Raw genomic sequence first — 56,293 nt, forward strand, 5'->3', positions numbered from 1 at the left:
GACTCTCACTGCCGAGCCTGTGAACTCCGCCCACATCTCCGACGACACTGCTGGCGTATTCGATCGCGCAGACTATCTTCGCGATTACCCGCACGAGCAGGTGAGCTTCTTCCAGGATCCGGCAAGCGGACTCAAGGCGATTGTTGCAATCCACTCCACGACGCTCGGGCCGGCGCTCGGCGGAACTCGCTTCTACCCGTACGCGGACGAATCTTCCGCTGTCACAGACGTTTTGCGGCTCTCTCGCGGAATGACCTACAAGGCCGCGGTTGCGGGTGTTGATCTGGGCGGCGGAAAGGCCGTCATCATCGGCGACCCGGCAACGGCGAAGTCCACCGAATTGCTCGGCGCCTACGCAAAATTCGTTCAGACACTGGGTGGCCGCTACATCACGGCCGGAGATGTCGGAACCAACTCGGACGATCTCGACGTGATCGGGCTCGGAACGGACTTCGTGGTGGGGCGCAATGCGAAGGCAGGCGGTTCGGGCGACAGCGCGCCGATGACGGCACTCGGTGTTTTCCAGTCATTGCTGGCGGCGGCGCAGGCGCACTGGGGCTCGCGTGATCTGACCGGGAAGACGGTGGGAGTCGAGGGCACCGGCAAGGTTGGGTATGAACTCATCAAGCTGCTCCTGGCCGACGGCGCGACCGTACTGGCAACCGACGTCAACACGGCAGCACTCGAGCGCGTGAAGGCGGATTTCCCGCAGGTACAGATCGTGGACAGTGTCATCGACGCCGATCTCGATGTTTATGCGCCTTGCGCAATGGGTGCGACGCTCTCGCACACCTCGGCAGAGGCAATCGCTGCCGCGGTGATCTGCGGCGCAGCCAACAACCAGCTGACCGAACCCGAGGTCGAGTCTGTTCTGAGCGAGCGCGGCATCACGTGGGTACCCGACTACGTCGCCAACGGTGGCGGCCTCATTCAGGTTGCTGGCGAGCTGAAAGAGCATACGGCTGAGCAGGTCAGGGCTCAGGTGGAGAAGATTTTCGACACGGTAACCGAGATTCTTGCCAAGGCGAAGGCTGAAGCGATCCTCGCGGGCGATGCAGCAGACGCCGTCGCCGAGGCGCGTATCGCACAGGCTGTTCGTTCGCGCACTGCGAGCTGAGACGCTCCGCGCAAGGTCATTAATTCGGCCGGTCCCGGCTAGTGTGGAACCAGACAAGCAGATGTGCAGAACTGGAACACGCGAGCCGGGACCGGCTGCAGTGCGTCGAACGCCCTATCCGCTCCATGTCCGACGCCGGAAGGGCCTTTGATGACCGAACAGTATGTTGTGTGGACCGAGAACGATACCGAGCGCCGCGCGCTCTGGGGGTCCACGAGTGGGGCACCGGCCCCTAAACGAATACTGGTCGCAGACGACACGATGAAGGCGGACGAAGCCTACCGATTGGCTTGCGAGGGAACAGCCCTTCTGTGGCGCGGTGACTTCCAGAACGCGCGTCAACTGTCCAGGGCTGTGGCTGCCCGGATGGATCGCAAACCGCGCAGAGACTCGGATGATCCGGCCCAGGCCTTCCATCTTCACCGCCAAACACAAGGTCGACGCGCACAGATTCTCGGCATGCTCTTGATTCCTCTCGACGCGGATCTCTCGATCCCGTTGCGTCGTGCGCCCGACGCACAAGTGGCATTCACCGAGGCATTCGGCGTCACGGATCAGCCGTCGGTTCGTTCACTGCGTGATCTCTTGGGTGCAATCGGCGCGCACGAGTGGAATCGCAAGGGTGTTCTGATTCCCGCGTTGGACGCTCGGATCCATCCGGCTTTCGGAGTGTTCTCGCCCGTGCGCGGTGAGTACATCGACCTGGTGGCCGCTGCGCCGTTGCCGTCGACCGAAAGCGCTTTCGACATCGGTACCGGCACCGGGGTGCTGGCCGCTGTGCTTGCTGCGCGTGGAGTCGGAGAAGTGACGGCGACGGATCAAGATCCCCGGGCCCTGCAGTGCGCGCGGACCAATCTCGACAGGTTGGGTTACAGCGATCAGGTGACGGTGATCGAGGCCGACTTGTTCCCGGAAGGTGTTGCGCCACTGGTGGTCTGCAACCCGCCGTGGATTCCGGCCAAGGCAACCTCGCCGATCGAATACGCGATCTACGATCCCGCCGGAGCGATGTTGAATGGCTTCTTGACGGGGGTTGGCGCGCATCTCGCTGAGGAGGGCGAGGCCTGGTTGATTCTCTCCGATATCGCCGAACACCTGGGCCTGCGCACGCGATCAGAACTGCACGCGATGATCGCAGCAGGAGGGCTGACGGTGATCGATCGCATAGACGTCAAACCGACGCACGCCAAGGTGAGTGACCGTACGGACGCTCTGCATGCAGCGCGTGCGCGCGAAACCACCTCGTTGTGGCGGCTTCGCCGACGCTGAATCTTCGAAGTCAGGACGGGTCGTCGAACAGCGTTGCCTGAGTGGGATCGGCGAATAACCCCATTTGTTCGGGCTGCGGTTTTGCCGGCGGATCTGACTTGGCATCGGGCAGCACAACCAGACGTAGTGCACCGCGCAGGCGATCGACCATGCGTTCCCACGTACTTACCTGATCATTGAATCCGGCGGCTTCTTCAGCGTCGTCGCGGCTGTGTGCGTCGACGGCTTGGCTCCGTAACTGGATCTGCCACTCGTTGCTGATGTGGAGCAACTGCAGGATCAGGTCGCGGTCGCGACCGCACACGTCGGCGACGGCCTCGAGGTCATCGGCCACATCGAGATCGAGATGAAGCAGCGTCTCGAGTTCTGGCGGCAGATCGTCCATGGTGAGCTCGGGCTGAAGTGTGCCCGCCTCGCCGCCTTTGTTCGCGAAGAAGAGATCGCCGCCCAAGCGCGACGCGAACTCGTCGTCGACAGTACGAAGGAACGACGTCAACGAGGCGCACGTATCGGTGAGATGTTTGGGCACAAACGGTGAGCCCGCGACTTCGAGGAAGACAGACAACCTGTCGTCGATCAGAACGAACTTGATCCGGGACCATTTGCGGTTGAGGTCCGCGATGACTTCGCTGGCGCGGGTGCGATCGCTGATGTCCTGTACCAGAGGTGAGAACAGTTGAACGTCAAGCGAATCCGAGAGCGGTCCGACGAACATGACGGTGGAGCCGACGCGAATGGGGATGTCTCCGTCGCTGTCGCGTTCGGGGAGGCTGCCGAGCATGGGAACCAGGGCAAGCGTGACAAGTTCTTTGAGATGGTCGACGTCGTTGGGCAGGTATGCCGCAGCGGGATCGAGGAGCGGTAGCTCGTCGACGGTGGTGATGGAGGGATCGAAGTCCGGTGTCAGCTGATTGCCGGTGAGATCACTGGACAGAAAGGCCGGGTGCTGGACGCCGAAAACCGTGCGAAATGCCGCAACGGTCATCGAAGCCAGTTGGTCCGACCAGTTCTGCCTTTTGTCGACGCAGAAAGCGGGGGAGCTGTTATCGGTATCGGGGCCGTCCGACGGTGGAGCCCAGCCGAGCGCGACGAGCGTCTCGAGGCCGGACTCGTCGAGGGCGAGCCGAGGGTGCAGGAAATTATTGGAGGGAACCTCGCACCGCACCATGTCGGTGTCCCAGATCAGGAACTGAACACAGGGAGCTCCACCTTCGGCGGTGTCGATGTCGGAGGTTGCAGCCTCGACAGCAAGGACGTCGCCGTCCACCATGATCGAGATGTGGTCGGCCAGGCGTGCCTGAAATTCCGCCCACGCTCGGTCGACACTGATATCGAGGTCGAATCCGTGCACGGCCATCAGTCACCTCCTAACGCAACGCTGAGACCTATACGGTAACGCGAGGTGCCGACAAAGCAGCTGTTTGCAGGTGGGGGATGTAACGCTGGTCACCGTGCTAAAGCGCGGCGAAGGTCTCAGTCTCCGCTGGCCGGGCTATCCGAATCGATGGTGACGACCGGGATTCCCGTGCTGGTCGGGACTGCCGTCGACGTCGCGGTCCCGGACGGGCTAGCGCTCGACGATGTCGCTGACGCGGGAGTGGACGATACAGGCGTCGATGTCACCGGAGTGGTGGAAGTGGTGCTTGATACAGCGGTGGTCGAGGTTGTCGTGGATGCCACCACCGAGGTCAGCGGTACGTTGCGTGGGGCTGTGAGCTCGGGTGCAACCTGCCATGTCGGCGTCGGCGGTATCACGACCGTAGGTACGACTATCGAGGTGTAGAAGGAAGCAGGTTCGATATCCGCGAGTGAATCAACGGTGACCGTGGAAACCAAGGCGGGCGGGGTGACTATCGGCCCGCCGCCGAATGCTCCGGCCGCGCCGCCGAAGAGGAAGCCGGAAGCGACAGAAATGCCGGCAACTGTGAGCGCGCCGACCATGACAGTTCTGTCTCTCATGCACAACCTGTTCTCCGGGAGCAGTACGCAAAGCGCTGTAGGCGAAATCGAACAGTAGTGGCACATCGAAAACTATTGGGTGGGACGCGAATAAGTGTGTCGTAGAACACAAAGGCCGCATTATGCGCAAAACCCCGGGCGTTGACGCCCGGGGTCTCGCCGCGAAACGAGGCTATGCCGGGATGGTCAGAACCTGGCCCGCATTGATGAGATCCGGGTTGGCAATACCGTTGGCATCGGCGATGCGCTGGTACTGGTTGCCGTCGCCGTAGAAGCGCTCGGCGATCGCCCAGAGGGTGTCGCCGCCCTCGACTGTGTAGGTCTGGGCTGCCGGAGCAGCGGGAGCCGGTTCGGGCTCCGGTGCTGCCGGGGCAGGCTCCGGGGTGGGCTCAACTGCGGGAGCCGCGACGGCGGTGTCAGTGGACCACAGGGCGCGGCCACCTGCGGACAGAACGACGTTGCGATCGTCCTGCACCGAGAGGGAGGCACCTTCGTTGCCGGAGGTCTGCGATGCCCAGACTGCGTCCCCGTCCTTGTAGAGGACGAAGTTGCCGTCGGCCTGCACGTCCGCGCGGTTGGCGCCCGATCCGTTAGTGCCGGCTGCCCAGACTGCGCGGCCGTCCTCGGAGAGAACCAGGTTGCCGTCGTCCTGCAGGGTGAGGGCGTAGGAACCGTTGTCGGACTTGAGTTCCTGGCCGATAGCGAGACTCTGGCCTGACTGCAGTGTGCTCACACTGTCCCTTTCCAAATCTGTTGCGGTGGTGTCCTGCCACGCAAGCATCACTCGCCAGTTACCTTGCGGTGAGTGGTTGCGTAGGCCGCCCACACTACGTTACTGGAGAGTTTTGTGGAACGTCCGACACACATACTTTGATTTCGTCGGGCGTGATCTCTCTGGTAGTAAGTGGTTTTGGTTGCCGTGAGATTTTTCCGACGGTCAACCTGGGCGTCGATCAATCAGTCTGTTCTGAATTCCTGGTGAACTGCGCGTGACTCTCAGCTTATCTTCAGTAATCGCCAGGAGGGGACTGATCGGACAACGCGGCCAAAGTCTCGCTGTGCAGCACCTGGAGCAATTCGCGCTCGACCGCGGCAAATTCTGGCGAGGTGATCATGTCCAGTTCGCGGGGACGCGGAAGTGGCACGTCGACGACGCGCTTTACCGTGGCGGGCCTCGCGGAGAGAACGACGACGCGATCGGACAGATAGATGGCCTCACGAATATCGTGGGTGATCATCAGAACTGTCCACCGATACTGCTGCCACACATCCTGGAGCCACGACTGCATTTCGGTTCGGGTCAACGAGTCGAGGGCGCCGAACGGTTCGTCGAGCAGCAGAACGGGCTTGCCCTGAACTACGGTGCGCAGCAGGGCAGCCCGCTGGCGCATGCCTCCCGACAGCTGCGACGGAGTGGCATTCTCGAAACCTGATAATCCGAAGGCGGCGAACAACTCACGCGCCTTGTTACGTGCGTTTTTCCGCGGCACACCCTGTACTTCGAGTCCCAGTGCGGTGTTGTCGAGAACCGAACGCCACGGAAACAGGAGATCTTTCTGGGGCATGTAGGCAGTCGGGATGCCGTCTCCCGAGCCCGGCAGACCTACGGAGACGGTTCCCGACGTGGGTGTTTCGAGTCCGGCCAGGACACTGAAGATGGTGCTCTTTCCGCACCCACTCGGTCCGATGATCGACACGAATTCGCCTGGGGCAGCGTAGAACGACACGTCGTCGAGAACCTGCCGCGTCTCTGCACGGGTGCTGAATTCCTTGCTGAGTGAGGCCACGTCGACAATGCGCTCGGCAGTCATCGCGGTGTCCTTTCGTTCAGCGCCCACGGTGCAACGACGCGTTCCACCGCAAAGGTCAGTAGGTACAGGGTGACACTGATCAGAGCGGTCACCAGTACCGCCGCAAGGACCAGGTCCGTGCGGAAGGAATTCTTCTGGGTGCTCATGTAGATGCCCAAACCGGAGGTCGCGCCGACGTATTCGGAGAACACCGCCCCCACGACGGCGTAGGTGATACCGATGCGCAGCGCGGTGAAGAACCGTGGAATTGCCGACGGGAGTCGGACGTACCGGAATTCCTGCCAGCGGGAGGCGCCCATGCTGCGCAGGAGGGCGCCGGCTTCACGATCGGCCGCGGCAAAACCCTCGATCAAACCGATAGTCATCGGGAAGAACGTTGCCAGTGCGATCACCAGAACCTTCGGCAACAGTCCGAATCCGAACCAGATGATCATCAGTGGTGCGATCGCGATGATCGGCAAAGTCTGCGAGACGACAAAAAGCGGCACCAACGCGCGCGAGAGCCATGGTGAAAAGTCCACCACCACAGCAAGAATCCACGCGAGCGCCAACGACACGGTGAATCCGATCAGCGTCACCTGAAGAGTCGACAATGCATGGCCGGAGATCACGTCGCGGTTGTTCCACCCCTGCGAGAGCACTCGGCCCGGCGACGGCAGAACTTGCGGACGGATGCCGCTGACGTTGACGTAGATCTGCCAGGCTGCAACGAGCAGGATCACCACGGCGAGCGCGGGCAACGCTCGCCGTGTGACGGATCCCCATCGACTCGCCACTTCAGGGCGCGGCGAGGTACTCATTGGTGAAGTATTCCGACCAATTCGGTTTCTGAGTCAGCGTATTACCGTCCGGGCCGGCCAGCAGACCGTTGTCGAAGAGGAATCCTGAATAGCCGGACCATGTTTCGAGATTCTGGGTTCCGACAACGCCGTTTGCGTCCAACATGTAGTCGGCGGCAAGCATCCGTTGACTGTCCCGCACGAGGTCTTCGTCGGTGAAGGCGCCGGGATTGGCGTCTATCAGATCCTGCGCCGCACGATCGGGATCCTCGGCGGCGGTCTGATATCCGCGCTGCACGGCCTTGACGAACTTGGCAGCTTCCTCGGGGTGATCCTTCAGCCACTTCTGATTACCGTTGATCACAATGGAATACGCGTCGGGGAACCCGTAATCGGTGTACTGGAAGTAGCGCATCGGGGTTCCGTTGCGCTCCGCTTCGAGACCTTCCCACGCAAAGTAGGACACCGTGAAATCAGCTTGACCTGAATACACCGCTTCGTAGGCCGACGTACCCAACGCGACGGTGGTGAAGTCGCCGGTACCGCCGTCGTTGCGAATCACCTGCTGCAGCGTTTCGACCTCGCCGGGATCGCCGAAGCCGGCGTAGACCTTGCCGTCGAGATCACGCGGACGGGTGATGTCCGATCGGTCGGCTTTGACGCCGATTCCCGTGGCACGGTGCTGAAGTGGCGCGATGACGGAGACAGTGTCCGCACCCGCAGCGCGGGCGAATGTCGCCTGACTCTGGGTGCTGATCCCGAACTCGGCGTTGCCGGCATCCACCAGGGTGTCGGGGGAGGTGTTGTTGTAGGGAAGGATCGACACGTCCAGTCCGGCGTCGTCGAAGTAGCCCTCCTGCATCGCGACGTAGAGCCCGGTGTGATTGGTGTTGGGAGTCCAGTCGAGTGCAAACCGGATAGCATCCGAAGACTCTGTGCCACTGGAGCATCCACTGATCATGGTCAGTGTTGCTGCGAGAGCTGCGGTCGTGGCGAGAACACGCCTTACCGAGATCATGACGCGGGCCAAGCCTGCGGGTGCAATGCCGAATCCCAGAACATCAGCTCGAATCGACTCGCGATTCGGAACGCCTCGCTCATCGCTTCTCGATCTGCTTCGGTGGCGGCGTCGGCTGCTGCGTCGACGAGCTCCCGCGCTTTCGCGACGGACTCGTGGAACTCCGGAGCGTCGTAGGTACTGACCCACTGCGCGTAGGGGTGCGTCGGATCTGCGTCCAGAACTTCCCGCGCTGATGCGGCCAGGTCGCGGCCGACCTCGGCGTAAATCCAGAAGCAGGGGAGTACGGCAGCCGCCGAGACGGCGTACGGCGCGGTGGCGGCAGTCGCGATCAGATAGGACACGTATCCCAAACAGGCTTGTGAATGCTCGAGGCGGCTGGCCTCGGCTGGCAGAATCCCGCCGGTGAGAAGGCCGTCGTGCAGTGACGACTCGACCGTGGCCGCCGTGGATGCGGAGTTGGACCAGAATCCCGCTGCCTGCGGGTTCGGTGCGTGAGCGGCAACGAGAGACAGCGCTTGGGAATAACCCTCGAGATAGAGCTTGTCTTGCTCGATGTAGGTGCGGAACGCGTCGAGCGGCAAGGTGCCGTCGCCGAGTCGGCGCAGGAATTCGAGTGAGTCGATGGACTCACGCAGCACTTTTGTCTCGTCCCAGAGGCGGTCGGTGAATCGGTCCGACGTCGATTCGATGAGCGCCGTGTGTGCGACGGACGTATTTTCGGCAGAACTGTATGCAGGCTGTGTGGTAGCCATGACATCCCTTCGTCAGCATTACCTGATCAGGTTCCCGGGTTTGATCTCAGCCCCGCCCATGCGGAGCACCCCGTGTCAGAACAAGGCGACCTTAACACCGCCGCTTTTCGTTGCTCGTCCCCACCTGCCGGAAATTGGTAGGTTTGGGACAGATTCTCTCAAAGTCGAGGTCGTGAGGAGATTCAGGCATGGACACCGAAATTCGACCGGGAGACACAGGCGAGAGCACTCTTGTCGTCCACACCGCAGCCGGTGACGTCCGAGGGCATGCCGATGGTTCGGTTTTTGCCTGGAAAGGTATCCCGTACGCTGCTGCCCCGACCGGCGAGCGAAGGTTCCGAGCGCCACTACCGGCTGCCCCCTGGGACGGGGTGCGGGATTGCCGCGCCTTCGGTCCTATCGCACCGCAGGGACAAAGCCCCGCAGTGCCGATAGATCGGGCGTTTGTGGTCGACGAGGATTGTCTGTCCGTCAATGTGTGGGCGCCACGACCCGACGGCACGCCGCGGCCGGTCATGGTGTGGATTCACGGCGGTGCCTATTGCCTGGGTTCGGCCGCCCAAAGCATCTACGACGGTCGGCACCTTGCGGAGACCGGTGACGTTGTTCTCGTCTCGTTCAACTACCGCGTCGGTGCGATGGGGTTCCTGGACTTGTCTTCGTTCTCGACGCCGGACGTGGTGTTCGAGTCGAATTGTGGCTTGCGCGACCAGATTGCAGCGCTCGAGTGGGTGCGTGACAACATTGCTGCCTTTGGCGGCGATCCGGGCGAAGTGACGGTTTTCGGAGAGTCGTCGGGTGCCGGTTCCATCACGACGTTGATGACCTGCCCCACGGCCGAAGGGCTCTTTCATCGCGCGATCGCTCAAAGTCCACCGGCCACATCGGTATACGGCCGCGATCGCGCCCGCTCGGTGGCCATCCGCTTCCTCGAACTTATCTCGATTGACCCCGAAGATGCTGCGGAACTGATCGACGCTGATCTCGAACTGATCATCAAGGCCGGTGACGAGTTGGTCAACGAAATCCCGACCCGTATACCCGGCACCCTCGCCATGGCTCCGGTGGTGGATCGAGATCTGGTGCCGCACTACCCGGTTGCCGCTTTCCAGAAGGGGTATGCCCACAGGATTCCACTGATCATCGGATCGAACAAGGACGAGGCGTCGATTTTCAAATTCATGAAATCGCCGTTGATGCCGGTGAGTGCGCAGTCGGTGGAGGCGATGTTGCAGGCCCTGGCCGACGACCACCCGGACATCTCACCGACGCGGCTGGCCGAGATCATGTCCGCCTATCCTGACCATGCCAAACCGAGCGGCGCCTTGGCGCTCTCGCGCGACGCGGCGTTTCGGATGCCGACACTGTGGATTGCCGACGCCCATGCACGGCACTCTCCGACCTGGCTTTACCGATTCGACCACGCCACGCCCATGCTCAAGGCCGCGCGCATCGGAGCCGGGCACGCAACCGAATTACCTTATGTATTCGGCAATTTCGGAACCTTGAACGTCGATCCGACATTCTGGTTGGGGGGACGCAAGGCTGCGATGGAGGTGGCCGGTCGGATGCAACGACGGTGGCTGGCGTTTGCCCGGCATGGAGTGCCGGCCGCGCTCGACGGGTCCAAGCACTGGCCGCCGTATGACGAGGAGGCGCGATCGACGCTACTGATCGATTCGCCGGACTCGTTGGTCCACGACGCTGACGAGGTGCTGCGTGTCGCCTGGGGGACCGAGGTGATGGGATTCAAATAGCGGTCAGGGGCGATCGAGTTCGCGCAGCACCGGAAGCGCCGCGCACACGATCGCGATGACAACAATCGGAATCGACAGTGCCACAAAGGTGGATGCAATACCGAGCTGATCGAGAAGTGGGCCGACAACGAGGTATCCGAGTGGGCCGGCGGCGTAGGCCGTCGACGTCATCACACCGACAACCCGGCCGCGCATGTGCTCGGGGCTGCGAGTCTGCATGGCGTAGTTGGCTATCGGGCCCACCGGGCCGTACACAAGACCTTGCAGGCCCGCCAGGACCAGAATCACCCACAACGGCGGCAGCAAGGCCATCGCGAGCATGGCAACGCCGAGCACGCCGACTGCACAGATCATGATCAGTCGCCGCGACATCAGGGGAGCGAGCGGCGCGTACGCCAAGGCACCCACGATTCCGCCGATCGCCAACGCCATCAACACCGACCCGAGCTGTGCGGGTTGATCGAGTTCGGTGAAATACACGGGAAAAACAACGCTTTCCACCGGCATGTACAGAGCCACGACGGCCATGTCGACCAGTGCCAGAGTTCGGAGAAGCTTGTTGTTCCATACGAACTTCAAGCCCTCGAGCGTGCCGTGCCAGATGGACGCCGGACGTAACTCGGGGTCGGGTGTTCCGGCATCAGAGAGGCGGATGAAGGCAACGACGATTATCGAAAGCACAAACCCCGCCGCAGTCACCCAGAGGGTGCTGACCGCGCCGATGGTGGCGATCAAGACGCCGCCGACCCCGGGACCGATCAGATATGCGACGTTGTAGTTCGCCTCGTACAGGCTGTTGGTTCGATCGAGCTTCCACCCCGCGGCGCGCGTCGCCGCCGGCAGCATCGACTCTCGCGCTGCCATGCCGGCCGGATCGAACGTTGCACCGAGAGCAGCGAGAGCGGCAATCACCGGAATGCTCAGACCTGAGGTGACTGCGAAGATGGGAATTGCCGAAGCCGACACCGCGGACAACGCGTCGGACACCAGCGAGGTGCGCCGACGACCGAATCGATCTACGAGAGTGCCGGAGAACAAACTTGCGATCAGTAGTGGCACGGCAGCAGCGCCGGCAACAATTGCCGCGTCGGTGGCGCGCCCGGTGCGCTCGAGAACGAGCCAGGGGATGACCACCATGGAGATGCCGTTTCCGATTGCGGAGAACAGCGTCGCGAGGTTGATCAGAACCAACGGAAGGTAGTGGATCTGTTCGGACGTGCCCGCGCCCAGTCGGGGTGTGACAGTCACGGACATTCCTTCCGGGCGGCGGGGCAGCAAAAGTGCTGTTTCCACCAACACTGCCCGACGCGCGTCATGTCCGCGACTGATTTTTGACGGCTCGCTCGGCCTCGGGGTCAGTTATCCCCGAGGCAACAAGCGGTTACACGAGGATCTGAAACTCCGGATTCTGCGCGACGAACTTTTCGACGTACGAGCAGGACGGGACAATCTTCTTACCGTCCGACTGCGTTTGTGTGAGGGCTTCGCGCACGACGACGGCAGCGAGCCCGCGGCCACGGAACTGCGGGTAGGTGACGGTGTGGTGGAAGTCGCGCACACCATCCGATTCGGAATACTCGGCAAAACCTGCGAGTTCGTTGTCCGCGTAGATATCGAAGCGGCTCTCGTCGACGTTGTGCACGACTGTGTCGGTCATTGTTGGTGGCTCCGTATCGGTGAGGGATGTCTCCTCGACGGTACCCGGGGGTGTGGGCGGTGCGGGAGGCGCTTCGAGTCAGCGCTCTTCGATTGCTGCTCGCTTAATTGGACAGCCGTTCAAAGTTGATCGTGTAGGGCGCTGTGGTGTCAGAAATAGGCTGTGTACTAGGGATTCTCGGTGTGAAGATGCGTGGGAAAACAGCGATACACATGATTTGCTACCGTAACGATCCCACCTGGTGAGATAGTTGAAAAAGATTTTTTCGCAACCGGGCGTGTTGCTCCCTTGGGGGCCGAAAAAACGGGCAAATCGCAGGTCAGGGCGACTGGCTCCAGATATGGACCAATGTCGTGAAGGCGATAGCCTTAGGTCTCGAATAGGCACTAACACGGCATCGTTTTCCAGAGCGCAACCCAAACGAAGCTTTGGGGGGTTAGCGTGTGCATCGTCGGGGATAAACGAAGCGTTACAGGGTCACCGGAAAAAGTCTCGGGTGCATCCAGGCAACGGGTAGTCGTCACATCGTCGTCGAACACTTCGAGGAAGGAACGCACATGATTTTCGGACAGCGTGAGTCGAACAGTTACCTGGCTGCAATATTCTCGTACGACTTCCTCGATGAGCACATCGGATACGAGACGATTGCGCGCATTCACCGTGGCGAGATCGATGATTGGATCCGCGACCTTGCCGCATCCGGACTCTTTTCCGCGGCCGAGGTTCGGGCGGCAGAACTCGCATGGCACAAGAACCCGCGACTCCTTCTCGACGCGCTCCTCGAAGACGCGGACGAAGTGTCGGTCAAGCGGTGGGAAATCGCGTGGGCGCGACTCGATCGCCAGTCACATAGCGTTCACCCCGCACCCGTCGCTGAGCACGGTTGAAGGGCAACTGACGACTGAGGTGGTCAGATGATGCTTGCCTCGCCGCCATCGACCACAACAACCTGCTGATCACTCAGCACCCGGAACGGAATCTGCGCTGCCGTAAGTACGGCGATGGTCCGTGCCGTGGCAGCAGGGTCCTCGAGTACAGAACCGTCGCCGTGCGGAACAATCGCGAACTCGACAAATGCAAGCCCAGCCCATATCGGCTCGATTCCGCACGTAGGCAGTACATCCGACGGATCATCGGTGACGTCCAACCCGGTCAAGGTCGGTGTGGCCACTGCAGCGCCGGCGCTGTATCCCGCATAGGCAAGATCTCCGTCGCGGACAAGGCGTTCGAGGACTTCGTCCGCTCCCGTCCGCGCTAATTGCGCTCGCAGGACAAAGGTGTTTCCGCCGCGGACCCAGACACAGTCGAACGTCCGCAGTGCCTGCTCCAGCGCGTCAGGTGAGTGTGAGTAGTCGCGGATGTCGAGTTCCTCGGCGTCGTATCCCGCTCGGCGTAGTGGCATCAGTTCACTGGTGACCGCGGACGCTCGGGCGGTGACCGGCCACGCGTCGGCGGCCGCTGCGATGACGGCGATCCGAGCACCAGGGCCGACCAGTTCCGCGAACCGTGTGTGGTGGTCGCCGAACCGGTACGACGCCAGGAACAACTTCATCGGACGGCGTGGTTCAGATCGTGAACGCAAGGTTGTCGAGGATCCGTTTGCCGAGCGCGTGATCGCCTATGATCGCGATCTCGTCAAGATGATCAGCCGCGCGGACCCGTCCGCAGGCAAGTCTCGTGAAGAGGGGGGAATTCATCCGAACGGTCACGGTGGGCGGCCCATCGAGCGTGGGAACCAGAGCGGCGCGACCGTCGACGGCGATGTGTAGTTCGCGGGCCAGGGGGCCGCCGAGATCGAAGGTGATGCTGGAGCCGTCCGGTGCCTTGCCCCGTTTGCCGACAACAAATCCGAGCGAACTCGAGATTTCCTTGAACGCCAACTCGGCGCGCGGACCGCCCTCGTCTCCGGGAGCGCTGACAGCGTCGCGGATGTCGAGCTCGTGTAGCCAGCAGTCGAACAATCGAATTCGCATGAAGCGGCCGTACGGTGCCGGGCCGACGGGCGTGGAAGACTCGGCATTCCAGTCGGATTCGCTCAAAGCGCGAAGGGTGGCGGTACGAGCCGACGTGATCTCGCGATACTGCTCCAGGAGTTGCGGCGACGGGACCCGTCGAAGTCCCTCGACCCAACGCTCGTTGAATGCGCCGATCTCGTTGTGCACGTGGGGGAGCGCGTGAACGTTGACGTCGGTGGTCGGCGGTTCGATTCCCGCGAGAAGAGATTCGGTTCCGATCAGGTGCGCGGTGATGTCATGCACCGTCCACCCCGGCAAATTGGTGGGGGAGAACCAGCCGTCGCCGTCGAGGGCAGAGAGAAGCGAGTCGATGACCTGCCATTGCTCGATCAACAAATCGGTGACGGATTCCTGGGGCCAGTCGCTCATATGACTTTTCTCCGTAGGTATCGAAGGTTCACTGACCTCTCACTGTAGGGCGAGGAAGTTCGGCCGCCGAGCCAATGGCGCCGTTCCGCCGAAATCGAATCGAACCGCGCCGCCTTGTGATAGACCGGGGTGGACGGACGAGAAGCTGATTGAGGAGTGCGCGTGTTTCCTGGAAATTTTGTTGCTTCCACACCGGACAAGCCGGCGATCATCCGGCCGTCGACTGGTGAGTCGATCACGTATCGGGAGCTCGACGAGCGATCGATCGCACTGGCCAGGTACTTGCGCGGACTGGGAATGAAGCCTGGCGACCACGTTGCACTTATATCGAACAACGACCTGCGCGCGTTCGAAGTGTATTGGGCTGCACTGCGGTCCGGCTTCTACATCACCGCGGTCAACTGTCATCTGACGGCGCAGGAGGCGGCGTACATCGTCGACGATTGCGAGGCGAAAGTACTGATCGCGTCCGCTGCAGCAGCACACGCTGTTCCGACAGATCCGGCGCTGACTCCGCGAGTTCTCCACAGATTGGTGTACGGGGGTGAGCTCGCGGGATTCGAAGACTACGACGCGGCTGTCTCGGCGCAATCGACGGAGCCTTTGGATTTGCAACCCCGCGGCACGGACATGCTGTATTCCTCGGGAACAACCGGTCGCCCCAAAGGGATCAAGGGAGATCTGCCGGAAGGTGAAGTCGACGTCACGATGGATCCATTTACCGCCGTGTTCGCGCCGATGTACGGATTCGATTCCAGCACAGTCTATTTGTGCCCGGCGCCGATCTATCATGCTGCGCCACTACGGTTCTGCGGGGTCATCAACTCGGTGGGCGGCACAGTGATCTTGATGGACAGCTTCGACGCCGAGGCGGCGCTGTCTCTGATCGGTGAGTACGGCGTCACGCACAGTCAGTGGGTGCCGACGATGTTTGTGCGGATGCTCAAACTTCCCGAGGAGACACGACTCGGATACGACGTGTCGAGCATGAAGGTGGCCATTCATGCCGCGGCACCGTGCCCGCCGGAGGTCAAAGCGTCGATGATCGACTGGTGGGGTCCGGTGATCAACGAGTACTACGCGTCGACGGAAGGCGCGGGCGCGACATTCATCAACAGCGAGCAGTCGCTGTCGCATCCAGGTTCGGTCGGTCGTGACGGAGTAATGGGGATTGTCCATATCTGTGACGATTCCGGCGCGGACCTTCCCGTCGGTGAGGTCGGCACAGTCTTCTGGGAACGTGAGAAGTTGCCGTTCCGCTATCACAACGATCCGGAGAAAACTGCGTCCGCGCAGCACCCCGATCATCCGAACTGGACCACGAGCGGCGACATCGGGTACATCGACGACGAGAGGTTCCTCTATCTCACCGATCGGGCGGCATTCACCATTATTTCGGGCGGCGTCAATATCTATCCGCAGGAGTCGGAGAATGTTCTGACTCTCCACCCGAAGGTTTTCGACGTCGCGGTAATCGGAATTCCCGACGACGAGATGGGTGAACAAGTCAAGGCGGTCGTCCAGTTAGTGGACGGAATCGAGCCTTCGGCAGATGTCGCCGAAGAATTGCTGAAGTACGTGCGTGATCGCGTTTCGCATTTCAAGGCGCCGCGGTCCATCGATTTCGCCGACGAATTACCTCGAACTGCCACGGGAAAACTCGTCAAGCACAAGTTGCGATCCCAGTATGTGAATAGTTGATCAATCGTTACACGATTGTTCGGAGATAGTCGGCCAGCACCGACGCGTGGCTGTGGGTGAGGTCCTTGCTCGCGGTGAGCAGCACGATGGGGTGCGGGTCCGCTGCGGGTGTGACGCGCGCCAGGTACTCGCGGACGGGACGTGCGGCGAGTTCTGCGCGATATCTCGCGGAAAACGTGTCGAAGCGAGTCGTGTCGTGGCCGTACCACTTTCGTAGTTCGGAAGATGGGGCCAATTCCTTGGCCCAGTCGTCGAACGACAACTCGTCGCGTCGTATCCCGCGCGGCCAAAGCCGATCCACTAACAACCGCACCGCGTTTTCCGAACCGGACTGTTCGTAGATCCGTTCTACGACAATTTTTCGACGCTTCACGATCGACACCTCATGCATCGATTGTGGTTCACATCGTGGAATAGGTCGACACCCCGATGTGATGGGGCTCACATTATACTGACTTGTACATAGGTAAAGATACTGTTCGGACTCGATTCAGATGAAGAAAGTAGTTCTCCGTGTTCACTTTGCACGGAGAAGTCTGGCTAGTATCAGTCACCATTCACCCAAAAGCGGGTCATCTTCCGCTCATCCCATGTTGGCCGCCGCTCATCGCAGCAGGCGAACCACCAACCGCAGAAGGTAATGGAACAAATGGAAACATCGAAGAGCGCACAAGTGCGTCCGTCGGTCGGCGTCCCTCGGGAGTCGAGTGACGGTGAGCGTCGGGTCGCGTTGGTGCCGAAGATCGTGGCGGCTCTGATCGGGAAGGGCGTCGACGTTGTGGTCGAGTCCGGTGCCGGTCTGGGTGCGTTGATCCCGGACGAGCTGTACACCGCTGCCGGCGCGAAGATCGGCGATCCGTGGACCGCTGATGTTGTTGTCAAGGTCGCGCCGCCGTCGTCGGACGAGATCGGCAAGATCAGCTCCGGAGCGAAGTTGATCGGGTTCCTGAACCCGCGCAACGCGGACAACCGCATCGCCGAGCTCAAGGCTGCCGGAATCGAGGGATATGCGGTCGAGGCTATTCCGCGTATTTCCCGCGCCCAGGTGATGGACGCTCTGTCGTCGCAGGCAAACGTGTCCGGTTACAAGGCTGTGTTGCTGGCGGCGTCGGAGTCGACGCGATTCTTCCCGATGCTCACCACGGCCGCCGGTACGGTCAAGCCCGCGACGGTGCTTGTTCTCGGTGTCGGTGTTGCCGGTCTGCAGGCGCTGGCTACGGCGAAGCGTCTCGGTGGCCGCGCTACCGGCTACGACGTGCGACCTGAGGTTGCCGATCAGGTGCGCTCGGTGGGCGCTCAGTGGCTTGATCTCGGTATCGACGCAGCCGGTGAGGGCGGATACGCCCGTGAGCTCACCGACGACGAGCGCGCGAAGCAGCAGCAGGCTCTCGAAGACGCCATCAAGGGATTCGACGTCGTGATCACCACGGCGTTGGTTCCGGGTCGTCCCGCTCCGCGTCTGGTGACCGCAGCTGCTGTGGAGGGCATGAAGCCCGGCAGTGTTGTCGTGGACCTTGCCGGTGAGACGGGCGGCAACTGCGAGTTGACCGAACCGGGTCAGACCGTCGTCAAGCACGGCGTCACCATTTGCTCGCCGCTGAATTTGCCGGCGTCGATGCCCGAGCATGCCTCGGAGCTGTACTCGAAGAACATTTCCGCGCTGATCGAACTGATGCTCGTCGATGGGGCTTTGGCTCCCGATTTCTCCGACGAGGTTCTGGCCGGCGCGTGCGTCACCCGTGAAGAGAAGGGCGCCTGATGTACACATCGTTGTTGTCGAATATCGCGATCCTGGTGTTGTCCGGATTCGTCGGTTTCGCGGTGATCTCCAAGGTCCCGAACACTCTGCACACCCCGCTGATGTCGGGTACCAACGCCATCCACGGCATCGTCGTCCTCGGCGCGCTCGTGGTTTTGGGCAAGGTGCACGATCCGTCCATCGGATTGCAGATCATCTTGTTTGTCGCACTTGTCTTCGGAACGGTCAACGTTGTCGGTGGCTTTGTGGTCACGGACCGCATGCTGGCGATGTTCAAGGCCAAGCCCGCCGCCAAGACTGTTTCGAAGGATGGTGACCAGTAATGGAATACCTGGTCAATGGTTTGTACATTGTCGCGTTCTCGATGTTCATCTACGGTCTCATGGGTCTTACCGGCCCGAAGACCGCGGTGCGTGGCAACCAGATCGCCGCAGTCGGCATGCTCATCGCCGTCATCGCGACGCTGATTTCCATCCGTGACACGGAGATGGGGAACTGGATCCTCATCGCGGCCGGTCTGATCATCGGTGTTGTGCTCGGTGTTCCGCCGGCGCTGCGCACGAAGATGACGGCCATGCCGCAGTTGGTGGCACTGTTCAACGGTGTCGGCGGCGGTACCGTCGCGTTGATCGCGTACGCAGAATTCCTCGACTCGGACGGTTTCACCGCGTTCCAGCATGGTGAGTCCCCGACGGTGCACATCGTCATCGCATCTCTCTTCGCTGCGGTGATCGGTTCGATCTCCTTCTGGGGCAGCGTGATCGCGTTCCTGAAGTTGCAGGAAACCCTGCCGGGTCGCCCGATCGGCATCGGCAAGTTGCAGCAACCCCTCAATGCTCTGCTGCTCATCGCCGCTGTTGCATTTTCGGTGATCATCGGTATCAAGGCGATCTCCCCGGAAGGCCCGACCAGTTCCCTCTGGATCGTCGGTGTCCTCGTACTCTCGGGCATCCTCGGCTTGATGGTGGTGCTGCCGATCGGCGGCGCCGATATGCCCGTCGTGATCTCGCTGCTCAACGCACTCACCGGTTTGTCCGCTGCCGCAGCAGGTTTGGCGCTCGACAACCAGGCCATGATCGTGGCCGGCATGATCGTCGGCGCGTCGGGCACCATCTTGACCAACCTCATGGCGAAGGCCATGAACCGCTCCATCCCGGCGATCGTTGCCGGCGGCTTCGGTGGCGGCGGCGGAGAAGCTGCATCCTCCGACGGTGTCGTGCGCACGGCGAAGGCCACCTCCGCGGCCGATGCCGCTATCCAGATGGCGTACGCCAATCAGGTGATCGTGGTTCCCGGTTACGGTTTGGCTGTGGCGCAGGCTCAGCATGCCGTCAAGGACATGGCGAAGTTGCTCGAGTCGAAGGGCGTCGAGGTCAAGTACGCCATTCACCCCGTTGCCGGTCGTATGCCCGGTCACATGAATGTTCTTCTCGCCGAGGCGGATGTCTCGTACGACGCGATGAAGGAAATGGACGACATCAACGACGAGTTCTCCCGCACCGACGTCACCTTGGTGATCGGCGCGAACGATGTAACCAACCCGTCGGCGCGTAATGATCCGAACTCGCCGATTCACGGGATGCCGATCCTGAACGTGGATCAGTCGAAGTCCGTCATCGTGCTCAAGCGTTCGATGAACTCGGGCTTCGCCGGTATCGACAACCCGCTGTTCTTCGCCGAGGGCACTTCGATGCTCTTCGGTGACGCGAAGAAGTCCGTCGCCGAGGTCACGGAAGAACTCAAGGCTCTGTAAGTTTTTCTGCTGCAGCAAAGGGCGCCTACTCACGAGGGTGAGTAGGCGCCCTTTCGGTTTACAGGTGGATGCGCCGATCGCGGGAGAACGCGATGGCTGCCGTATCAGGTCGGGCTGCTTCACGTTTCGCGGCGACCGGCGAGTGCTCCATCAGAATGGCTGCCACACAACCCCAGGCCGCTGCGATCAGGAGCCCGGCAACCACACCAAAGATTCCGCTCATCTCGGTGGCGACCACACTGACCGCGACCGCGGCAACTCCTGAGATGCCCAGTCCGACAATGACGGGTCGCCACCGCGGCGCAGAGATCAGAACCGCCGAACCGTACAACGCTGCTGCGGCAACAACATGCCCGCTGGGAAGCAAGGCCGTCGGCGCATCCGTGAGCCATGAACCCAGCGCAGCACTGGTCAGATTTGCGCCCACCCCGAGCATGAGTATGGCGCCGATACCGTATGGCAATGTGCGGAGCATCGATACTGCGGCGAGGACGGCGGTGGCCGTCAACACGGCAGTGACGTCCACGACGCGGACGATCTGATCGGCAACGGATCTCAACGATTCCGGAACAGTGACCGTCGGTGAATCAGGTCGGAGAAAGTACAAAATACCGAGCGCTGCGGCACAGAATGCGGCAAGGGCGAGGAAGCGGGTTGTGGCGGACGGCGAGTGGGGGGCGGAGGTCGAGACGGTCACATGTCCAGCATCCCTGCTTTGTCTGTGACAAGCGTGAGGATCAGCTGTGATCTCGGTGGGTGGTCGAAGAATCGCGACGAACGACACCGGCGGACAGTGCTGCGACCAGCACACAGAGAAGTGGGATGAGCATCGCTGTGGTGAGTGGCACAATCTGCGTCGCCCAGCCGATCGTCGCGGGGCCGGCAAGAAACCCGATGTAGCCCAAACCCACAACCCGAGACATGTTGGTACCAGCTGATCCTGAGCCCAGGTTGCCGGCGGTCGTGAAGATCTGTGGGATGCAGCCGGACAGTCCTGCGCCGAAGAGCGCCCAGCCGAAGAGCGTGAGCGGAAGCCACCCGGAAAGAACGACTGTCAACATTCCCACCGAGGCGATCATGGCGCCGTAGCGAACAACCGCGACGGGGCCGAGGGCGGCGCTGATGCGATCCGCGGTGAATCGGCCGACTGTCATCATCGCGGAGAAAGCTCCGAAGGACAGGGCCGCAACGGCATTCGAGACGCCAAGATCTTCCTTGACTTGCAGTGCACTCCAATCGTTTGCCACACCTTCGGCGAGCATGAGTACAAACGCCAGCGCGCCCAGCGCAAGCACCTTGGCCGAGAAGTGGCCGTGCGGTTGTTCCGCAGGGGCGTCGTCGTCGGAGTGGCGCTCGAAGCGCGGAAGCAAGGGCCGGGAGCAGATCGCGACGGCACCGAAGCCGACCAGTGATGCGGCGGTCAGCGTAACGGAAGGTGCAAGGCCGAGTGCCAGAGTGCCCGCTCCGACAACCGAACCCACCACTCCGCCCACGGAAAACATGCCGTGGAACGCGGACATGATCGGCCGTCGGTACAACTGTTCGGCTTCAACGGCTTGGGAATTCATCGAGACATCCAAGGCGCCGTTGGCAAAACCGAAAGCCACCAGTGCAGCGCCCAATTGCCACGCGTTGGTGGCAAATCCCGGACCGAGCACGGCGGCGGACAGACCGGTTCCCGCCAGGATTACCATCCGTCGGCTCCCGTAGCGGTCGGCGAGCGGGCCACTGAGCTGCATGCCGGCAATGGCGCCGACGGCAAGCAGGAGAAGCAGAGACCCCAGTGTGGAGTGGCTGATGCCGACGCGGTGCTCGATCGACGGGATATGCACCACCCACATCGCGAGCAGGAAGCCGTTGATACCGAATATGCCGAAAATACCGGCACGTGCGCGAATCAGAGTGGGAGTGGGGGCGATGCTCACCGTGACAGTCTGCCAGGACTGAGGTTGCGTCACAGATGGGCGAGAAGGACCGCCGGGTCGGCGAGCATCGACGCCACGAGCGTGAGGAACTGCGACGCCTGTCGTCCGTCCAGGACGCGATGGTCGAATGTCAGCGAGAGCGTCGCAACGTGCCGAATGGCGATCTGTCCGTCCCGGACCCAGGGCCGCTCGTTCACGCTGCCCAGACAAAGGATGGCAGCCTCGCCCGGATTGAGGAGTGCAACACCACCGTCGACACCGAACACCCCGACATTGGTGATCGTGACCGTACCGCCGGTGAGATGCTCGACGTCGGTTCGGCCGGCGCGGGCCGTCGACGTCAGTTCGGTGATGCGACGCGCAATTTCTCGTAGTGTCAGGTTGCCTGTGTCTTTGATGTTGGGAACGAGGAGTCCGCGGTCCGACGCCACCGCGATCCCGAGATTGACCTGTGGATGCACAACACTGCGTTCGGCCGCCTCATCCCACGTGGCATTGATACTCGGGTGCGACGCGATGGCGGTCACCAGGGACTTGGCGGCAAGAGTCAGCGGTGTGACCGAGCAGTTCTCGAAGTCTGCGGATGCGCGGAGTGTGTCGAGTAGTTCCATCGACGCGGTGACGTCGATCGTGACGAACACCGTGGCCTGGGGTGCGCGGGCGCTGCCGGTCATCGCCCGCGCCATCTCTCTGTGTTGCGCGGGTGCGGGCGGGACTCGCTTGCGCCGGCGGCTTGCCTGCGCCGTCTGCGGACCGTAGCCGACCAGGACCGGCGGAGCCGACACACTCGCACCAGCAGGGTCCGCACTCTCGATGCGAATGATCGGTGCCCCCACCGGCACCGCCTCGCCGGGTTCGGCAAGAAGTTCGGTGACAACTCCGGCGTACGGCGACGGAAGTTCGACTTGTGCCTTCGCGGTTTCGACGTCGGCAATCACCTGATCGATGCTGACGTGTTCGCCGACATCAACGTGCCACGACACCAATTCGGCGCTTGTGAGACCCTCGCCGAGATCGGGAAGTCGGAACTCCGCGGTAGTCATGCGGCCAGCATTTCATCGAGTGCGGCGAGGATTCGATCTGCGTCCGGAAGGTGGAACTGTTCGAGTTTGGCTGGGGGATAGGGGATGTCGAAACCCGTCACGCGGCGCACGGGCGCCTTGAGGTCGTAGAAGCATTCGTGCGCGGCATGTGCGGCGATTTCGGCGCCCATCCCGAGAAACATCGGTGCCTCGTGGACGATGACAAGCCGCCCGGTCCGTCGTACCGACTTCTCGAGAGTATCGAAGTCGATCGGGGAAAGTGACCGAAGATCGATCACTTCGAGGTGATTGCCTTCGTCCTCGGCGATGTCCGCCGCTTCCAAGGCTGTCGCCACCATAGATCCGTACGCGACAACAGTGGCATCGCTGCCGGGGCGCACTATCCGCGCACTGTGCAGTGGCAGTGGCGGTGCCGCGCTCAGATCCACCTCAGCCGAGTCCCAGTAGCGCCGCTTCGGTTCGAGGAATACGACCGGATCGTCGCACTCGACGGCTTGCCTGATCATGTGGAAACCGTCGGCCGGATTGCTCGGGTACACCACTCTCAGTCCCGCAGTGTGGGCGAAGTAGGCCTCCGGCGATTCCGAATGATGTTCTACGGCACCGATTCCGCCGCCGCTGGGAATGCGAATCGTGATGGGTGCGCGCACCCGTCCCTGGGTGCGGTAGTGGATCTTCGCGACTTGCGAGACGATCTGGTCGAAGGCCGGGTAGACAAATCCGTCGAATTGTATTTCGCACACCGGCCGGTAGCCGCGCAGCGCCAGGCCGAAAGCGGTTCCCACGATGCCGGATTCGGCGAGTGGCATGTCGATGACTCGGTTCTCGCCGAAATCCTTCTGCAGTGCATCGGTGACCCGGAAAACGCCGCCGAGACGGCCGACGTCCTCGCCGAGGATCACGACGTGGGGGTCACTCTCGAGTGCGCGTCGTAGTCCGGTGTTGAGGGCTGTCACCAGAGTGACGAGCGTCATGACACGACCTCCTGATTGTCGAAACTTGCCAGATACTCCTGGTGCTGCGCACGTTCGTGCTCGATCAACGGATGGGGGCCGGTGTAGACGTGATCGAACAATGCCGAGGGCGGCGGATCAGTGAAGCCGATTGTGTTGCGTCGCAGACCGGCAGCGACTTCGTCGGCAGCGACGGCAATCTCGGCGGCAACCTCGTCATCGAGGAGTCCACGAGAGGTAAGAAACAACCGCATCCGCTCGATCGGATCGCGGCGCCGCCACGGCGCCATATCGGTATCGGAGCGGTACCTCGAGGGATCGTCGGAGGTGGTGTGTGGGCCCATGCGGCAGGTAATCGCTTCGATGAACGTCGGGCCGCTTCCCTCACGGGCGTGGGCCAGAGCCTTTCGAGTGACTGCCAGGACAGCGAGTACGTCATTTCCGTCAACGCGATACGACGGAATGCCGTAGCCCTCGGCGCGGTGCGAGATCGGTGTGCGGGACTGCAGTGAGACCGGTTCGCTGATGGCCCACTGATTGTTCTGGCAGAAGAAGACAACTCCGGCGCGGAAGCTGGCGGCAAATCCCAGCGCTTCGGCAATATCGCCCTGGCTGGTGGCACCGTCACCAAAATAGGCGATGGTGGCGATTTCTGCGCCGTCGAGGTGAGCGCCCAGTGCGTATCCCGTTGCGTGAAGTCCCTGGGACCCGACGACGATCGCCGGGTTGGTCACATTGAATTGTTCTGGGTCCCAAGCGGAATGGGCGCACCCGCGCCACAGGACGGTCAGTGCGTGGGGCGGAACTCCGCGGCAGTAGGCGACGGCGTGCTCACGATAGGAGATGAATGCAAAATCGTCAGGCTCCAGCGCGCGCGCGGATCCGACCTGCGCAGCTTCCTGGCCCAAGAGCGGTGCCCATAAACCGATTTCGCCTTGGCGCTGAAGTGTTACCGCTGTGGTGTCGATTCGGCGACTGATCACGAGATCGCGGTACAGCGACAGGTAATCGTCTCGTTCCAGGTTGGCGATCAGACGGTCGTATTCCGGTCGGCACACCCGCGCGCCGTCCGGTTGAATGAGTTGGACTGGATAATCGAGGTTGCCGATCATCGTAAGTTCACCTCGGTTTCTGCTCATGCCCGACGCGCCTTGTGGGCGATTCGAGCAATCCCGATGTGATGTTCAGTTTTTTTTGTGATGCCCTACTTCCCAGCATCCCCTTCGGCGCAGAATCCGCAAGTACTTGCGGGTTTCGATGAGGGAGAGACCGTCACAGTTTCCGAACCGGTGGGTAACAAAGGTGTCGGAACCACCCGCCGCAGCGATTTCTACGGCTAGCATCGGTGCGGTGAACGCAGTCGGACTGAACGAAGATGCTGTTTCAGGGTGGATCGCCGAGTTGGGCGTCGGCGCCACCACGCCACTGACTTTCGAGAGGATCGGCAACGGTCAGTCCAACCTCACGTATGCCGTCACCGACGCCGGAGGTGCGCGGTGGGTGTTGCGCAGACCTCCGCTCGGCACCTTGTTGGCATCGGCACATGATGTAGTGCGTGAGCACCGAATCCTGTCGTCGCTGCAGGGGACGGCCGTCCCGGTGCCCAAGATCATCGGAATCACCGAGGATCCGGCTGTGACGGACGCGCCGCTGGTTCTCATGAGTTACGTCGACGGGGTTGTCATCGACGGGGTACCGGTAGCGCAGAAACTGACGGAAGAACAGCGGCGCAACGTCGGGTTGGCGTTGCCCAAGGCGCTCGCCACTATCCACGGCGTCGATCTCGAAGAGACCGGACTGGAAGATCTGGCCAGTCGTAAGCCGTTTGCGGAGCGGCAGCTCAAGAGATGGTCTGCGCAGTGGGAAAAGTCGAAGACCCGAGATGTCCCCGACGTGGAGCGACTCGCGGACATCCTGCACCGGAACATTCCCGAGCAGACCGAAGTCACCCTGGTTCACGGCGATTTCCACCTCAACAACATCATCACCGATCCGGCGCAAGGCCGAGTGCTGGCAGTGGTGGACTGGGAACTGTGCACGCTAGGTGATCCACTGGCGGATCTTGGTGCGCTACTGGCATATTGGCCCGAAGCGGGCGACAAGGTTGCCGGGCCGTTCATGGCGTCGACGCTCGAAGGTTTCCCCACTCGAGACGAACTGGTCGACGCCTATGTCGCTGCCACCGGCCGCGATGTGTCGGCCGTGGGCTACTGGCACGTGCTGGCGCTGTGGAGGTTGTCGATCATCGCCGAGGGAGTGCTGCGCCGCATCCTCGACGACCCACGCAACCGCGCCGAGCACGGCGGCCCGACCTCGACTCTGATCGACGGAATTGTTGCGCGCGCAGTCGAGACGGCCGAAAAGCTGGGATTGCACTAGACGGGACTGACCTCACTGGCGACAAGCGAACCGGCCGCGTCTTTGATGGCGGCCGGTATCGCGACCGGTGTGCGGGTGACTGCGTCGACGTAGACGTGGACAAACCGTCCCGTGGCAGCGGCGACCCATCTCCCCGCGGCGTCTTCGTGGAAGATCGCGAGCGCGTACACGATGCTCTTGGTGCCCAGCTTCTCGATCGAGATACCGACCTGCAACTGTTCGGGGAACGTGAGTTCACTGAGGTAGCGGCACGATGTCTCAGCCACAACTCCGATGGCCGGCAGCGTGCGGATGTCGACGCCGGTGGCGGACATGAGCCACGCGTTCACAGCAGTGTCGAAGTACGAGTAATAGGTCACGTTGTTGACGTGGCCGTAGTGGTCGTTGTCGTCCCAGCGGGTCGGGACCGGCCAGCGGACGGGAAACTGCTCGATCGAGATGACGGTATCTGCTGCGCTCACGATCTCGACCTTAGCGAGGTCAGTGGACCACTCGTCAGCACGGCCCGGACGATCAACCCGACGAGAAGCGCCCAGAAAGCCGATCCGATTCCGAGAACGCTGACGCCGGACGCGGCGATGAGGAACGTGACCACCGCACCTTCACGTTCGGTGGCGTCGCTGAGCGCAGCGGTCAACGACGCCGCCAAGGTTCCCATGAGAGCAAGCCCGGCAACGGTTTCCACTACACCGGCTGGTGCTGCGACAACCAGAGCCGCGACGGCGGCAGAGCCTGCGGCCAGCACCAGGTAGGCCCAACCGGCTGTGCTCGCCGCGATCCACCGCCGCTTCGGATCAGGGTGCGCCGTGGGCGCCGCCGCGAGAGCGGCGCTGATCGCCGCGAGGTTGATGGCGTGCCCGCCGGCGGGGGCCCCGAGAACGGTGCCGAGGCCGGTCACGATCATGGACGGTCGCCACGGAATGGTGTATCCGAACGATTTCATCACCGCCACACCGGGGATGTTCTGCGACGCCATCGTGACGATGTACAGCGGAATCGCAATGCCGACCATCGCCTGCCAAGACCAGGACGGCATGGTGAGATCGACGCGAGGAATCATCGCACCCACGTCGAGCGTGTTGTTGTCGGTGGTCGTCAAGCTGATGCAGATCATGACGGCTGCGGTCAGAAATGCCAGGGGAACGGCCCACCGCTTGGAGAACCGTTGTGCTGCAAGCCAGACGACGATGACCGGCGCCACCGCCAGGGGTGCGTCCCGGACCGCGAATATCGGTGCCAGGCAGAGGGGGAGGAGAACTCCGGCCAGCATTGCCTGTGCCAGCGGTGTCGGGATTGCCGCGATGATCTTGCCCAGCGTCGGCCACAGTCCCGTGAGAACAATGGCAATTCCGACCACGACAAACGCGCCGACGGCCGCCGGCCAACCACCGTGCACCGCGCCGGCCCCGGCCAGCAGCGCCGCACCCGGTGTCGACCAGGCCAGGGTGATCGGAATCTTGTACCGGCGGGAAAGCCACAGCATGCCCAGTGCTTGAGTCACACACAGAACCAACAGACCTGATGCGGCCTCGGTGGCGTCGGCGCCCACGGCACCGAGGCCGGTGAGCACCACCGCGAACGAACTGGTGAATCCCACGAGCGCTGTCACGATTCCCGCACTGATGGGCTGTGCGTTGCTCCGGGTGGCTTCCGGTTCGGTCGTAGGTGGGGAGTCCGACATGGTCAATGATTCTGCCCGACGCAGGAGCAGTGGACCTCAGCGATCCGGTCGGATGGGCGCTGTGACCGCTTTGCCGTAGATGAGGTGAGTCTGCGCGTGCCACACTTCCGGATGGGCGGCCAGGTGATCGATCAGCACTCTCTGCAGATGGGCGCTGTCCCGCACGGCGACGTGGAGAAAGAAGTCCTCGGGCCCCGAGACATTGAACAGTGCAAGCGTTTCCGGCAAGGCCAGCGCATCGGCGGTGAACCGGTCGACAAGATCACGGCGGTGTGGACGCAGTTGCACGGCGATGATCGCCTGCATCGACCGGCCAACGGCAGCTGGGTCGACAACGGCATGGATTCCGCTGATCGTTCCGTTTGCCCGCAAGCGGCGCACACGTTCGTGGCATGACGACGTCGCCAGACCCACACGGTCGGCCAGGACCTTGTTGGTGATCGACGCATCTTTCTGCAATTCGGCCAAAATCTTCCAGTCGACCGAATCCAGAGGTTCATTTTTTGTCATCCACCGGATTCTATCCGGAACTGTTTTGAACTACCCGGATCCAGTTGCACACTCCCTCTATGGAACGCATGTGCCGAATCCCCTCCGGTCTGAGGTAATTCAGATGAGTCTTACGCCGAGATGCCGATGAGTACCACTCAGTGGCTTGCTTTTGGCTCCCTACTTTCCATCGTCCTGTTCACGCCCGGCCCGGATTTTGTCCTGATCCTGCGGCATTCCCTGGCAGATCGTCGGACGGGCGCCGTGGTCGCAGCGGGCGTCATCACGGGTTTGGTTGTCCATACGGCCGCAGCGTCGCTCGGCTTGTCGGCTCTGGTCGCGACTCGACCGCAATTACTCTCGGCTCTCACCTATGCCGGCGCGGCGTATCTGACCTGGTTGGGTATCTCCGCAATTCGTAGTGCATTCAAAGCTCGAGGTGTCGGCGACACGATAGTGGCCACGTCGGAACCGATCGCGCCGCTGCGGGCGTACCGTTACGGGTTCCTGTCCAACCTCCTGAACCCGAAGGCCCTGCTGTTTTTTTCTCGGCCTGCTTCCACAGTTTGTCGAACCGGGCCAGGGCGCCGGCGTGCGAACCCTGACGTTGGCGGGCGCCACGGTGATTGCGGCTGCGTTGTGGTGGGCACTGGTGGTTGTACTCGCGGCCGGCGCCGGGCGCAGGTTGAGGCGACCTGGCGTCGGAAAGCGCATCGACGTGGTGAGCGGAGTCCTACTTGTCGGGCTTGGCGCCTTCTTCGGTATTGCTTGAGACGATCGTGCAAGTATGAAAGACATGACTGCACCCGTTCTTGTCGACGTCACCGAACTGGCTTCACTGATCGAGGCCGGCACCGCGCCGGTCCTGCTCGATGTTCGGTGGGCGCTGGGTGATCCCCACGGCGCCGAGCACTTCCAGTCGGGTCATATAGCCGGAGCGGTATTCGTGGATCTCGACACCGAGCTGGCCGCTCCGGCGTCGAAGGAATTGGGACGCCACCCCTTGCCCGCCATCGAGGACCTGCAGGTCGCGGCACGTAGATGGGGGATTAACGACGGAGATTCGGTGGTCCTGTACGACGCAACGGGGAACACCGCCGCGGCGCGCGGGTGGTGGCTGTTGCGATGGGCCGGGATCGCTGATGTCCGTCTGCTCGACGGTGGGCTGCAGGCCTGGGAAGCGGCCGATTTCCCGGTTGCCGTCGGCGGGGGTGCAGCAATCACCGAGGGCAACGTGACGCTCGACGCCGGACATATGCCGGTTCTCGACATCGACGAGGCGGCCGGGTGGTCGGCGAGCGGTGGTGTCCTTCTCGACGCGCGAGCCGGTGAGCGGTACCGAGGCGAGGTCGAACCGATTGACCCAGTGGCCGGGCACATTCCGGGTGCGGTGAGTGCGCCGACCGGTGAGAACATCGATGGCAATGGAAAATTTGCCAGCACCGTAGCGTTGCGTGAGCGGTTCTCCGCAGCGGGTGACGGGGTCCGCTTTGCCGTGTACTGCGGATCGGGAGTGACTGCGGCGCATCAGATTGCGGCTTTGGCTATAGCGGGCTACGACGCGGCCCTGTTCCCCGGTTCGTGGTCACAATGGTCCAACGACAGCTCGCGCTCTGTAGCCACTGGAGCGTAGTTCTCAGCTGTTGTCGCGTTTGATCAGTGCGGGGACGACGAACCAGAGCGTGGTGAACATGACCGCGGCGCAGGCGGCCAGAATCTTTGCGCCGACACCACCCATCGCTATCTCGGCGATCAGGAGCACGGTGCCGGTCATGGATGCGGCGAGAAAACCGGTGCCGCACAAGGCAAATCGGTTGGAGATCGTCAAGATGCGCTCACGGTATCCGCCGCGAAAGAGGACTCGATGCCATACGGCTGGTGCCATCAGGAGGCCGAAGGAAATGGCGACCAGCATGACGGTCACCAGGTGAATGGTCTTGATGTAGACCGAAGACTCCTCGTAGCGCTCGGTGAAGGCCACGGCGAGCAGAAACGCGAACAGGATCTGTACGCCGGAGAGAGCGACTCGTAGTTCTTGTAGCAGCTCGTTGAAGTTCCGAGCGAGTTGCACGGGAGGGCTCTCCCCGGTGTCGTTCATAGTGCCGAGTTTGTCACGCCCGCGAGTATTCCGAGGCGCGTTGGATCTGTTCGGCGCTGGGGCGCACCCCGGTGTACAGGGCGAACTGTTCGGCAGCTTGGAGCGCGATTACCGAGGCGCCAGTGATCACCGTCTTACCGAGTTGTTCTGCCAGGACGATCAGGGGAGTGTTCGCGGGCATGGCCACCACGTCGAAAACGACCTCCGCGCCGCGTACCGCGACGTCCGGGAACGACAGCGCATCTGCTTCGGGGCCACCGGCCATCCCGATCGGAGTGGCGTTGATCAGAACGCCGGGGCGCAGATCGTGGAGGTCTTCCCGCCACTGGAATCCGTACTGCGTGGCAAGTGCGTCACCGGCCGCTTTGTTGCGTGCCACCACCGTGACGTCGCTGAAACCGGTGTCGCGAACCGCCGCGACGACGGCTTTGGCCATGCCGCCACTGCCGGCGACCGCGACCGAGAGCGACGTGTCGACCTTGTTCTCGCGCAACAGGTTTGCCACAGCCTGGTAGTCGGTATTGTAGGCGTGCAGGACACCGTCCTCGTTGACGATGGTGTTGACGGAGTCGATTGCGGATGCGCTGTCGTGCATGACGTCGACGTGAGCGATCACCTGCTCCTTGAACGGCATCGACACTCCGCAACCGCGGATGCCGAGTGCGCGGATACCTGCAACCGCTGCGGGAATGTCAGTGGTGGTGAATGCCTTGTAGACGAAGTTGAGGCCCAATTCCTCGTACAGATAGTTGTGGAATCTGGTGCCGATGTTGCTCGGTCGTCCGGATAGCGACATGCACAGCAGCGTGTCCTTGTTGAGGTCGACAGTCATGGCGTCAACTCTAATCCGGGCTACCGTGAACTTCAGGGCAGTGATGAGACCCATCCATGCAGGAATCTGCTCCGAATACGAGGTAACCGATCCCACGCACCACTCGTACCGAGCAGAACCGAGACGCACATGGTCACTGACAGCATCGAGGAACACCCGGCCGCGCAACCGCGGCCGCGTCGCAGGTTGGCGGCCCGGGCCATCTCCGGCGTACTTGCCGTAGCGGTTGTTCTGGGGGTAGGCCAACTGGTCGCACTGCTGATCAATCCGGACTCCTCGCCGTTCTATGCAGTCGGTTCGACCACCGTGGACCGAACGCCGGCGTGGGCACGCGAGTTCGCTATCGAAACCTTCGGGACCAACGACAAACCCGCGCTCTTCATCGGAATGTCGATCCTGATCGCGCTGCTCGGCGCACTGGCCGGAGTACTCGAGCGTCGCCGACGCCCGGTGGGCAGTGCGATCCTGATTGCCCTCGGACTGGTGGGTGTCTATGCGGCCTTGAACCGTCCGACGGCTGACGCGATGTACGCGTTCCCCACAATCGTGGGTGTTGCTGCCGGTGTCGTCACGCTGAGGTTGCTGATCGGGCAACTCGACGTGGCGCCCTCGCCCGGTGTTCCCGACACATGGCTGCCGCGTCGACAGTTTCTGATGCTGGCCGGGGTTGCAGTTGCCGTCGCAGCGGCGGCCGGTGCTGCCGGAAAGTTCGTGGGGCAGCGCATCGCCGGGGCTTCCGCGAACCGTGCGGACTTCGTCGTACCGACTGCTGCCTCGGCGGCACCACCGATTCCGGCCGCCGCGAACATCGGGGTTGCCGGTGCGTCGACGTACATCACTCCCAACGACGATTTCTATCGGATCGACACGGCGCTTCTTGTCCCGCAGCTCACGACGGACTCGTGGGAACTGCGCATCCACGGCATGGTGGACCGCGAGATGACCTTGTCCTTCGACGATTTGGTCGCCCGGACACCGATCGAACGTGTCATCACCCTGACGTGCGTGTCCAATGAGGTGGGCGGCAACCTCGCGGGCAACGCCACCTGGATCGGCTACCCGATGAAAGACATCCTCGAGGAAGTGGGCGTGCACCCGGACGCGGACATGCTGCTCTCGACCAGCGTCGACGGATTCACTGTCGGCACACCGGTTCAAGTGGTGACCGACGGCCGCGACGCCATTCTGGCCGTCGCGATGAACGGGGAGCCGCTGCCGTTCGAACACGGATATCCGGTCCGTCAGGTTGTGCCCGGCCTGTACGGTTTTGTCTCCGCGACAAAGTGGGTCACGGAATGGGAACTGACCAGGTTCGATCAAGCGGATGCCTATTGGACGCAACGCGGATGGGGCGCGCAGGCGCCGATCAAAACGGCGTCGCGGATCGAAGTGCCTGCGTCCTTGGCACCCGTGAATGCCGGTCGGATTCAGATGGCGGGAACAGCGTGGGCTCAGCATCGCGGTATCAAAGCGGTGGAGGTTCGCGTCGACAACGGGCCGTGGCAAGCCGCAACCCTCGCGCAGGAGTATTCGATCGACACATGGCGTCAGTGGTCGTGGATGTGGGACGCGGCGCCGGGGTTGCACACCGTGCAGGTCAGGGCTATCGATCTGGATGGAAACGTTCAGGTAGAGGAACGGACTCCGCCCATCCCCGGCGGTGCAACGGGCTGGCACACAAGGTCTTTCACGGTGAAATAGGTCAGCAGCGCGCTTCTTCGAGTTCGCGAAGTGTTGTGTGGTCGTCTCGGCTGATCGGTAGTCCGTACTTCACCGCCACGGCGAGGTACTTCCAGGCGTAATAGCAGTGGTACGCAGGATTGGGTGGGAGCCACTGCCCGGGAGTGCTGTCACCTTTCGACTGATTGTCACTTCCCTTGACTGCCAGCAGGTTCAATTCCGTGTCGTTGGCGAACCGCATGCGTAGATCCATCGGCCACGCACTTGCACCGAAATCCCAAGCAGCGGCCAGGGGATAGACGTGGTCGATCTGGACTTCACTTGCCTGGCTGCGATCGAACACGATTCGATCACCGGAGTACGGATCGGTCATCACGCCGGACAGTACGACGCAATCGCGGGTTCCGGGCTTGAACGTTGTTTCCGAAAGGTCCTCAGCCAGAACGTTGTTACGGGTGTCGCAGCCGTCGTGGCCCATCGGCGCGTCCTGATCGTCGGACCACGCGGGACCGAAGACACACGCCTGTCCACTCTTGCAGCCGCGCTGATATCCGCCGGGGTGTGGGCGCTGATCGACGACGGCCACCCGGTTGAGCAAATCCTCGAGTTGGGTGGCGGTGGGGCTGCCCGGTGCGGAACTCTCATTGCCGATCCATCCGCAGGAGGTGAGTACGCACGCGAGGATCGTGGACACTATCGCCCACGTTGCCCTGCGTCCCACCGCCACCCCTCTCACTTGATCGAGATTCAATCACCAGGTTCCGACAGATCGGCTTCGGAGGCGTGGTCGAACTCGATTACCACTTTGCCCGCGCTGTGCCCACTCTCCACAGCAGCAAGGGCTGAGCCGGACCGCTCGAAGGGAAAGCGCTGCCGGACGGCCGGGTCGAGGGAGCCGCCGGCCACCAACTCCGCGACCGCCGTGAACACCGCGGTGGTGCGCCGACGCTCGACTCCGCTGCCGCCGAGTTCGGTAGCAGCGACGGGATCGGCGATGCTGATGAGCGGGGCGCCCGGACGCCGCAATGAGGCAGCCCTCTGGAGGGTCTCCCCGCCGACCAGGTCGAAGACGCCGTTGACCCCGCTGGGCGCGAGGGCGGCCACGGCGTCTGCCCACAGATCACCCGAGTCCACCCACAGCGATCCGGTTGCCTCGACGGCGTCATGCTTGGCTGCGCTGGCCACGCCGAGCACAGTGATGCCGCGGGCCCGGGCCAAGGCGAGGGTGCTGGTCCCGACTCCGCCGCCCGCGCCGAGCACCAGCAGCGTGGCGCCGGTATCCGTAGCACTGGTATCGAGGCCTAGATCATGAAGGGCGTCGTACGCGGTTCCGCAGGCAACGGGTATCACGGCGGCGTCGGCCCAGGACACCGCGGCCGGTTTGTGTGCGGCCTGGGAGGCATTGAGGACGGTCGTCTCGGTGTACCCGCCGAATCCTGTTGCGGTGGAGCCGAACACCTCGTCGCCGACCTCGAACTCGGTGACCCGTGGTCCCACGCTGGTGACGACACCCGACACCTCGCGGCCGAGCACTGCCGGCAGTGTCACCGGCACGGTGTCCTTACGGGTTCCCGCCCGGACCTTCCAGTCCGCCGGATTGACGCCGGCGGCGCGGACGGACACCACGATCTGCCCGGCGCCCGGTGGCGGCAGGGAAAGGTCGAAGAACGATTGGGTCTGCGGACCGCCGTACTCGGTGAAACCGTATGCCAGGACCATGACAACAGCCTATGTCGGTAGCACCTGATTGGATGGTCGGATGCTGCATGGACTCTGGTCACCGGGATCGGGGCTCAAACTGTGGGTAGACGGACACGAGGGCGCCGGGGTCGACGATCCCCGCGACCCGGTCAGTGCTGTCCTGCACCGAAAGTTCCGCCATCGAGTGAGTATCGCGATGCCATCCGTACCGGGCGGCCCGCTGCAGAGTGAGTACGCGGCGGTGGCGCTGGCACCGGGTGACGCTGTTGACCTGCTGCTTCGGATCAAACCTGCGGACAGTCGGGTTGCCGCAGACCTGCACTATCTTGTCCACGTTGTTCGCGGGATCGAGCGTTGGGTACGGGCTGGTCGGGTTGTTCCCGAACTGGGCCGGGCGGAGGGTAGTTGGTGGCCGCGCTGGCGGCTGCTGATCGACGAGCGTCAGCGCGCGTGGCTGGGTGAGTTGGTTGTTGCGATGCCCCCGGTGCAGCGCGCAGTGGGATCACCTCGCGCCGTTTTGGACGACGTTGTTCACGAACTGACCGATTCGGTTGTTCGCCGAGTGCTGGGCGAGTCCGTCGACACTCCAACGACCGGGCTGTGGGCGGCATTGGTGCGCGGCGACGCGTTCGACAATGCGGAATTGCGAGTTGCGTCGTCTCTGACGGAATGGCGCGGCACTCTCACCGCAGACGAGCCCGACTTGGTTCTGCGGTTGATCGAACCGGAACTGAGCGAGGACGCCGATATCGACGCGGAAGCGCTCTGGCGGCTGCAAGTGTGTCTTCGCGCGGAAGGTGAAGCCCCCGAACGGATCAGGCTGCACCGTGCCGATGCGGCGCGTCTGCAAGTCGGCAGCCGGAAACTCGAGGAAGCCATCGCGGCCTACCCGCGCTTTCGGGATGTGCCGCGCGACGACGACAGTTTGGACCTCCTACTGCCGACAGCTGTGGTGATGGATCTGGTCGGTCACGGCGCTATCGCGTTGCAGGAGAAGGGGATCACACTCCTGCTACCTCGGGCCTGGAGCGTCGTGTCGCCGTCGTTGCGCGTGAAAGTCACCTCGGCGTCCTCGCCGATCGTTGCCGAGAATCGTACGGTCGGCCTGGATCAGTTGGTGGAATACGACTGGGAGTTGGCGCTCGGAGACAAAGTGCTCACGCCGGAAGAAATGGCGCGCCTGGTCGACGCGAAGTCGGATCTTGTTCGCTTGCGCGGTGAGTGGGTCCAAGCTGACCGGGAGGTGCTTGCCCGCGCCGCTCGTTTTGTCGGCGAGCGCCATGCGAGTGGCGACCGGGCCATCATCGAATTGATCAAGGACCTGATCGCCGACGACCTCAAAGACCTTCCCGTCGAAGAGGTGACGGCAACGGGGTGGGCGTCGGCGCTGCTCAACAATTCGGTGGAACCGGCGGAGGTTCCGGTTCCGGCAGAAGTCAATGCGGTACTGCGGCCCTATCAGCGGCGGGGACTCAACTGGTTGGCGTACATGAGCGCTCTCGGGTTGGGTGCGGTGTTGGCGGACGACATGGGGTTGGGAAAGACGCTTCAGCTGTTGGCGTTGCTTGCGCACGAGAAGTCCACGACACCAACACTGTTGGTGTGCCCGATGTCGGTGGTCGGCAACTGGCAACGCGAGACGGCGCGGTTTGTTCCGAGCCTGCGGGTGTACGTCCATCACGGTTCCGATCGCGCAACGGGTGCGGCGCTCGAGGCCGCAGTACGCAGCAACGATCTGGTGATCACGACCTACGCGTTGATGACGCGTGACGTCGCTGCCCTGAAGGATCTCGATTGGCGACGTGTTGTGCTCGACGAGGCGCAGCACATCAAAAATGCCAAGACATCGCAGGCGCGCGCCGCTCGCAGCATTCCTGCGGCACATCGGGTCGCACTGACCGGAACTCCGGTGGAAAACCGGTTGGACGAGCTGCGATCCATCCTCGACTTTGCCAACCGTGGTGTGCTCGGTTCGGAACAGATGTTCCGCAAGCGCTTTGTCGTGCCGATCGAACGAGAGAAGGACGAACTTGCCGTCTCGCGACTGCGCGCCGTGACGTCGCCGTTTGTCCTGCGGCGAGTAAAGACCGATCCCGCTGTCATTTCCGATCTTCCGGAAAAACTCGAGATGACGGTCCGCGCAAATCTCAGCGAGGAGCAAGCAGCCCTCTATCGCGCAGTAGTCGACGACATGATGGCCCAGATCAAGGGTACGGAAGGCATGAAGCGAAAAGGCGCAGTACTTTCCGCTCTCACCAAACTCAAGCAGGTCTGTAACCATCCGGCGCATTTTCTTCGCGACGGATCTGCGGTGATGCGCCGCGGTCAGCATCGTTCCGGCAAACTCGGATTGATCGAAGACATCGTCGAATCGGTGACTGCGGAAGACGAGAAAGTGTTGCTGTTCACGCAGTTCCGTGAGTTCGGGGAACTGGTGTTGCCCTACCTGTCCGAGCGGTTCAGCACGGGGGTCCCGTTCCTGCACGGCGGTGTGTCGAAAGCCGGCCGTGACACGATGGTCGAGGAATTCCAGAGCGTCGGCGGACCGCCGATCATGGTGCTCTCGCTCAAAGCCGGCGGGACGGGACTGAATCTGACCGCCGCGAATCACGTTGTACACATGGATCGGTGGTGGAATCCCGCGGTCGAGAATCAGGCCACCGACCGCGTGTTCCGCATCGGTCAGCATCGGAACGTCCAGGTCCGCAAAATGGTCTGTGTCGGGACATTGGAAGAACGGATCGACACGATGATCGACACGAAGAGCGAATTGGCCGAGCTGGCCGTCGGAACAGGGGAGAACTGGGTGACGGAGATGAGCGTCGAACAGCTCGGTGAATTGCTCCGACTCGGCGACGACGCGGTAGGCGAATGAGTCCGCGTCGCGGAGGTCCCGATTTCAGTGAATACACGGGCGCGCGTAAGCGAGCGGCGCCGATCAAGTCTCGCCCCGCTTTCGGTCGGACGTTCTGGGGCAAGGCATTTGTCCGGGTCATCGAGCAGATCGGTGACAAGGGCCGGGTCTCGCGAGGTCGAACTTTTGCTCGCACAGGCAAGGTCTTGCCGCTTGATATTCGGCCGGGACGTGTGACCGGTGAGGCGTGGGGGACGCAGCTCGAACCGTTCACCGCCACTGTCTCGATCAGCACTCTCGACAACACCGATATCGACGACATCATCACCAAACTCCGCCGGGTCCCAGGCTCATTGGCCTCGCTGGTCTCCGGGGTGGTTCCGGACATGCTCGCCGCGCAACTCCTGCCGGACGGGCCGAGCGCCTTCCAATTCGACTGCACCTGTCCCGACGACGGATGGCCGTGTAAACATGCTGCGGCCGTGGCCTTCCTGACTGCCGAGCGGATCGATACCGATCCGCTGCAACTTCTGATCCTGCGCGGGGTCGATCTCGGCGATCTGATCGGGGGAGTGGAAGACGAGACCACGATCGAGGTCGACGGAGAAAGCTGGTTCGGGGACTCGTCCCTTCTGCCAGGATTGCCGCGAGTCGAATTCCGGGCTGCGATAGACGATCTGGATGTCAACGCGTTGCGGGCCTCGGTAGCTGCGCTGGGATTGGATGTGGCACAGCAAAACGTCGCGCTGTCGGAACTGCGGGCAATTTACCGGCAATTGGACTCCTGAGCCCAACCACTAGGATCCCGCTGGCTGTTCCAGTATCGTGAAGTGGACAGGTCCGGTAGGGACCTGTTGACGATAGATTCTTTCACTTCACGAAAGGGGCAGCCGCCGTGATGCCCGTACATCTGCGCGACAGCGCAATACCCAAACACGAGCAACTGCGAAACATTCTGCTGCACAAGTGCACCCGTGAGTTGCAGCCGGGCGACCTGATGACCAGTGAACGCAACCTGATGCAGGATTACGGCGTCAGCCGAATCACGGTTCGTGAGGCCATCGGTCAACTCGTCAACGACGGCTATCTTGTGCGCGTGCGTGGTAAGGGAACATTTGTCGCTCACCGCCAGGTTCAATCCAAACTGCACCTGGCGTCGTTCACCGAGGAAATGCGAGCCCAGGGGCACGTTCCTACCACTGTGGTCCTCGTCAACGAGGAAGACACGGTGCCCGATGCCACGGCGTCGGCGCTCGGAATGGAGCCGGGATCGTTGGGCTACCACGTCAAACGCCTGCGCTTGGCGGACGGCGAACCGGTGAGCGTCGACGACGGTTGGTACAACCCGAAGCAGTTGCCCGGGCTCACCGACCTCGACCTGACCGGGTCGATCTACCGTGCGACGGCCGACAAGTACGACAAGCCGATCGACCGCGCGGAGCAGACCGTCAGCGCCGACGGCGCAACCATCGAGATCGCCACTCTGCTCGGGACCAAGAAGGGTGCACCGGTCCTGTACTTCGATCGAGTGTCCTTCAGCGAGGGCGCGCCGATCGAGCACACGTGCAGCTGGTACCGCTCCGACCGTTATCAACTGCAGATGGAAGTGCAGGGAAACGAACGGGCGGGCACACGCGCCTGATCACAACCCGAACAGCAGGCGGGCGCATCCTCTTTCGAGGGTGCGCCCGCCTCGCTCGTATTCAGGCAGACCAGTCGAACAAGATATCGCCGGTCTTCACTTCGTCTCCCACAGAAGGGGATTCGACGGTATCGGGTTTGGAGTCCATGACCACAACCGGGCAGATTGCCGAGTAGCCGGTGGTGTCGATGAACGCCGGGTCGAAGCTGACGACAGGGTCGCCGGCCGCGACGGTGTCACCCTCGGACGCGATGAGCGTGAAGCCCTTGCCTTCGAGTTTGACGGTATCGATTCCGATGTGAACCAGTACGCCGGTTGCCTTCTCGCCGAAGATGACAAATGCGTGGGGATGGAGTTTGAGGATCTTCCCGGCAATGGGTGCGACAACGGTGAGGTGGCCCTGGTCGCGGGCTGGTTCGAGGGCTACCCCTGATCCGACCATCTGCTGGGCAAAAACCGGGTCCGGAACGTCGGCAAGTGCAAACACACGGCCGGGAAGCGGAGCGAGGACGGAGACGGTCACAGGATGTCTCCGATGTCCTCGGCGAGGATGTCGGCCTCGGGTCCGACGATCACCTGGACGACGGAGCCGGCCTTGAGCACGCCATGCGCGCCGGCGGCCTTGAGAGCGGCTTCGTCGACCTTGGCGCCGTCCTTGACCTCGGTGCGCAGGCGGGTGATGCACGCTTCGATTTCGACGATGTTCCCGGCGCCGCCGAGGCCTTTGATGATTGCTTCCGCTTTCGACATTGCTGCTCCTGTGTGTGGTCGTAATTGCGTCGGTTGTTGTCGCTGGTGAAGCACTCTGGCTGATAGCGGGACGTGAGTCAACACGTAACTTAAATCACATTCCGGTCTTGACATCTGCGCTTCATCAGGCAAAACTACAACTGGTTATGACCGGACAGTACCCGTTAGCGGTGCAACGCCACAACAGTTTCGGCAAAACGAATTTCCGGCTCCTCGCGGTGGGCGAGGCGTCCACTTCACGTACCTAAATCAGCAGGCCGACCCGTTGCGGCCCAGCGAGCAGAGAAGGTCAACGATGACGCTCGACGACACTCCCAAGAAGGAATCAACGTTCTTCGCCGGCGTACAACGCCTCGGCCGAAGTTTGATGTTGCCCATTGCCGTTCTCCCGGCGGCCGGCATCCTTCTGCGACTCGGCCAGGACGACCTGCTCGGCCGGTTCAGTCCCCTCGAGAGCGCGGCAACGGTGATTTCCGCTGCCGGTCAAGCCGTGTTCACGTGGCTGCCGCTGATCTTTGCCGTCGGCATTGCGATCGGATGGGCCAAGAAGGCAGACGGATCCACCGCCCTTGCCGCCGTCGTCGGGTACATAGTGATCGACGGTGTTTTCAAGGCCATGTCGCCGATCGTTCTCGAAGGAAAAACCGATCCCAACGGTGATCAGTCACTGATCAATTACGGCGTACTCGCCGGTATCGTCATGGGTCTACTCTCCGCAATTCTGTGGCAGCGCTTCTATCGAACAAAACTGCCCGACTACCTCGGATTCTTCAACGGCCGACGCTTGGTTCCAATCCTGACCGCCGTTACCGGCCTGCTCGTCGGCGTCCTCATGGCATTCTTGTACCCGCTGTTCAACTCCGGACTGAACTGGGTCGGTGAAGCAGTTGCCTCGAATACCGTTGTCGGCGGCGGCATCTACGGCGCAGCCAACCGTCTGCTCATCCCAACCGGCCTGCACCACATCCTCAACTCGGCAGTGTGGTTCCTGATCGGCGATTACCAGAACGCCAGCGGTCAGATCATTCGCGGCGACCTCAACCGGTTCTTTGCCGGTGACCCCACCGCCGGGACGTTCATGACCGGATTCTTCCCGATCATGATGTTTGCCCTGCCGGCTGCTGCGTTTGCCATCTGGCGCAATGCCAAGCCTTCCCAGAAGAAGCTTGTCGGCGGCATCATGCTCTCCACCGGCCTCACCGCCTTCCTCACCGGCATCACCGAGCCCCTCGAATACTCGTTCATGTTTGTCGCGTGGCCGCTGTACGTCATCCACGCGCTTCTGACCGGTACGTCGATGGCGTTGGTCAACGCACTGGGTATCCACGACGGATTCACCTTCTCAGCCGGTTTCTTCGACTATGTCCTGAACTTCGGCAAGGCCACCAACGCCTGGATGCTCATCCCGATCGGACTTGGGTACGCGCTCATCTACTACTTCCTCTTCAGCTTTGTCATCAAGAAGTGGAACCTGCGCACCCCCGGCCGTGAGGAAGACGCCGAGGTTGCGGCAGGCGAGCCTGATGCTGCGCTCCTCGAAGCCGAACTGGCGCTCAAAGCTGAAGGTGACACTCGCACCGATGCACCACTCGTCGCAGAAGTGGAGAAGAAACTCGACAAGGAACTGGAAGGGCGCTGACGCATGGCAACGGCAACAATCACCGAGCGGAACCAGATCAGTGCACTCGGAGTCAGCGCCGGGGTCGTCTGCGCACCCTGGTTGAGTTTCGCAGTGCCCGAACGCACTTCGGCACAGGATCCGATCACCGGTGAGCCGGAGTCCGAACTGGCAAGAATTCGAGCGGCGCTCGACACCGTCAGTGCGGAACTCCTGCGCCGCGCCGAATCCGTCGACGGCGTATCCGCTGACATCCTGACCACGTCGGCGGCGATGGCACGGGATCGGGCCATCGTCGGCGCGGCACAGAAGAACCTCGAATCAGGTCTGCCGACAGCACATTCGGTGACGGTTGCCTTCGACGGATTTTGCGCCAAGCTCGACACGGTTGGCGGGTACATGGCCGAGCGGGCAACAGATCTGCGTGACCTCGCTCAGCGGGTGGTCGCAGTGCTGCGCGGCGAACCGATGCCCGGAATCCCCAACCCCGGTTACCCGTACATTCTGGTGGCCCGCGATCTCGCTCCCGCCGACACGGCAACGCTCGGCGACACCGACGTGGTCGGATTGCTCACCGAAGAGGGCGGACCAACCAGTCACACCGCCATCCTCGCCAAGTCACTCGGTATTCCGGCGGTGGTGAACTGCGCGGATATCGATCGGCTGGTCTCCGGTGCCGTTCTGATCCTCGACGGTTCGAGCGGGACGGTGACCATCGATCCGAGCCCCGAGCTGTGCGGCGAGGTCGCCCGGGAAGCAGCCGCCCGCGCTGCGCGCGCCGCGACTGCGAGCGGTCCCGGACGCACCCGCGACGGTTTTGCCGTGCGATTGGCGGCAAACATCGGGACAGTGGCCGATGCCGAACGCGCGGGCGCCGCCGACTGTGAAGGCGTTGGCCTGTTCCGTACCGAATTCTCGTATCTCGGCCGCCACGATGCGCCCTCCGTGGCAGAGCAGACCGCAACGTACAGAGCTGTTTTCGAGCACTTTGCCGGGCGCGCCGTCGTGGTGCGGACCCTCGATTCCGGTTCCGACAAACCGCTACCCTTCCTCGATCTCGGGGTCGAGGAGAATCCGGCGCTCGGGATTCGGGGGCTCCGCGTGGCAAATCTGTATCCGGACACCCTGGTAACCCAGCTCGACGCACTTGTTGCGGCGGCCGATGCAACCGGCGCGGATCTGCGCGTCATGGCACCGATGGTCGCGACGGCCGAGGAGGCTGCGGGCTTCGCGGAACTCGCTCGATCCCGTGGGGTCGGCAAGGTGGGCGCGATGATCGAGGTTCCCGCAGCAGCCCTGCGCGCACGAGATATCCTCGAACATCTGGATTTCCTGAGCATCGGAACCAATGACCTGAGCCAGTACACCTGTGCGGTCGACCGGATGACCGGCAGCCTCGCGCACCTGCTCGACCCGTGGCAGCCGGCAGTCCTCGACCTGATCGCGCTGGTCGGTCAGGCTGGAGCCGTCGCCGGCAAACCTGTTGGTGTGTGCGGGGAATCGGCGTCGGATCCGCTGTTGGCGCCCGTGCTGGTGGGTCTGGGGGTGTCGAGTCTGTCGATGTCCGTCGCAGCGATCGGGGCCGTTCGCGCGGCACTGTCGGCACTCGATCTCGAGGTGTGCCTGCAGATGGCGTCGGTGGCCCGCAGTGCTCGTACCCCGGGCGACGGCAAGGCGGCGGTCGTGCGCATCAGGGATTCGTCGTGACCGAGTCACTCGTGCTGCGAGGCACGGTTGTCGGCGGTTCCTCCGGGAGTATCGACGACGGAATCGTCGTGGTCGACGGTGAGCTGATCAGCTGGGTGGGGGCTGCGAAGGACTACGCCTTAGCCGATGTACGGGATGCCGCCGATGTTCCGGATGCCGGCGATGTTCCGGATGCCACCGACTGCGTGATTCTTCCCGGACTGATCGACGTCCACAGTCACGGCGCCGCGGGAGCGGGTTTCCCCAACACCGATGCGGCGGGCGCCCGAGTGGCCGCGTCGCATCACCGTGAACACGGGACGACGGGTCTGCTGGCAAGTTTGGTGTCGGCGCCACGCGCGGATCTGATGCGCCAAGCCGCGATGTTGGCTGACCTGGTTGAGGACGGCGAGATTCTGGGTATCCACCTCGAAGGGCCGTTTATCAACTGTGTTCGATGTGGTGCCCAGGATCCCGCAGCCATTGTTCCCGGGGACCCTGACCTGCTCGAAGAGGTGTGCAACGCGGCTCGCGGGCACGTGCGTTCGATGACGCTGGCACCGGAGACGGAGAATTTCGAGAAACTGCTCGACGTCATGCGTCGACGCGGAATTCTGCCCAGCTTCGGACACACCGACGCCGATGCGGCCGCTACGTCGACCCGGATCGGACAGGCAGCTCGCAGTGGTCGGGTGAGCGCAACGCACCTGTTCAACGGGATGCCGCCGTTGCACCACCGTTCGCCGGGTCCGGTTGCGGCGTGCCTCGCGGCCGCAGGGAGAGGAGAGATGGTGGTGGAACTGATCGCCGATGGAGTGCACCTGGCTCCGGAAACGGTGTCCATGGTGTTCGACACCGTGGGCCCAGACCAGATCACGCTGGTCAGTGATTCCATGGCTGCCGCCGGAATGGCTGACGGAAACTATCAACTCGGCGCTCTGGACGTGGTGGTGAGCGGTGGCGTCGCCAGACTTGCCACATCCGACGGGTCGGACGGGGCCATAGCGGGCGGAACAGCACGACTGCTGGATGTGCTGCGCAGCACCGTGCTCGACAGCGGAGTTGCACTCGCCGATGCCGTCACCGCTGCCACTCGTACCCCGGCAACACTGCTGGGACTGCACGATTCACATGGATCGCTGACTGCCGGCTACCGAGCCGACATCCTGGTCACCGATCGTCACCTGCGCCCGGTGCGCGTATTACACGGCGGTCGGGCCGCCGGAAAGGAAATCTGATGGAAATTGTCATCATGCCTACCCCGCTGGAGGTCGACTCGACGGCAGCAGACATCGTCGAAGGCTATGTCCGACGCGGTGCTACGACGCTTGGGCTGGCAACAGGTTCGTCGCCGATCGGGACGTACCGCGAGCTGGCGCGTCGTCACCGGGTGTCGGGACTGGACTTCTCGCAGGCTCAGGCATTCTTGCTCGACGAGTATCTGGGACTGCCGAAAAGCCATTCGCAGTCGTACTATTCGGTGATTCGCGCTGAATTCGTCGACCACGTCAATCTGGATCCGGAACGGGTTTTCAGCCCCGACGGTGAAGCTGCTATACCCGATGCGGAAGTGGAACGCTACGACAGTAGTATCGCCGAAGCCGGGGGAGTGGACGTCCAGCTGCTCGGAATCGGCACCGACGGACACATAGGATTCAACGAGCCGGGTTCCGCGCTGTCGTCGCGAACCCGGGTCAAGACATTGACGGAGCAGACTCGAATCGACAATGCTCGTTTCTTCGAGCGTCCCGACGACGTTCCCCATCACGTTCTCACCCAAGGCCTCGGAACTATCAGTGATGCAAGACATTTGGTGTTGATCGCGACCGGTGAGGGCAAGGCCGATGCCATCGCTGCAGCAGTCGAAGGTCCGCTGACCGCATTTTGCCCGGCATCGGTGCTGCAGTGGCACCGCCACGTCACCGTGGTCATCGACGAAGCCGCTGCCGGAAGCCTGAAATTGGCCGACTACTACCGGTACGCGCTCGAGAACAAGCCACCCTGGCAGTCGTACTGACATGAGCGCTCTCGAACTTGCCGTTCAGGATGTTCGTGGGGCGCAGATCGCACTCGCCGTCGGGGCGGCGCGTGTTGAACTCTGTGCGGCACTGGGTGCAACGGGTGGTCTCACTCCCAGTATCGGATTGGTCGAAGCAGTTGTGGCAGTAGGTGTTCCGGTGCACGTCCTGATCCGGCCACGGGCTGGGGGATTTGTGTACGCGCCCGACGGGATGGCGGTGATATGCCGTGACACACGCGCCGCAGTGGCAGGAGGTGCGTCCGGGATAGTGATCGGCGCTCTGACCGAAACCTCCGCGATCGATGTCGACGCGATGCGTTCGGTCATCGAGTGCATCGATCCGTCCGCTGTCGAAGTGACCGCACACCGCGCCATCGACGTAGTACCGGACAGAAATGCAGCGCTCGACATCTTGGTGGATCTCGAAGTGGCGCGGGTCTTGACGTCGGGCGGCGCCCCGACCTGTGCCGAAGGGCTGGCAGAGTTGGGTGCCATGGTCGATCACGCAGCGGATCGGATCCAGATCATGGCTGGTGGCGGCGTCCGGATTCCCGATATTGCGACGATTGCGGCGACCGGAGTCGACGCGATCCACCTGTCCGCTCGTGCGATCGTCGAAGGTTCGGGTGGACCGGGCGGAGGTAGCGGTGGATACGAGGTCACCGACCGGGAAATTGCGCTGTCCGCGGCCTCAGCTCTAGACATACATGGACATCCAACTATAGGATGGTAGACATACTCGGCGCTGCTTCTCGGGCAGTCCACAACGAGCAAGGAACGGGTTAGCACAATGGTTGACAATGCGGCAGTCCAAGAGTTGACGCACTTCGTCGGTGGCAAGCGGGTTCCCGGAGCTTCCGATCGATTTGCAGACGTCTTCGATCCCAACACCGGTAAGGTTCAGGCGCGCGTCCCGCTCGCAAGCAAGGCCGAAACCGAAGCCATCATCGCCAATGCCGAAGAGGCGCAGAAGGTCTGGGCTGCATTCAACCCGCAGAAGCGCGCCCGCGTCCTCATGAAATTCCTCCAGCTCGCTCAGGCTGAGATGGATTCCCTGGCTCGCCTCCTCTCGTCCGAGCACGGCAAGACCGTCGCCGACGCCAAGGGTGACATCCAGCGTGGCCTCGAGGTCATCGAATTCGCCGTTGGCGCTCCGCACCTGCTCAAGGGTGAATTCACGGAGAGTGCAGGCACCGGCATCGACGTGTACTCCATGCGTCAGCCGCTGGGCGTCGTTGCCGGCATCACGCCGTTCAACTTCCCCGCGATGATCCCGCTGTGGAAGGCCGGACCGGCTCTCGCCGCCGGTAACTCCTTCATTCTCAAGCCGTCCGAGCGCGATCCCTCCGTGCCGCTGCGCCTGGCCGAGTTGTTCCTCGAAGCCGGACTGCCCGCCGGCGTGTTCAACGTGGTCAACGGTGACAAGGAAGTTGTCGATGTCCTGCTCACCGACGACCGCATCAAGGCTGTCGGTTTTGTCGGCTCCACGCCGATCGCTCAGTACATCTACGAGACGGCCGCAGCGCACGGCAAGCGCGCGCAGTGCTTCGGCGGCGCGAAGAACCACGCCATCGTCATGCCCGACGCCGACCTCGACGAGGTTGCCGACGCTCTGATCGGTGCCGGCTACGGCAGTGCCGGTGAGCGTTGCATGGCCATCTCGGTTGCCGTTCCCGTCGGTGAAGAGACTGCAGATGCGCTGGTTGCCAAGCTGAAGGAACGCGTCGCGAAGCTCAAGATCGGTCGCAGCGACGACGAAGCTGTGGATTTTGGTCCCCTCGTCAGCCAGGACGCGCTCGACCGCGTCAACAACTACGTGCAGATCGGCATCGACGAGGGCGCAACGGCCGTTGTCGACGGCCGCGGCTTCACCCTCGAAGGCCATGAGGACGGTTTCTTCGCCGGCGCCACCCTGTTCGACAACGTCACCTCGGACATGCGCATCTACAAGGAAGAGATCTTCGGACCCGTCCTGCAGGTTGTTCGCGCTGCCGATTACGAAGAGGCCCTGCGTCTTCCGACGGAACACGAGTACGGCAACGGCGTCTCCATCTTCACCCGTGACGGCGACACCGCTCGTGACTTCACCGCCCGCGTCAACGTCGGCATGGTCGGCGTCAACGTGCCGATCCCGGTCCCGATCGCGTACCACACCTTCGGTGGCTGGAAGCGCTCCGGATTCGGTGACCTGAACCAGCACGGTCCCGACTCCTTCCGCTTCTACACCAAGACCAAGACGGTGACGCAGCGTTGGCCTTCCGGCAAGAAGGAAGAGACCAACCACTTCGTCATCCCCACGATGAACTGATCGGAAAACCTTCCATGTTTACTCTGACCGATGACGAGCGGGCGATTCGTGACACCGCCCGCGACTTCGCGGCCGAGCATCTGGCGCCCAACGCAGTCGAGTGGGATCAGATCAAACATTTCCCGGTGGACGTTCTCCGCAAGGCGGCGTCCCTGGGGATGGGCGGCATCTACATTCGCGAGGATGTCGGTGGCAGTGAACTGACCCGCGTCGACGCTGCCCGGATCTTCGAGGAGCTCGCCAAGGGTGATCCGTCGATCGCCGCGTACATCTCCATCCACAACATGGTCACGTGGATGATCGACCAGTTCGGCAACGACGAACAGCGGCATAAGTGGGTCCCCGGACTCTGCTCGATGGATCAGCTGGGCAGTTACTGCCTGACCGAACCCGGCGCGGGCTCCGACGCAGCCGGCTTGAGCACCAAGGCAGTTCGCGACGGCGACGACTACATTCTCAACGGTGTCAAGCAGTTCATCTCCGGCGCAGGCACTTCCGATGTCTACGTCGTGATGGCCCGTACCGGATCTGCCGGCTCCAAGGGGATCTCGGCGTTCATCGTGCCGAAGGATTCGCCCGGCCTCTCGTTCGGTGCCAACGAGATCAAGATGGGCTGGAACGCACAGCCCACCCGTCAGGTGATCATGGAGGACGTGCGCGTTCCCGCCGCCAACATGCTGGGCGAGGAAGGCAGCGGATTCCGCATCGCGATGAAGGGCCTCAACGGTGGTCGCCTCAACATCGCGGCGTGCTCGGTGGGCGGCGCGCAGGCGGCGTTCGACAAAGCCGTAGGATACCTGGTGGACCGCAAGGCTTTCGGTTCGGCGTTGATCGAATCCCAGGCTCTGCAGTTCCAGCTCGCCGATATGCGGACCGACCTGGAAGCTGCGCGGACCCTGCTGTGGCGCGCTGCCGCCGCTCTCGAGGAGGACGCACCCGACGTAGTGGAACTGTGCGCAATGGCCAAGCGCTTCGCGACCGACAACGGTTTCGACGTGGCCAACCGGGCGCTACAGCTTCACGGTGGGTACGGCTATCTTGCTGAGTACGGGATCGAGAAGATCGTCCGCGATCTTCGCGTTCACCAGATCCTCGAAGGCACCAACGAGATCATGCGTGTGGTCATCGCTCGCAGTGTGATCGCAGGGCAGGGAAAGCAGGGAGCAGCATGACCGAAGAGAACGAAGTTCTGATCGAGAAGCGCGACGGACTGGGACGGATCACCCTCAACCGTCCCAAGGCGATCAACGCGCTCAATCACTCGATGGTGACGCAGATGGCCGCGGCACTCGAGGCCTGGAAGTCCGACGACGAGGTCAAGGCCGTTGTCCTGACCGGTGCAGGCGAACGTGGCCTGTGCGCCGGCGGCGACATCGTCTCGATCTACCACGACGCGAAAGACGGCAAGACCGGTTCGCTCGACTTCTGGCGCGACGAGTACATCGTCAACGCCGAGATCGCGAACTACCCGAAGCCGTACATCGCCATCATGGACGGCATCGTCATGGGCGGCGGCGTCGGAGTGTCCGCACACGGCGACGTCCGCATCGTGACCGAGCGTTCCATGATCGGGATGCCCGAGACCGGAATCGGATTCATCCCCGACGTGGGCGGAACGTACCTGCTCTCGCGCGCTCCCGGAGAGCTGGGAACACACATCGCGCTCACCACGGCACGCTTGAGTGCCGGCGACGCCATCGCGACGGGATTTGCGGACCACTACATCCCGTCCGAGAACATCGAGACGTTCATCGAGGCGATCGCATCGTCGACGGTAGAGCAGGCTGTTGCTCAATTTGCCGAGCCGGCACCGGTTTCGGAACTACTGGCACAGCAGAGTTGGGTCGACGCCGCGTACTCGGCAGACAGTGTCGGGGTGATTGTCGAGCGACTGCGCGCCAGTGGAATTCCCGAAGCGGAGAAGGCTGCCGAGCAGATTCTCGGTAAGTCGCCGATCGCGCTGTCCGTCACGTTGCGTTCACTTCGTCACGCCAAGCGCGCCGACAGTCTCGAAGAAGTTCTGAACGAGGAGTTCCGGGTGTCGACGGCGTCACTGAGTTCGCACGACCTCGTCGAGGGCATTCGCGCACAGGTGGTCGAGAAGGACCGCAACCCGCAGTGGCTTCCCGCGACCCTCGAGGACGTCACCGAAGCGGCCGTGGACACGTATTTTGCGCCCCTCGGCGAGCAGGAACTCGGCCTCACCCCTCAACCGCAAGGCAACTGATCACCGCCGAAGGAGCATCACTAATGAGCACCATTGGATTTATCGGACTCGGACACATGGGTGGACCGATGGCGGCCAATCTCGTCAAGGCCGGACACACGGTAGTCGGGTTCGACCTGGCCCCCGCAGCCCTCGAGCAGGCAGTCAAAGACGGTGCATCGGTAGCTGATTCGGCTGTGGATGCGGTGCGCGACGCCGACGTCGTCATCACGATGCTGCCGAGTGGCAAGCACGTTCTGGGTCTGTACGACGATCTGCTGCCCGTCGCAAAGCCGGGCACACTGTTCATCGACTGCTCCACGATCGACGTCGCCGACGCCCGCGAGGCACATGAGCGGGCAGAGGCAGCCGGACACCGTAGCGTCGACGCTCCGGTCTCCGGCGGTGTTGTCGGCGCAACTGCCGGAACCCTCGCGTTCATGGTCGGCGGATCCGAAGACGACTTCCAGGCCGCGTCTCCGTTGCTGGACGTGATGGGCCGCAAGGTCGTTCACTGCGGCGACGCCGGTGTCGGTCAGGCCGCGAAGATCTGCAACAACATGATCCTCGGCGTCTCGATGATCGCGATCAGCGAAGCATTTGTTCTCGGTGAGAAGCTCGGACTGAGCAACCAGGCACTCTTCGACGTCGCGTCCAACGCGTCGGGACAGTGCTGGGCGCTCACGTCCAACTGCCCGGTACCAGGACCGGTGCCCACCAGCCCGGCCAACAACGACTACCAGCCGGGCTTTGCCGTCGCGTTGATGGACAAGGATCTCGGACTGGCAGCAAATGCCCTGCGTACCAATGGTGTTGACGCCGAGCTCGGTCTCAAGGCTGCTGAGCTCTACAGCAAGTACCATGCCGCGGGTGCCGGTGGTCAGGACTTCTCTGCCATCATCAACGACATCCGAGACCGTTCGACCGAAGGACAGCAGTGACCGACTTCAACACCATCATTCTCGAGCGTAAGGGCCGCGTCGGCGTCATCACGCTCAACCGCCCCAAGGCGCTCAACGCCCTCAACTCCGAGCTGATGAACGAGGTGGTTGCCGCGGTAACCGATCTCGAAGCGGACAACAACATCGGTGCCATCCTGATCACCGGTTCCGAGCGCGCATTTGCCGCCGGAGCCGACATCAAGGAAATGCAGTCCAAGACGTACATGGACGCGTACGTCGAGGATTTCTTCACGCCGTGGGATCGAGTTGCCGCTGCTCGCAAGCCGCTGATCGCCGCAGTTGCCGGATACGCACTCGGCGGCGGTTGCGAACTCGCGATGCTCTGCGACTTCATCATCGCCGCGGACAACGCCAAGTTCGGTCAGCCCGAGATCAAGCTCGGAGTTATCCCCGGAATCGGTGGCTCACAGCGTCTTACCCGCGCGGTGGGCAAGGCCAAGGCCATGGAGATGTGCCTCACCGGACGGAACATGGACGCCGAAGAAGCTGAGCGGGCCGGCCTGGTGTCTCGCATCGTCCCGGCGGCAGATTTGCTCGACGACGCACTGAAGACGGCAACCACCATCGCCGAGATGTCCCTGCCGATCGCGATGATGGCCAAGGAAGCGGTCAACCGCTCCTTCGAATCTTCCCTCGCCGAGGGCGTCCGCTTCGAGCGTCGGGTCTTCCACTCGACCTTTGCCACCGAAGATCAGAAGGAAGGCATGGCCGCATTTGTCGAGAAGCGGTCGGCTGAGTTCAAGCACCGCTGACACGTCCCCACGATCCTGAAGGATTCTGCTCGCTCAGCGAGTGAAATCCTTCAGGATCGTTTGTCGTTTACCCCTCGAAATCGCCAGCGGTCTTCCGCAATTCAGTGAGGATTGTCACTAATTGCGTGAGCTTGTCCGGTTCCAGGCCTGGGTTCGCAAAGACCTTGGCATTCAGTAGTTCCGTAGCCTCGAGCGCCAATGCTCGGCCGGAATCCGAAATCTCGATGAGTGTTGTACGACGATCGCTGGGGTGGGGAACGCGTCGTACCAATTGCGCTTTCTCGAGGCGATCCACCGCATTGGTGACGCTGGTGGGGTGAACCTGCAGGCGTGCGCTGGCCTTCGTCATGGGCAGTGCGCCCGACCTCGTAAAGGTGAGCAGTGTCAACAACTCGTAGCGAGCGAACGTCAACCCGAGCGGTTTGAGCACTTCCTCCACTCGCGCCATCATGATCTGCTGCGCCCGCATCACCGAGGTGACAGCGGCCATCCCGTCGGCAACGTCACTCCAACCGTGCTCGGCCCATTGCCGATGTGCCTCTTCGATGGGGTCGATGGGAAGGGGCGAAAGGGGAGGCATACGTTCGATCATCCCATGCCCGCCAGAGCCGGAGCGCCTTGTCTGATTATGTGTCGCGGGCCGTCACATCTGTAGAGTCCTCCGAGTGATTTCAATCCTCGTCGCGGGTGGCGTCTCGTTGTTCGTCGCTCTGTTCTTGACGCCCTTCCTCATCCGGGTGTTGTCCAAACAGGGGCTCGGGCATGAGATCCGCATCGACGGTCCGCAGAGCCACCAGGGCAAGCGCGGTACGCCGTCCATGGGCGGCATCGCGATCATCGCGGGTATGTGGGCCGGGTACCTGGCTGCACATGCCATCGGTTTCGGTTCGCGTCTGCCCAGATTGTCCGCGTCGGGATGGTTGGTGCTGGCGCTGGCAACATCGTTGGGCGTCGTCGGCTTCCTCGACGACTTCATCAAGATCCGCAAGAAACGCAACCTCGGATTGAACAAGACAGCGAAGACCGTCGGACAGTTGGCGAGCGCCATCATTTTCGGTGTGCTGTTTCTGCAGTTCTCCAACAGCAGGGGCGTAACGCCCGGCAGCCAGTACCTCTCGCACGTTCGGGATATCTCGGTGTTCTCGATGGGAACCATCGGGTTCCTGATCTTCTTCTGCGTGCTTGTCTTCGCGTGGTCCAACGCCGTCAATTTCACCGACGGTCTCGACGGACTCGCAGCCGGGTCGATGGGCATGATCCTGGGCACCTACGTTGTCATCGCGGGATGGCAGTACCGGAACTCCTGCGTCCTCGATCCCGTTGCCGGGTGTTACGACGTTCGCGACCCACTCGACCTTGCGATAGTTGCCGCAGCGGCGGGTGGCGCGTGCCTCGGCTTCTTGTGGTGGAACGCGGCGCCGGCGCAGATCTTCATGGGCGACACCGGTTCGTTGGCACTCGGCGGATTGGTTGTCGGTCTTTCGGTCACCACACACACCGAACTTCTGATGGTCATCATCGGCGCCCTGTTCGTTGCCGAGATTCTGTCGGTGATCATCCAGGTGCTGGTGTTCCGATCGTCCGGCCGACGCGTATTCAAGATGGCCCCGATACATCATCACTTCGAATTACTCGGTTGGCCCGAGACGGTGGTGATCGCTCGCTTCTGGATCTTCGTGGCCATTTCCTGCGTGATCGGACTGGCGACCTTCTACAGCGAATGGTTTGCGGCCGCCGGTTAAGCCTTCGCTGTGCGGTGTGTCGCCACCAGAGCGACCAATCCCACGGAAACACATGCCGTCATCGTGACGGCGAGAGCTGTGCTGGTATTTCCGAGCAGCCCGACAGCCGGAGCGATGGCAGCGCCCACGCCGAACTGGAACGCGCCCAGCATCGCGGCAGCTGTTCCTGCTGCTTCCCCGTGACGGGAGAGTGCCAGTGCCGGGGCGTTCGGTAGAACAAATCCCACCGCGCTGAGCATGACCCACAACGCGATCACAAATCCGATCAGGCCGCCAAGGTCGAGCGCTGCAACCACGATGACCAGGACTCCAGTGGCAACTGCAGTGACGAGCGCCGACCGGGTGATCTGCTGGGGCGTCCAGCGATCCAGCAGACGGACGTTGACCTGTGACGCGCCGATCAGCGCAATGGCTCCGGCGCTGAACAGCAGTGCAAACTCCTGCTGATTGAGGCCGTACTGGTCCTGATAGACAAACGACGCACCGGAAACGTACGCGAACAACGACGCCATACCGACGCTGGAGACCAACGTCAGGACCATGAAGGTGCGATCACGAAGCAGCGATCCGTACATCTGAAGTACCGATCGCACGCCGCTGGGGCGCCGCTTCTCGCGGGGCAGAGTCTCCGGAATCCCGAACGCACCGACCATGGCCGTGCCGACACCGATCAGTGCAAGGACGACAAAGATCCCGCGCCAATCGAGCGCGACCAGCAGTGCGCCACCGATGCTGGGGGCCAGAATCGGTGCAACGCCGAGAACAAGCATCAGCCGACTCATGACGACGGCGACGGTGTTGCCGCTGTACAGGTCGCGCACGATTGCCATCGTGACCACGGCGGCAGCGGCCGCGCCCATGCCCTGGAACACCCGCAGGATGCCGAGAACAGCGATCGTGGGCGCAAACACGGCCAGCAACGACGCGACGATGTGCACGCCGATGCCGGCGAGCAGGGGCTTCTTACGGCCGAGCGTGTCCGAGAGCGGGCCGACGAGCAACTGCCCGAGGGCCAAGCCGATCAACGTTCCCGTGATCGTGAGCTGAACCGTCGACGACGAGGTGCCGAGTTCGTCGGCGATATCCGGCAATGCCGGCAAATACATGTCGATGGTGAAGGGGCCGAGAGCCGTCATGGATCCGAGAGCAAGGATCTTTCCGATGCTCGGCTTGCGTTCGACGGTTGCCGAAGCAGTGGATTTCACGGGCAGCGCAGTAGCTTCGACGGGCGGAGCGGTTGCGGTCTTCTCGGCAGTCACGAAGCAAGTCAGCAACAGAACGGTCCGATTTGTTCCCGATGGTCAGGGAAGTGTTCGGAACGACCCGGACCCGACGATCGCGTCATCGGCTTCCAGGGTGTAGTTGTACGTCGTGTCGGGGGTGAGGCTCGAGACGATGCTCAGTGTTCGCAGACCGGACCGGGTTGTGTAGTTGTACACGTAGAACGGGCCTTGGGTGGCTGTGACCCGGAACGTCGTTCGACTGGTCCCGGCGGGAATGGTGACAACCAGATTTGCGCCGATCCTGGTCGGAGTCAGCGTGTAGTTCCACACCGCCGGTGGTGGCGTTGTTGTTGTTGTGACCGGCACCGTTGTTGTGGTGATCGGGGGCGGGGTTGTTGTTGCGGCCGTTGTTGTAGTCGCCGTGGTTGTTGTAGTCGTCGTCGGTTGGGTCGCAGTCGGCTCGGGAGTAGCGGCGACCGTGGTTGTGGGAACTTGATTGTTCGGGACGTGATCGTCCAGGTGACGCGCAAGTACCGTGCCGAATGTGCCGGAAAGGTTGTGGCCGAGGCCGACGGGAGACTCCAGATCCGTCGTAAAGCCTTGTGCCGAATACCAAGCCGACCCTTTCTGGGCGTCAAGCAGAGCGTTGTAGCCGTCGCTGACGTTAGTGCCGTTGTCGGCGCCCCCGGTGTACCAATGCATGGGGAGGTCGGCGACCAGACCGTCGGCGAAGGGTTGCGCCGAGACGCGTGGCACGCCGCCGCCGCCGAAGACCACAGTGCCGCCGCCGTCGATCTTGCTCGAGTACTTCGGTAGGAAGAACTGAGTGATGAACTGGGAGCCCCCGCTGTAGCCCACGAGCCAGATGTCCTCGGTGTCGATGTTGTAGCCCGCTTCGAGAGTGTCGAGCAGATTCGCGACAAAGTCTGCGTTTGCGCTCCCGCTTTCCCACCACGTAATTTCCCCGGCAGTGTCCGGAGTGCGCACCGGGACGGTGATGTAGCCCCGTGAACGGGCTTGTGCCACGATGCCTGCCGGGCCGCCGAGACTGTACGACGAGGTGGGGTTCGCGAATTCGTACGCCCCGTCGCCGTGGAACTGCAACACCAGTCCAGCAGCATGGTCCTGCGGGACACCCGCGGCGTACACGTGGTACTTCGAAGAAAGACCGTTCGACGCGGTGAATGGCTGGAAGGTCCGATCCGAATAAGCCATGCCGGTGCCGTTGGTGCTCTCGGCCGAGGCGATCGGTGGTGCAACGACGATCGCAACGAGACCTGTCAATGTGGCCAGTGCAGTTGCGGCCAGTGCAGTCGCGGCCGTAAGTCGTGCTCGGGGCATCGATGCAGCCTTTCGTCTCGGGAGCTGGCGTAACTTGCGTCACTCCAGCCTCGAGTGAACCATGCCGGATTTGGTACGGCACAGTCGGTATTTCCCAAGTGGTTACCCCACCTTTTGCGGTCCGTAACCCAGCTAACAAGGGGCTTCGCCCCCCGAGCGCCTTTCTGGTAGTGCCCGCTACCGGATAGGCACACAGGGGCGTAGCCCGAATCACGCTGATCAAAACTGTGGCGCGGTAGTGACATCGAGGGCAGAGTTACTTCATGACGCGGGTGTGGCCGAGTGGCTAGGCACCGGCCTGCAAAGCCGTTCACGTGGGTTCGAATCCCGCCATCCGCTCAAACGACAAGCGGGGCCGACAAAATCGGCCCCGCTTGTTTCTCGCCGACCATCTGGCGAGTGTCTGCAACGATCAGCTGTTCACCGGAATAAGCTTCAAGGCCTTCTGGATCGCTGCAAGGACGTCGATGACTGTGCTGAGCGTGCTGATGGAACCCACGAATGTCCTCCGAGTGTTGAAGTGCTCGGCGTTGTGCCGTGCAGGAGAAAGTTAGCAAGCCTGACGGCTTTTTGGGCGGTTTGCCGCTTTCGGAAGAATGAAATCTGGGTCAACATACAAAAACTGGCCGGACTCCCCGAAGGCCGGCCAGTTTTTTGTGAAGCGTGGTGATCAGCTGAAGGCGGACACC

General features: G+C 62.4%; 55 protein-coding genes, 1 tRNA gene, 1 pseudogene and 1 riboswitch (1 of these 58 cut by a window edge). Of the genes and pseudogenes, 28 read left to right on the forward strand and 29 right to left on the reverse strand.

Features of this window, described 5'->3' with window-relative positions; all coding sequences use genetic code 11:
• Both V2B23_RS26335 and V2B23_RS26340 read left to right on the forward strand, forming a co-directional pair.
• Positions 1-1,117 carry the 3' portion of a Glu/Leu/Phe/Val family dehydrogenase gene (locus V2B23_RS26335; protein ID WP_430953001.1) on the forward strand. The gene continues 2 nt to the left of window position 1, outside the view, so 1,117 of the gene's 1,119 nt are visible here — the last part of the coding sequence; only part of the start codon is in view: it crosses the left edge, with 1 base visible at position 1; its stop codon occupies positions 1,115-1,117.
• 150 nt (positions 1,118-1,267) lie between these two features.
• A complete protein-coding gene (locus tag V2B23_RS26340) occupies positions 1,268-2,386 on the forward strand; it encodes a methyltransferase (protein ID WP_430953002.1) in 1,119 nt (372 codons plus the stop codon).
• Positions 2,387-2,396: 10 nt separating this feature from the next.
• Here V2B23_RS26340 and V2B23_RS26345 read toward each other — a convergent pair whose 3' ends face one another.
• The 7 genes from V2B23_RS26345 to V2B23_RS26375 form a co-directional block, all read right to left on the reverse strand.
• Entirely contained in the window at positions 2,397-3,743 is a 1,347-nt protein-coding gene (locus tag V2B23_RS26345; protein ID WP_430953003.1) for a T3SS (YopN, CesT) and YbjN peptide-binding chaperone 1, read from the reverse strand.
• A 116-nt stretch (positions 3,744-3,859) separates the two neighbouring features.
• Complete coding sequence (locus V2B23_RS26350) at positions 3,860-4,345, reverse strand: hypothetical protein (protein WP_430953004.1); 486 nt, start codon at positions 4,343-4,345, stop codon at positions 3,860-3,862.
• A gap of 172 nt (positions 4,346-4,517) precedes the next feature.
• Positions 4,518-5,126, reverse strand: a complete 609-nt coding sequence (locus V2B23_RS26355; protein WP_430953083.1) for a LysM peptidoglycan-binding domain-containing protein — start codon at positions 5,124-5,126, stop codon at positions 4,518-4,520.
• A 226-nt stretch (positions 5,127-5,352) separates the two neighbouring features.
• Positions 5,353-6,156, reverse strand: coding sequence for an ABC transporter ATP-binding protein (locus tag V2B23_RS26360; RefSeq protein ID WP_430953005.1), 804 nt, complete (start codon positions 6,154-6,156; stop codon positions 5,353-5,355).
• Positions 6,153-6,956 carry an ABC transporter permease gene (locus V2B23_RS26365; RefSeq protein WP_430953006.1) on the reverse strand — a complete coding sequence of 268 codons (804 nt, stop codon included), beginning with the start codon at positions 6,954-6,956 and terminating at the stop codon, positions 6,153-6,155. The genes V2B23_RS26360 and V2B23_RS26365 overlap by 4 nt, the downstream gene beginning before the upstream one ends.
• Positions 6,934-7,953: an ABC transporter substrate-binding protein gene (locus V2B23_RS26370; RefSeq protein ID WP_430953007.1), complete on the reverse strand. Its 1,020-nt coding sequence runs from the start codon at positions 7,951-7,953 to the stop codon at positions 6,934-6,936. The genes V2B23_RS26365 and V2B23_RS26370 overlap by 23 nt, the downstream gene beginning before the upstream one ends.
• A complete protein-coding gene (locus V2B23_RS26375) occupies positions 7,950-8,708 on the reverse strand; it encodes a TenA family protein (RefSeq protein WP_430953009.1) in 759 nt (252 codons plus the stop codon). The genes V2B23_RS26370 and V2B23_RS26375 overlap by 4 nt, the downstream gene beginning before the upstream one ends.
• A riboswitch (TPP riboswitch) is annotated at positions 8,696-8,791 on the reverse strand. Its footprint overlaps the gene before it by 13 nt.
• 105 nt (positions 8,792-8,896) lie before the next feature.
• On the opposite strand from V2B23_RS26375, the gene V2B23_RS26380 reads away from it, so the two are divergent.
• Positions 8,897-10,465, forward strand: coding sequence for a carboxylesterase/lipase family protein (locus tag V2B23_RS26380; RefSeq protein ID WP_430953010.1), 1,569 nt, complete (start codon positions 8,897-8,899; stop codon positions 10,463-10,465).
• A 3-nt stretch (positions 10,466-10,468) separates the two neighbouring features.
• Here the strand turns inward: V2B23_RS26380 and V2B23_RS26385 are convergent, their stop codons facing one another.
• Positions 10,469-11,713, reverse strand: a complete 1,245-nt coding sequence (locus tag V2B23_RS26385) for an MFS transporter (protein ID WP_430953011.1) — start codon at positions 11,711-11,713, stop codon at positions 10,469-10,471.
• A 133-nt stretch (positions 11,714-11,846) separates the two neighbouring features.
• On the reverse strand, positions 11,847-12,122 hold the full coding sequence (locus tag V2B23_RS26390) for a GNAT family N-acetyltransferase (protein ID WP_033236036.1): 276 nt from the start codon (positions 12,120-12,122) through the stop codon (positions 11,847-11,849).
• A gap of 557 nt (positions 12,123-12,679) precedes the next feature.
• On the opposite strand from V2B23_RS26390, the gene V2B23_RS26395 reads away from it, so the two are divergent.
• Positions 12,680-13,009, forward strand: a complete 330-nt coding sequence (locus tag V2B23_RS26395; protein WP_033236037.1) for a hypothetical protein — start codon at positions 12,680-12,682, stop codon at positions 13,007-13,009.
• Between the two features lie 23 nt (positions 13,010-13,032).
• Here the strand turns inward: V2B23_RS26395 and V2B23_RS26400 are convergent, their stop codons facing one another.
• Positions 13,033-13,674, reverse strand: a complete 642-nt coding sequence (locus V2B23_RS26400) for a Type 1 glutamine amidotransferase-like domain-containing protein (protein ID WP_430953012.1) — start codon at positions 13,672-13,674, stop codon at positions 13,033-13,035.
• A gap of 13 nt (positions 13,675-13,687) precedes the next feature.
• On the reverse strand, positions 13,688-14,506 hold the full coding sequence (locus V2B23_RS26405; RefSeq protein ID WP_430953013.1) for a maleylpyruvate isomerase family mycothiol-dependent enzyme: 819 nt from the start codon (positions 14,504-14,506) through the stop codon (positions 13,688-13,690).
• A gap of 162 nt (positions 14,507-14,668) precedes the next feature.
• On the opposite strand from V2B23_RS26405, the gene V2B23_RS26410 reads away from it, so the two are divergent.
• Entirely contained in the window at positions 14,669-16,207 is a 1,539-nt protein-coding gene (locus V2B23_RS26410; protein WP_430953014.1) for an AMP-binding protein, read from the forward strand.
• A gap of 7 nt (positions 16,208-16,214) precedes the next feature.
• Here the strand turns inward: V2B23_RS26410 and V2B23_RS26415 are convergent, their stop codons facing one another.
• Positions 16,215-16,580 (reverse strand): DUF488 domain-containing protein, encoded by a 366-nt coding sequence (locus V2B23_RS26415; protein WP_430953015.1) that lies wholly within the window; start codon positions 16,578-16,580, stop codon positions 16,215-16,217.
• A gap of 276 nt (positions 16,581-16,856) precedes the next feature.
• Here V2B23_RS26415 and V2B23_RS26420 point away from each other — a divergent pair, with 276 nt between their 5' ends.
• The 3 genes from V2B23_RS26420 to V2B23_RS26430 are packed head-to-tail and all read left to right on the forward strand — an operon-like array spanning position 16,857 to position 19,719.
• Positions 16,857-17,966, forward strand: coding sequence for a Re/Si-specific NAD(P)(+) transhydrogenase subunit alpha (locus V2B23_RS26420; protein WP_430953016.1), 1,110 nt, complete (start codon positions 16,857-16,859; stop codon positions 17,964-17,966).
• The gene (locus tag V2B23_RS26425; RefSeq protein WP_033236042.1) at positions 17,966-18,289 is read left to right on the forward strand and encodes an NAD(P) transhydrogenase subunit alpha; all 324 of its coding nucleotides are present in this window, start codon (positions 17,966-17,968) and stop codon (positions 18,287-18,289) included. Before V2B23_RS26420 ends, V2B23_RS26425 begins: the two co-directional genes overlap by 1 nt.
• Entirely contained in the window at positions 18,289-19,719 is a 1,431-nt protein-coding gene (locus V2B23_RS26430; RefSeq protein WP_033236043.1) for an NAD(P)(+) transhydrogenase (Re/Si-specific) subunit beta, read from the forward strand. Before V2B23_RS26425 ends, V2B23_RS26430 begins: the two co-directional genes overlap by 1 nt.
• Before the next feature lie 58 nt (positions 19,720-19,777).
• Here the strand turns inward: V2B23_RS26430 and V2B23_RS26435 are convergent, their stop codons facing one another.
• From V2B23_RS26435 to V2B23_RS26455, 5 genes are read right to left on the reverse strand one after another with little or no spacing between them, the layout of a single operon-like run.
• Positions 19,778-20,416: a hypothetical protein gene (locus V2B23_RS26435; RefSeq protein WP_430953017.1), complete on the reverse strand. Its 639-nt coding sequence runs from the start codon at positions 20,414-20,416 to the stop codon at positions 19,778-19,780.
• Positions 20,417-20,456: 40 nt separating this feature from the next.
• Positions 20,457-21,644 carry an MFS transporter gene (locus V2B23_RS26440; protein ID WP_430953018.1) on the reverse strand — a complete coding sequence of 396 codons (1,188 nt, stop codon included), beginning with the start codon at positions 21,642-21,644 and terminating at the stop codon, positions 20,457-20,459.
• 29 nt (positions 21,645-21,673) lie between these two features.
• Positions 21,674-22,687 carry a dihydrolipoamide acetyltransferase family protein gene (locus V2B23_RS26445; RefSeq protein ID WP_430953019.1) on the reverse strand — a complete coding sequence of 338 codons (1,014 nt, stop codon included), beginning with the start codon at positions 22,685-22,687 and terminating at the stop codon, positions 21,674-21,676.
• Complete coding sequence (locus V2B23_RS26450; protein WP_430953020.1) at positions 22,684-23,661, reverse strand: alpha-ketoacid dehydrogenase subunit beta; 978 nt, start codon at positions 23,659-23,661, stop codon at positions 22,684-22,686. The genes V2B23_RS26445 and V2B23_RS26450 overlap by 4 nt, the downstream gene beginning before the upstream one ends.
• Positions 23,658-24,752 (reverse strand): thiamine pyrophosphate-dependent dehydrogenase E1 component subunit alpha, encoded by a 1,095-nt coding sequence (locus V2B23_RS26455; protein WP_430953084.1) that lies wholly within the window; start codon positions 24,750-24,752, stop codon positions 23,658-23,660. The genes V2B23_RS26450 and V2B23_RS26455 overlap by 4 nt, the downstream gene beginning before the upstream one ends.
• 238 nt (positions 24,753-24,990) lie before the next feature.
• Here V2B23_RS26455 and V2B23_RS26460 point away from each other — a divergent pair, with 238 nt between their 5' ends.
• On the forward strand, positions 24,991-26,019 hold the full coding sequence (locus V2B23_RS26460) for a phosphotransferase family protein (RefSeq protein ID WP_430953021.1): 1,029 nt from the start codon (positions 24,991-24,993) through the stop codon (positions 26,017-26,019).
• On the opposite strand, the gene V2B23_RS26465 is transcribed toward V2B23_RS26460, so the two are convergent.
• The 3 genes from V2B23_RS26465 to V2B23_RS26475 are packed head-to-tail and all read right to left on the reverse strand — an operon-like array spanning position 26,016 to position 28,210.
• The gene (locus V2B23_RS26465; RefSeq protein ID WP_430953022.1) at positions 26,016-26,480 is read right to left on the reverse strand and encodes an acyl-CoA thioesterase; all 465 of its coding nucleotides are present in this window, start codon (positions 26,478-26,480) and stop codon (positions 26,016-26,018) included. The genes V2B23_RS26460 and V2B23_RS26465 overlap by 4 nt on opposite strands.
• A complete protein-coding gene (locus V2B23_RS26470; RefSeq protein ID WP_430953023.1) occupies positions 26,477-27,700 on the reverse strand; it encodes a benzoate/H(+) symporter BenE family transporter in 1,224 nt (407 codons plus the stop codon). The genes V2B23_RS26465 and V2B23_RS26470 overlap by 4 nt, the downstream gene beginning before the upstream one ends.
• 36 nt (positions 27,701-27,736) lie before the next feature.
• On the reverse strand, positions 27,737-28,210 hold the full coding sequence (locus V2B23_RS26475) for an Lrp/AsnC family transcriptional regulator (protein ID WP_045071385.1): 474 nt from the start codon (positions 28,208-28,210) through the stop codon (positions 27,737-27,739).
• A 126-nt stretch (positions 28,211-28,336) separates the two neighbouring features.
• On the opposite strand from V2B23_RS26475, the pseudogene V2B23_RS26480 reads away from it, so the two are divergent.
• The 3 genes and pseudogenes from V2B23_RS26480 to V2B23_RS26490 form a co-directional block, all read left to right on the forward strand.
• A pseudogene (locus V2B23_RS26480) lies at positions 28,337-28,666 on the forward strand (LysE family translocator); the annotation flags it as partial.
• Positions 28,667-28,781: 115 nt separating this feature from the next.
• Positions 28,782-28,961, forward strand: a complete 180-nt coding sequence (locus V2B23_RS26485) for a hypothetical protein (RefSeq protein WP_430953024.1) — start codon at positions 28,782-28,784, stop codon at positions 28,959-28,961.
• A 24-nt stretch (positions 28,962-28,985) separates the two neighbouring features.
• Positions 28,986-29,822: a sulfurtransferase gene (locus tag V2B23_RS26490; protein ID WP_430953025.1), complete on the forward strand. Its 837-nt coding sequence runs from the start codon at positions 28,986-28,988 to the stop codon at positions 29,820-29,822.
• Positions 29,823-29,825: 3 nt separating this feature from the next.
• Here the strand turns inward: V2B23_RS26490 and V2B23_RS26495 are convergent, their stop codons facing one another.
• Together V2B23_RS26495 and V2B23_RS26500 are read right to left on the reverse strand one after the other, a co-directional pair.
• Positions 29,826-30,287, reverse strand: a complete 462-nt coding sequence (locus tag V2B23_RS26495) for a DUF6328 family protein (RefSeq protein ID WP_430953026.1) — start codon at positions 30,285-30,287, stop codon at positions 29,826-29,828.
• A gap of 13 nt (positions 30,288-30,300) precedes the next feature.
• On the reverse strand, positions 30,301-31,119 hold the full coding sequence (locus V2B23_RS26500; RefSeq protein WP_430953027.1) for a shikimate 5-dehydrogenase: 819 nt from the start codon (positions 31,117-31,119) through the stop codon (positions 30,301-30,303).
• A gap of 129 nt (positions 31,120-31,248) precedes the next feature.
• Between V2B23_RS26500 and V2B23_RS26505 the strand changes: the two genes are divergently transcribed.
• Positions 31,249-32,820 carry a molybdopterin-dependent oxidoreductase gene (locus V2B23_RS26505; RefSeq protein WP_430953028.1) on the forward strand — a complete coding sequence of 524 codons (1,572 nt, stop codon included), beginning with the start codon at positions 31,249-31,251 and terminating at the stop codon, positions 32,818-32,820.
• 1 nt (position 32,821) lies between these two features.
• Here V2B23_RS26505 and V2B23_RS26510 read toward each other — a convergent pair whose 3' ends face one another.
• Both V2B23_RS26510 and V2B23_RS26515 read right to left on the reverse strand, forming a co-directional pair.
• Positions 32,822-33,520 carry an HNH endonuclease family protein gene (locus V2B23_RS26510; RefSeq protein ID WP_430953029.1) on the reverse strand — a complete coding sequence of 233 codons (699 nt, stop codon included), beginning with the start codon at positions 33,518-33,520 and terminating at the stop codon, positions 32,822-32,824.
• A gap of 26 nt (positions 33,521-33,546) precedes the next feature.
• Positions 33,547-34,518, reverse strand: a complete 972-nt coding sequence (locus V2B23_RS26515) for an NADP-dependent oxidoreductase (protein WP_430953030.1) — start codon at positions 34,516-34,518, stop codon at positions 33,547-33,549.
• A 40-nt stretch (positions 34,519-34,558) separates the two neighbouring features.
• Between V2B23_RS26515 and V2B23_RS26520 the strand changes: the two genes are divergently transcribed.
• From V2B23_RS26520 to V2B23_RS26530, 3 genes are all read left to right on the forward strand, one after another.
• Positions 34,559-37,375, forward strand: a complete 2,817-nt coding sequence (locus tag V2B23_RS26520; protein WP_430953031.1) for a DEAD/DEAH box helicase — start codon at positions 34,559-34,561, stop codon at positions 37,373-37,375.
• Entirely contained in the window at positions 37,372-38,142 is a 771-nt protein-coding gene (locus tag V2B23_RS26525; RefSeq protein WP_430953032.1) for an SWIM zinc finger family protein, read from the forward strand. The genes V2B23_RS26520 and V2B23_RS26525 overlap by 4 nt, the downstream gene beginning before the upstream one ends.
• A 107-nt stretch (positions 38,143-38,249) precedes the next feature.
• Positions 38,250-38,996 (forward strand): GntR family transcriptional regulator, encoded by a 747-nt coding sequence (locus tag V2B23_RS26530; protein ID WP_430953033.1) that lies wholly within the window; start codon positions 38,250-38,252, stop codon positions 38,994-38,996.
• A 61-nt stretch (positions 38,997-39,057) separates the two neighbouring features.
• Here V2B23_RS26530 and V2B23_RS26535 read toward each other — a convergent pair whose 3' ends face one another.
• Positions 39,058-39,519, reverse strand: coding sequence for a PTS sugar transporter subunit IIA (locus V2B23_RS26535; RefSeq protein WP_430953034.1), 462 nt, complete (start codon positions 39,517-39,519; stop codon positions 39,058-39,060).
• Positions 39,516-39,860, reverse strand: a complete 345-nt coding sequence (locus V2B23_RS26540) for a glucose PTS transporter subunit EIIB (protein ID WP_430953035.1) — start codon at positions 39,858-39,860, stop codon at positions 39,516-39,518. Before V2B23_RS26540 ends, V2B23_RS26535 begins: the two co-directional genes overlap by 4 nt.
• Before the next feature lie 181 nt (positions 39,861-40,041).
• Here V2B23_RS26540 and V2B23_RS26545 point away from each other — a divergent pair, with 181 nt between their 5' ends.
• From V2B23_RS26545 to V2B23_RS26590, 10 genes are read left to right on the forward strand one after another with little or no spacing between them, the layout of a single operon-like run.
• Positions 40,042-41,385 (forward strand): PTS transporter subunit EIIC, encoded by a 1,344-nt coding sequence (locus V2B23_RS26545; protein WP_430953036.1) that lies wholly within the window; start codon positions 40,042-40,044, stop codon positions 41,383-41,385.
• A 3-nt stretch (positions 41,386-41,388) separates the two neighbouring features.
• A complete protein-coding gene (gene ptsP, locus V2B23_RS26550; protein ID WP_430953037.1) occupies positions 41,389-43,071 on the forward strand; it encodes a phosphoenolpyruvate--protein phosphotransferase in 1,683 nt (560 codons plus the stop codon).
• Positions 43,068-44,288: an N-acetylglucosamine-6-phosphate deacetylase gene (locus V2B23_RS26555; protein WP_430953038.1), complete on the forward strand. Its 1,221-nt coding sequence runs from the start codon at positions 43,068-43,070 to the stop codon at positions 44,286-44,288. Before ptsP ends, V2B23_RS26555 begins: the two co-directional genes overlap by 4 nt.
• The gene (nagB, locus tag V2B23_RS26560) at positions 44,288-45,067 is read left to right on the forward strand and encodes a glucosamine-6-phosphate deaminase (protein ID WP_430953039.1); all 780 of its coding nucleotides are present in this window, start codon (positions 44,288-44,290) and stop codon (positions 45,065-45,067) included. Before V2B23_RS26555 ends, nagB begins: the two co-directional genes overlap by 1 nt.
• 1 nt (position 45,068) lies before the next feature.
• Positions 45,069-45,803 carry a copper homeostasis protein CutC gene (locus V2B23_RS26565; RefSeq protein WP_430953040.1) on the forward strand — a complete coding sequence of 245 codons (735 nt, stop codon included), beginning with the start codon at positions 45,069-45,071 and terminating at the stop codon, positions 45,801-45,803.
• 57 nt (positions 45,804-45,860) lie between these two features.
• Positions 45,861-47,378, forward strand: coding sequence for a CoA-acylating methylmalonate-semialdehyde dehydrogenase (locus tag V2B23_RS26570; RefSeq protein WP_430953041.1), 1,518 nt, complete (start codon positions 45,861-45,863; stop codon positions 47,376-47,378).
• Between the two features lie 14 nt (positions 47,379-47,392).
• Positions 47,393-48,550 (forward strand): isobutyryl-CoA dehydrogenase, encoded by a 1,158-nt coding sequence (locus tag V2B23_RS26575; protein ID WP_430953042.1) that lies wholly within the window; start codon positions 47,393-47,395, stop codon positions 48,548-48,550.
• Positions 48,547-49,605, forward strand: a complete 1,059-nt coding sequence (locus V2B23_RS26580; RefSeq protein WP_430953043.1) for an enoyl-CoA hydratase/isomerase family protein — start codon at positions 48,547-48,549, stop codon at positions 49,603-49,605. Before V2B23_RS26575 ends, V2B23_RS26580 begins: the two co-directional genes overlap by 4 nt.
• A 23-nt stretch (positions 49,606-49,628) precedes the next feature.
• Positions 49,629-50,525: a 3-hydroxyisobutyrate dehydrogenase gene (mmsB, locus tag V2B23_RS26585; protein WP_430953044.1), complete on the forward strand. Its 897-nt coding sequence runs from the start codon at positions 49,629-49,631 to the stop codon at positions 50,523-50,525.
• On the forward strand, positions 50,522-51,298 hold the full coding sequence (locus tag V2B23_RS26590; RefSeq protein ID WP_033236070.1) for an enoyl-CoA hydratase: 777 nt from the start codon (positions 50,522-50,524) through the stop codon (positions 51,296-51,298). The genes mmsB and V2B23_RS26590 overlap by 4 nt, the downstream gene beginning before the upstream one ends.
• A gap of 67 nt (positions 51,299-51,365) precedes the next feature.
• Here V2B23_RS26590 and V2B23_RS26595 read toward each other — a convergent pair whose 3' ends face one another.
• A complete protein-coding gene (locus tag V2B23_RS26595) occupies positions 51,366-51,878 on the reverse strand; it encodes a MarR family winged helix-turn-helix transcriptional regulator (RefSeq protein WP_430953045.1) in 513 nt (170 codons plus the stop codon).
• Positions 51,879-51,963: 85 nt separating this feature from the next.
• On the opposite strand from V2B23_RS26595, the gene mraY reads away from it, so the two are divergent.
• Positions 51,964-53,040, forward strand: a complete 1,077-nt coding sequence (gene mraY / locus V2B23_RS26600) for a phospho-N-acetylmuramoyl-pentapeptide-transferase (RefSeq protein WP_430953046.1) — start codon at positions 51,964-51,966, stop codon at positions 53,038-53,040.
• Here the strand turns inward: mraY and V2B23_RS26605 are convergent.
• Positions 53,037-54,245, reverse strand: a complete 1,209-nt coding sequence (locus V2B23_RS26605) for a multidrug effflux MFS transporter (protein WP_430953085.1) — start codon at positions 54,243-54,245, stop codon at positions 53,037-53,039. The genes mraY and V2B23_RS26605 overlap by 4 nt on opposite strands.
• A 96-nt stretch (positions 54,246-54,341) precedes the next feature.
• Positions 54,342-55,604 carry a hypothetical protein gene (locus tag V2B23_RS26610; RefSeq protein ID WP_430953047.1) on the reverse strand — a complete coding sequence of 421 codons (1,263 nt, stop codon included), beginning with the start codon at positions 55,602-55,604 and terminating at the stop codon, positions 54,342-54,344.
• 268 nt (positions 55,605-55,872) lie between these two features.
• Between V2B23_RS26610 and V2B23_RS26615 the strand changes: the two genes are divergently transcribed.
• Positions 55,873-55,943, forward strand: a tRNA-Cys gene (locus V2B23_RS26615).
• The last annotated feature ends 350 nt before the right edge of the window (positions 55,944-56,293 follow it).

The sequence above is a fragment of the Rhodococcus sp. 24CO genome, from assembly GCF_050586165.1.
Classification (GTDB): domain Bacteria; phylum Actinomycetota; class Actinomycetes; order Mycobacteriales; family Mycobacteriaceae; genus Rhodococcus_F.

Bases quoted from the DNA above. Each gene is read 5' to 3' on its own strand.
- V2B23_RS26340 (WP_430953002.1), top strand. From the start codon at position 1,268: ATGACCGAACAGTATGTTGTGTGGACCGAGAACGATACCGAGCGCCGC.
- V2B23_RS26345 (WP_430953003.1), bottom strand. From the start codon at position 3,743: ATGGCCGTGCACGGATTCGACCTCGATATCAGTGTCGACCGAGCGTGG.
- V2B23_RS26350 (WP_430953004.1), bottom strand. From the start codon at position 4,345: ATGAGAGACAGAACTGTCATGGTCGGCGCGCTCACAGTTGCCGGCATT.
- V2B23_RS26355 (WP_430953083.1), bottom strand. From the start codon at position 5,126: ATGCTTGCGTGGCAGGACACCACCGCAACAGATTTGGAAAGGGACAGT.
- V2B23_RS26360 (WP_430953005.1), bottom strand. From the start codon at position 6,156: ATGACTGCCGAGCGCATTGTCGACGTGGCCTCACTCAGCAAGGAATTC.
- V2B23_RS26365 (WP_430953006.1), bottom strand. From the start codon at position 6,956: ATGAGTACCTCGCCGCGCCCTGAAGTGGCGAGTCGATGGGGATCCGTC.
- V2B23_RS26370 (WP_430953007.1), bottom strand. From the start codon at position 7,953: ATGATCTCGGTAAGGCGTGTTCTCGCCACGACCGCAGCTCTCGCAGCA.
- V2B23_RS26375 (WP_430953009.1), bottom strand. From the start codon at position 8,708: ATGGCTACCACACAGCCTGCATACAGTTCTGCCGAAAATACGTCCGTC.
- V2B23_RS26380 (WP_430953010.1), top strand. From the start codon at position 8,897: ATGGACACCGAAATTCGACCGGGAGACACAGGCGAGAGCACTCTTGTC.
- V2B23_RS26390 (WP_033236036.1), bottom strand. From the start codon at position 12,122: ATGACCGACACAGTCGTGCACAACGTCGACGAGAGCCGCTTCGATATC.
- V2B23_RS26395 (WP_033236037.1), top strand. From the start codon at position 12,680: ATGATTTTCGGACAGCGTGAGTCGAACAGTTACCTGGCTGCAATATTC.
- V2B23_RS26400 (WP_430953012.1), bottom strand. From the start codon at position 13,674: ATGAAGTTGTTCCTGGCGTCGTACCGGTTCGGCGACCACCACACACGG.
- V2B23_RS26405 (WP_430953013.1), bottom strand. From the start codon at position 14,506: ATGAGCGACTGGCCCCAGGAATCCGTCACCGATTTGTTGATCGAGCAA.
- V2B23_RS26420 (WP_430953016.1), top strand. From the start codon at position 16,857: ATGGAAACATCGAAGAGCGCACAAGTGCGTCCGTCGGTCGGCGTCCCT.
- V2B23_RS26425 (WP_033236042.1), top strand. From the start codon at position 17,966: ATGTACACATCGTTGTTGTCGAATATCGCGATCCTGGTGTTGTCCGGA.
- V2B23_RS26430 (WP_033236043.1), top strand. From the start codon at position 18,289: ATGGAATACCTGGTCAATGGTTTGTACATTGTCGCGTTCTCGATGTTC.
- V2B23_RS26445 (WP_430953019.1), bottom strand. From the start codon at position 22,687: ATGACTACCGCGGAGTTCCGACTTCCCGATCTCGGCGAGGGTCTCACA.
- V2B23_RS26450 (WP_430953020.1), bottom strand. From the start codon at position 23,661: ATGACGCTCGTCACTCTGGTGACAGCCCTCAACACCGGACTACGACGC.
- V2B23_RS26455 (WP_430953084.1), bottom strand. From the start codon at position 24,752: ATGATCGGCAACCTCGATTATCCAGTCCAACTCATTCAACCGGACGGC.
- V2B23_RS26470 (WP_430953023.1), bottom strand. From the start codon at position 27,700: ATGTCGGACTCCCCACCTACGACCGAACCGGAAGCCACCCGGAGCAAC.
- V2B23_RS26475 (WP_045071385.1), bottom strand. From the start codon at position 28,210: ATGACAAAAAATGAACCTCTGGATTCGGTCGACTGGAAGATTTTGGCC.
- V2B23_RS26490 (WP_430953025.1), top strand. From the start codon at position 28,986: ATGACTGCACCCGTTCTTGTCGACGTCACCGAACTGGCTTCACTGATC.
- V2B23_RS26495 (WP_430953026.1), bottom strand. From the start codon at position 30,287: ATGAACGACACCGGGGAGAGCCCTCCCGTGCAACTCGCTCGGAACTTC.
- V2B23_RS26500 (WP_430953027.1), bottom strand. From the start codon at position 31,119: ATGACTGTCGACCTCAACAAGGACACGCTGCTGTGCATGTCGCTATCC.
- V2B23_RS26505 (WP_430953028.1), top strand. From the start codon at position 31,249: ATGGTCACTGACAGCATCGAGGAACACCCGGCCGCGCAACCGCGGCCG.
- V2B23_RS26515 (WP_430953030.1), bottom strand. From the start codon at position 34,518: ATGGTCCTGGCATACGGTTTCACCGAGTACGGCGGTCCGCAGACCCAA.
- V2B23_RS26520 (WP_430953031.1), top strand. From the start codon at position 34,559: ATGCTGCATGGACTCTGGTCACCGGGATCGGGGCTCAAACTGTGGGTA.
- V2B23_RS26525 (WP_430953032.1), top strand. From the start codon at position 37,372: ATGAGTCCGCGTCGCGGAGGTCCCGATTTCAGTGAATACACGGGCGCG.
- V2B23_RS26540 (WP_430953035.1), bottom strand. From the start codon at position 39,860: ATGTCAAGACCGGAATGTGATTTAAGTTACGTGTTGACTCACGTCCCG.
- V2B23_RS26545 (WP_430953036.1), top strand. From the start codon at position 40,042: ATGACGCTCGACGACACTCCCAAGAAGGAATCAACGTTCTTCGCCGGC.
- ptsP (WP_430953037.1), top strand. From the start codon at position 41,389: ATGGCAACGGCAACAATCACCGAGCGGAACCAGATCAGTGCACTCGGA.
- nagB (WP_430953039.1), top strand. From the start codon at position 44,288: ATGGAAATTGTCATCATGCCTACCCCGCTGGAGGTCGACTCGACGGCA.
- V2B23_RS26565 (WP_430953040.1), top strand. From the start codon at position 45,069: ATGAGCGCTCTCGAACTTGCCGTTCAGGATGTTCGTGGGGCGCAGATC.
- V2B23_RS26570 (WP_430953041.1), top strand. From the start codon at position 45,861: ATGGTTGACAATGCGGCAGTCCAAGAGTTGACGCACTTCGTCGGTGGC.
- V2B23_RS26575 (WP_430953042.1), top strand. From the start codon at position 47,393: ATGTTTACTCTGACCGATGACGAGCGGGCGATTCGTGACACCGCCCGC.
- V2B23_RS26580 (WP_430953043.1), top strand. From the start codon at position 48,547: ATGACCGAAGAGAACGAAGTTCTGATCGAGAAGCGCGACGGACTGGGA.
- mmsB (WP_430953044.1), top strand. From the start codon at position 49,629: ATGAGCACCATTGGATTTATCGGACTCGGACACATGGGTGGACCGATG.
- V2B23_RS26595 (WP_430953045.1), bottom strand. From the start codon at position 51,878: ATGCCTCCCCTTTCGCCCCTTCCCATCGACCCCATCGAAGAGGCACAT.
- V2B23_RS26610 (WP_430953047.1), bottom strand. From the start codon at position 55,604: ATGCCCCGAGCACGACTTACGGCCGCGACTGCACTGGCCGCAACTGCA.